The organism is Rothia sp. HMSC066G07, assembly GCF_001814485.1.
Lineage (GTDB): Bacteria > Actinomycetota > Actinomycetes > Actinomycetales > Micrococcaceae > Rothia.
On the sequence record NZ_KV816933.1, the window covers coordinates 57,672 to 115,342 of the forward strand.

At 60.7% G+C, this 57,671-nt stretch carries 40 protein-coding genes and 4 tRNA genes (2 of these 44 cut by a window edge); 9 read left to right on the plus strand and 35 right to left on the minus strand.

Features of this window, described 5'->3' with window-relative positions:
* The 11 genes from HMPREF2971_RS08525 to HMPREF2971_RS08575 all read right to left on the minus strand — a co-directional run.
* Positions 1-122, minus strand: partial view of a F0F1 ATP synthase subunit gamma gene (locus HMPREF2971_RS08525; RefSeq protein ID WP_005506457.1) — the 5' end (the start) only. It extends 820 nt beyond the left edge of the window; the window shows 122 of its 942 coding nt (coding positions 1-122); the start codon lies at positions 120-122; its stop codon lies beyond the left edge, outside the window.
* A 75-nt stretch (positions 123-197) separates the two neighbouring features.
* Positions 198-1,823 (minus strand): F0F1 ATP synthase subunit alpha, encoded by a 1,626-nt coding sequence (gene atpA, locus HMPREF2971_RS08530; protein ID WP_044150561.1) that lies wholly within the window; start codon positions 1,821-1,823, stop codon positions 198-200.
* Between the two features lie 187 nt (positions 1,824-2,010).
* Positions 2,011-2,823 carry a F0F1 ATP synthase subunit delta gene (locus tag HMPREF2971_RS08535; RefSeq protein WP_012903760.1) on the minus strand — a complete coding sequence of 271 codons (813 nt, stop codon included), beginning with the start codon at positions 2,821-2,823 and terminating at the stop codon, positions 2,011-2,013.
* Complete coding sequence (locus HMPREF2971_RS08540) at positions 2,823-3,380, minus strand: F0F1 ATP synthase subunit B (protein WP_005506460.1); 558 nt, start codon at positions 3,378-3,380, stop codon at positions 2,823-2,825. The genes HMPREF2971_RS08535 and HMPREF2971_RS08540 overlap by 1 nt, the downstream gene beginning before the upstream one ends.
* Before the next feature lie 51 nt (positions 3,381-3,431).
* Complete coding sequence (gene atpE, locus HMPREF2971_RS08545; RefSeq protein ID WP_005506461.1) at positions 3,432-3,635, minus strand: ATP synthase F0 subunit C; 204 nt, start codon at positions 3,633-3,635, stop codon at positions 3,432-3,434.
* 143 nt (positions 3,636-3,778) lie between these two features.
* Entirely contained in the window at positions 3,779-4,570 is a 792-nt protein-coding gene (atpB, locus tag HMPREF2971_RS08550) for a F0F1 ATP synthase subunit A (RefSeq protein WP_049340658.1), read from the minus strand.
* A 112-nt stretch (positions 4,571-4,682) separates the two neighbouring features.
* Positions 4,683-4,943 carry a hypothetical protein gene (locus tag HMPREF2971_RS08555; protein WP_049340660.1) on the minus strand — a complete coding sequence of 87 codons (261 nt, stop codon included), beginning with the start codon at positions 4,941-4,943 and terminating at the stop codon, positions 4,683-4,685.
* Positions 4,944-4,971: 28 nt separating this feature from the next.
* Positions 4,972-5,538, minus strand: coding sequence for a hypothetical protein (locus HMPREF2971_RS08560; RefSeq protein WP_053088846.1), 567 nt, complete (start codon positions 5,536-5,538; stop codon positions 4,972-4,974).
* Entirely contained in the window at positions 5,538-6,824 is a 1,287-nt protein-coding gene (locus tag HMPREF2971_RS08565; RefSeq protein ID WP_049350328.1) for an MraY family glycosyltransferase, read from the minus strand. Before HMPREF2971_RS08565 ends, HMPREF2971_RS08560 begins: the two co-directional genes overlap by 1 nt.
* Before the next feature lie 256 nt (positions 6,825-7,080).
* The gene (locus HMPREF2971_RS08570) at positions 7,081-9,039 is read right to left on the minus strand and encodes a polysaccharide biosynthesis protein (RefSeq protein ID WP_070692532.1); all 1,959 of its coding nucleotides are present in this window, start codon (positions 9,037-9,039) and stop codon (positions 7,081-7,083) included.
* Complete coding sequence (locus HMPREF2971_RS08575; protein WP_070692535.1) at positions 9,039-11,006, minus strand: glycosyltransferase family 2 protein; 1,968 nt, start codon at positions 11,004-11,006, stop codon at positions 9,039-9,041. The genes HMPREF2971_RS08570 and HMPREF2971_RS08575 overlap by 1 nt, the downstream gene beginning before the upstream one ends.
* A 429-nt stretch (positions 11,007-11,435) precedes the next feature.
* On the opposite strand from HMPREF2971_RS08575, the gene HMPREF2971_RS08580 reads away from it, so the two are divergent.
* Complete coding sequence (locus tag HMPREF2971_RS08580; RefSeq protein ID WP_049363897.1) at positions 11,436-12,437, plus strand: NAD-dependent epimerase/dehydratase family protein; 1,002 nt, start codon at positions 11,436-11,438, stop codon at positions 12,435-12,437.
* Positions 12,438-12,626: 189 nt separating this feature from the next.
* Here the strand turns inward: HMPREF2971_RS08580 and HMPREF2971_RS08585 are convergent, their stop codons facing one another.
* From HMPREF2971_RS08585 to argS, 10 genes are all read right to left on the minus strand, one after another.
* Entirely contained in the window at positions 12,627-13,844 is a 1,218-nt protein-coding gene (locus HMPREF2971_RS08585; RefSeq protein WP_070692538.1) for an L-threonylcarbamoyladenylate synthase, read from the minus strand.
* Positions 13,845-14,013: 169 nt separating this feature from the next.
* On the minus strand, positions 14,014-14,922 hold the full coding sequence (gene prmC, locus HMPREF2971_RS08590; RefSeq protein WP_070692542.1) for a peptide chain release factor N(5)-glutamine methyltransferase: 909 nt from the start codon (positions 14,920-14,922) through the stop codon (positions 14,014-14,016).
* 342 nt (positions 14,923-15,264) lie between these two features.
* Entirely contained in the window at positions 15,265-16,410 is a 1,146-nt protein-coding gene (locus tag HMPREF2971_RS08595) for a hypothetical protein (RefSeq protein ID WP_070506674.1), read from the minus strand.
* A 360-nt stretch (positions 16,411-16,770) separates the two neighbouring features.
* Positions 16,771-17,853 (minus strand): peptide chain release factor 1, encoded by a 1,083-nt coding sequence (prfA, locus tag HMPREF2971_RS08600; RefSeq protein WP_049337341.1) that lies wholly within the window; start codon positions 17,851-17,853, stop codon positions 16,771-16,773.
* Between the two features lie 142 nt (positions 17,854-17,995).
* Positions 17,996-20,149, minus strand: a complete 2,154-nt coding sequence (gene rho / locus HMPREF2971_RS08605) for a transcription termination factor Rho (protein ID WP_070692545.1) — start codon at positions 20,147-20,149, stop codon at positions 17,996-17,998.
* 512 nt (positions 20,150-20,661) lie between these two features.
* Positions 20,662-21,630 carry a homoserine kinase gene (gene thrB / locus HMPREF2971_RS08610; protein ID WP_049363912.1) on the minus strand — a complete coding sequence of 323 codons (969 nt, stop codon included), beginning with the start codon at positions 21,628-21,630 and terminating at the stop codon, positions 20,662-20,664.
* A gap of 123 nt (positions 21,631-21,753) precedes the next feature.
* A complete protein-coding gene (gene thrC / locus HMPREF2971_RS08615; protein ID WP_049337338.1) occupies positions 21,754-22,854 on the minus strand; it encodes a threonine synthase in 1,101 nt (366 codons plus the stop codon).
* A 157-nt stretch (positions 22,855-23,011) separates the two neighbouring features.
* Entirely contained in the window at positions 23,012-24,301 is a 1,290-nt protein-coding gene (locus HMPREF2971_RS08620; protein ID WP_070692548.1) for a homoserine dehydrogenase, read from the minus strand.
* Positions 24,302-24,616: 315 nt separating this feature from the next.
* Positions 24,617-26,137, minus strand: coding sequence for a diaminopimelate decarboxylase (gene lysA, locus HMPREF2971_RS08625; protein WP_070692551.1), 1,521 nt, complete (start codon positions 26,135-26,137; stop codon positions 24,617-24,619).
* An 83-nt stretch (positions 26,138-26,220) separates the two neighbouring features.
* Complete coding sequence (argS, locus tag HMPREF2971_RS08630) at positions 26,221-27,885, minus strand: arginine--tRNA ligase (RefSeq protein ID WP_070692554.1); 1,665 nt, start codon at positions 27,883-27,885, stop codon at positions 26,221-26,223.
* A 74-nt stretch (positions 27,886-27,959) separates the two neighbouring features.
* Between argS and HMPREF2971_RS08635 the strand changes: the two genes are divergently transcribed.
* The 3 genes from HMPREF2971_RS08635 (at position 27,960) to HMPREF2971_RS08645 (ending at position 30,336) form a co-directional block, all read left to right on the plus strand.
* Positions 27,960-28,033, plus strand: a tRNA-Arg gene (locus tag HMPREF2971_RS08635).
* 216 nt (positions 28,034-28,249) lie between these two features.
* On the plus strand, positions 28,250-29,197 hold the full coding sequence (locus tag HMPREF2971_RS08640) for an NADP-dependent oxidoreductase (RefSeq protein ID WP_070692557.1): 948 nt from the start codon (positions 28,250-28,252) through the stop codon (positions 29,195-29,197).
* 14 nt (positions 29,198-29,211) lie between these two features.
* Entirely contained in the window at positions 29,212-30,336 is a 1,125-nt protein-coding gene (locus HMPREF2971_RS08645) for an alpha/beta hydrolase (RefSeq protein ID WP_246825105.1), read from the plus strand.
* 72 nt (positions 30,337-30,408) lie between these two features.
* On the opposite strand, the gene HMPREF2971_RS08650 is transcribed toward HMPREF2971_RS08645, so the two are convergent.
* Positions 30,409-30,870, minus strand: coding sequence for a helix-turn-helix domain-containing protein (locus tag HMPREF2971_RS08650; RefSeq protein ID WP_005506503.1), 462 nt, complete (start codon positions 30,868-30,870; stop codon positions 30,409-30,411).
* Between the two features lie 285 nt (positions 30,871-31,155).
* On the opposite strand from HMPREF2971_RS08650, the gene hrpA reads away from it, so the two are divergent.
* Positions 31,156-35,691 carry an ATP-dependent RNA helicase HrpA gene (gene hrpA, locus HMPREF2971_RS08655; protein ID WP_070692560.1) on the plus strand — a complete coding sequence of 1,512 codons (4,536 nt, stop codon included), beginning with the start codon at positions 31,156-31,158 and terminating at the stop codon, positions 35,689-35,691.
* A gap of 384 nt (positions 35,692-36,075) precedes the next feature.
* On the opposite strand, the gene HMPREF2971_RS08660 is transcribed toward hrpA, so the two are convergent.
* The 7 genes from HMPREF2971_RS08660 to glnA form a co-directional block, all read right to left on the minus strand.
* On the minus strand, positions 36,076-37,443 hold the full coding sequence (locus tag HMPREF2971_RS08660) for a hypothetical protein (RefSeq protein ID WP_070692563.1): 1,368 nt from the start codon (positions 37,441-37,443) through the stop codon (positions 36,076-36,078).
* A 277-nt stretch (positions 37,444-37,720) separates the two neighbouring features.
* Positions 37,721-38,713 carry an HNH endonuclease gene (locus tag HMPREF2971_RS08665; RefSeq protein WP_070692566.1) on the minus strand — a complete coding sequence of 331 codons (993 nt, stop codon included), beginning with the start codon at positions 38,711-38,713 and terminating at the stop codon, positions 37,721-37,723.
* A 592-nt stretch (positions 38,714-39,305) separates the two neighbouring features.
* Positions 39,306-39,377 (minus strand) — tRNA-Val (locus HMPREF2971_RS08670).
* Positions 39,378-39,401: 24 nt separating this feature from the next.
* A tRNA-Cys gene (locus HMPREF2971_RS08675) sits at positions 39,402-39,472 on the minus strand.
* Between the two features lie 47 nt (positions 39,473-39,519).
* A tRNA-Gly gene (locus HMPREF2971_RS08680) sits at positions 39,520-39,592 on the minus strand.
* Positions 39,593-39,993: 401 nt separating this feature from the next.
* Positions 39,994-43,347 (minus strand): bifunctional [glutamine synthetase] adenylyltransferase/[glutamine synthetase]-adenylyl-L-tyrosine phosphorylase, encoded by a 3,354-nt coding sequence (locus HMPREF2971_RS08685; protein WP_210398883.1) that lies wholly within the window; start codon positions 43,345-43,347, stop codon positions 39,994-39,996.
* A 225-nt stretch (positions 43,348-43,572) separates the two neighbouring features.
* Positions 43,573-44,913: a type I glutamate--ammonia ligase gene (gene glnA, locus HMPREF2971_RS08690; protein ID WP_049362897.1), complete on the minus strand. Its 1,341-nt coding sequence runs from the start codon at positions 44,911-44,913 to the stop codon at positions 43,573-43,575.
* A gap of 485 nt (positions 44,914-45,398) precedes the next feature.
* Between glnA and HMPREF2971_RS08695 the strand changes: the two genes are divergently transcribed.
* On the plus strand, positions 45,399-47,186 hold the full coding sequence (locus HMPREF2971_RS08695) for a geranylgeranyl pyrophosphate synthase (protein WP_246825107.1): 1,788 nt from the start codon (positions 45,399-45,401) through the stop codon (positions 47,184-47,186).
* 66 nt (positions 47,187-47,252) lie between these two features.
* Positions 47,253-48,167, plus strand: coding sequence for a 3-methyl-2-oxobutanoate hydroxymethyltransferase (gene panB, locus HMPREF2971_RS08700; RefSeq protein ID WP_070692574.1), 915 nt, complete (start codon positions 47,253-47,255; stop codon positions 48,165-48,167).
* 155 nt (positions 48,168-48,322) lie between these two features.
* Here the strand turns inward: panB and HMPREF2971_RS08705 are convergent, their stop codons facing one another.
* A complete protein-coding gene (locus HMPREF2971_RS08705) occupies positions 48,323-48,580 on the minus strand; it encodes a hypothetical protein (RefSeq protein ID WP_012903791.1) in 258 nt (85 codons plus the stop codon).
* A gap of 259 nt (positions 48,581-48,839) precedes the next feature.
* On the opposite strand from HMPREF2971_RS08705, the gene map reads away from it, so the two are divergent.
* Both map and ppgK read left to right on the plus strand, forming a co-directional pair.
* A complete protein-coding gene (gene map / locus HMPREF2971_RS08710) occupies positions 48,840-49,751 on the plus strand; it encodes a type I methionyl aminopeptidase (protein WP_005506520.1) in 912 nt (303 codons plus the stop codon).
* 133 nt (positions 49,752-49,884) lie between these two features.
* The gene (ppgK, locus tag HMPREF2971_RS08715) at positions 49,885-50,736 is read left to right on the plus strand and encodes a polyphosphate--glucose phosphotransferase (protein ID WP_070543321.1); all 852 of its coding nucleotides are present in this window, start codon (positions 49,885-49,887) and stop codon (positions 50,734-50,736) included.
* Between the two features lie 176 nt (positions 50,737-50,912).
* Here ppgK and nrdR read toward each other — a convergent pair whose 3' ends face one another.
* The 5 genes from nrdR to HMPREF2971_RS08740 form a co-directional block, all read right to left on the minus strand.
* A complete protein-coding gene (nrdR, locus tag HMPREF2971_RS08720) occupies positions 50,913-51,368 on the minus strand; it encodes a transcriptional regulator NrdR (RefSeq protein ID WP_005506525.1) in 456 nt (151 codons plus the stop codon).
* Positions 51,369-51,543: 175 nt separating this feature from the next.
* Positions 51,544-55,086 (minus strand): DNA polymerase III subunit alpha, encoded by a 3,543-nt coding sequence (gene dnaE, locus HMPREF2971_RS08725; RefSeq protein WP_070692577.1) that lies wholly within the window; start codon positions 55,084-55,086, stop codon positions 51,544-51,546.
* 90 nt (positions 55,087-55,176) lie between these two features.
* Entirely contained in the window at positions 55,177-56,163 is a 987-nt protein-coding gene (locus HMPREF2971_RS08730; RefSeq protein ID WP_005506532.1) for an RluA family pseudouridine synthase, read from the minus strand.
* 105 nt (positions 56,164-56,268) lie between these two features.
* Positions 56,269-56,916, minus strand: coding sequence for a signal peptidase II (gene lspA / locus HMPREF2971_RS08735; RefSeq protein WP_141752165.1), 648 nt, complete (start codon positions 56,914-56,916; stop codon positions 56,269-56,271).
* A 288-nt stretch (positions 56,917-57,204) separates the two neighbouring features.
* Positions 57,205-57,671 carry the 3' portion of a DivIVA domain-containing protein gene (locus HMPREF2971_RS08740; RefSeq protein ID WP_049360269.1) on the minus strand. Its footprint extends 73 nt past the window's final position, so the window shows 467 of its 540 coding nt (coding positions 74-540); its start codon lies beyond the right edge, outside the window; its stop codon occupies positions 57,205-57,207.

Here is a 57,671-nt window from a genome sequence, read left to right on the forward strand (position 1 = left end):
TGAGCAGCGTTACGAGCCTTGTTAATGCGGGAGGTCGCGATCATCTCCATCGCCTTGAAGATCTTCTTCATAGACGACGTCGAAGCAATCTTCTGTCGGTAAACCCTAATCTGGGCTCCCATAGAGCTTCCTTTCTCCTTGCTTTCTGCCCCGCCCCAGCCTCATAGCTGAGGCGGGGAGAAGGCGAGGACTAATCGCTAACCGATGGTTTCCTGAGTGATGTCGCTATCGCGAGCTGCCTTGTGCTCCTCGTGACCTGCGTCGACGAGGTGGCTGCTGCCCTCAGACTTGAAACCCTGTTTGAAGTCAGCAACTGCGGACTTCAGAGCTGCAACGGTGTCATCCTCAAGCTTGCCGGAGGAAGCGATATCGGTCAGTACCGAGGTCTTGTGACGCAGGTACTCGATGAAGCCTGCTTCGAAGCGCAGCACGTCGGAAATCTCGATGTCGTCGAGGTGACCGGAGGTACCAGCCCAAATGGAGACAACCTGCTCTTCAACTGCGTACGGGGTGTACTGCGGCTGGCGCAGCAGCTCGGTCAGGCGAGAACCGCGGGTCAGCTGTGCCTTGGTTGCATCGTCCAGGTCGGATGCGAACATTGCGAACGCTTCCATTGCACGGTACTGTGCCAGCTCCAGCTTCAGGGTACCGGAGACCTTCTTCATAGCCTTGGTCTGTGCGGCACCACCAACACGGGAGACGGAGATACCGACGTCGACTGCCGGACGCTGGTTAGCGTTGAACAGGTCGGACTGCAGGAAGATCTGGCCGTCAGTAATGGAGATGACGTTGGTCGGGATGAAGGCGGAAACGTCGTTTGCCTTGGTCTCAATGATCGGGAAGCCGGTCATCGAACCTGCGCCCAGGTCGTCGGAGAGCTTAGCGCAACGCTCCAGCAGGCGGGAGTGCAGGTAGAAGACGTCACCGGGGTATGCTTCACGTCCCGGCGGGCGGCGCAGCAGCAGGGACACAGCGCGGTATGCTTCTGCCTGCTTCGACAGGTCGTCGAAGATGATGAGGACGTGCTTGCCACCGTACATCCAGTGCTGGCCGATAGCCGAACCGGTGTAGGGTGCCAGGTACTTGAAGCCTGCTGCGTCGGATGCAGGAGATGCCACGATGGTGGTGTACTCCAGCGCGCCGCGAGTCTCAAGGGTGTGGCGGACAGCTGCGATGGTGGATGCCTTCTGGCCAACAGCCACGTAGATGCATCGAACCTGCTTCTCGGGGTCACCGGAAGCCCAGTTGTCCTTCTGGTTCAGAATGGTGTCGATCGCGATAGCGGTCTTACCGGTCTGGCGGTCACCAATAATCAGCTGACGCTGACCGCGACCGATCGGAATCATCGAGTCGATTGCCTTCAGACCGGTCTGCAGCGGCTCGTGAACCGACTTACGCTGGGTCACGCCGGGAGCCTGCAGCTCCAGTGCACGGCGACCTTCGGCCTCGATGGGGCCCAGGTCATCGATCGGGTTACCGAGGGGGTCAACAACGCGACCGAGGTACGCGTCGCCAACGGGCACCGAGAGGACCTCACCGGTGCGGTGTACGACCTGGCCCTCTTCAATACCGGTGAAGTCACCCAGGACAATCACACCAATATTGCGGGTATCCAGGTTCTGTGCGAGGCCGAGGGTGCCGTCTTCGAAACGAAGCAGCTCATTCGCCATAACCGAGGGAAGACCCTCAACACGAGCGATACCGTCGGAGGCCGATACAACTCGACCCACCTCAACACGTTCTGCATTGCCGGGTTCGTAAGACGCTGCAAACTCGTTCAGCGCATTACGGACATCTTCGGCATTGATGGTCAGTTCGGCCATCTTGTGTCCCTGCTCTCTCATTGTGGTTGCGTTCCGTCAACGGAACCAACCGAAACTTGCAATTCGGGTTGAACGGGCGGGCAATGCCGCCACTTCTGCGAAGGAGGCATCAGCCACGCACCCGCTACCCGAGGTATCTTCTAAATCACCGTTGCGACGAACGGTTCAGCGTCGCTAGCTTGAGCCGCTAGCCGATGGAACGAGCCAGGTCGGACATGCGGGTCTCGACGGTACCGTCGATCACCTCGTCGCCCACCTGAACACGCAGACCGCCCAGAACGGCGGGGTCCACCGAAACGTCGAGCTTCAGCTCACGGCCGTACACGGCGTTGAGCGCGCGACCGAGACGTTCAAGCTGTGCCTGCGACAGCGCAATCGCGCTAGTTACGCGCGCAATGTAACGGTTCTGTCGCGTGACGATGATTTCTGCGAACTCATCGGCTACCCGTGCAGCGTGACGGCCGCGGGGGTTGGAGCCAACTCGTTCGAGCAGAAGCACACCTTCGGCGGTGGTGGCGGGGCCACCGAGCGCCACGGCGAGCTTCTTCTTTGCTTCTTTGCTTGCCTGATGGTCGGACAGCGCTTCCTGCGCCTGAGCGTTGGAATCAACGGTACGCACAAAGGTGAGTAGTTCGTTGAGCACCTCGTCCAGGGCATCCACGCCACCGCGAGACTGAGCCGATGCGGTCACGGCGAGCACTGCTGCACGCTCCAGGGCGTTCGCCAGATCAGTATCATCAGACCAGCGCTGAGCCACCGCATTGGTGAGAACAGCCATAGCCTGCGAAGAGATCTTACCGTCGAAGACGGTGTTAGCGATACCCTGACGTGCTGCTGCATCACGCGAAGAATCGGTGACAGCACGGCGCAGGGTGCCGTTGTGGTCGAGAACATCAACCACAGCGAAAAGCTCGCTCGCCAGGTTCAGGGGCTGCAGGGAAGCGTGAGCTTCCAGCACCTCTTCCACCTTGCTCAGTGATTCAGTAGATACTCCTGCCATTACCGAGCCGCACCTGCGTTCTGCTTCTCGGTTTCAAGGTCAGCAAGAAAACGATCTACCACACGGGCCGATCGCTCATCATCGTTGAGGGCTTCGCCCACAATCTTGCCGGCAAGGGTGGTAGCAAGAGTGCCAACCTCGGAACGGAGGGACACTGCTGCTGCCGCACGCTCTGCCTCGATAGCCTTTGCCGCATTATCGCTAATGCGCTGAGCCTCAGCGGTTGCACGCTCGCGAGCATCGGCAATGATTGCCTCGCCCTCTGCGCGTGCCTCTTCACGAATCTTCTGAGCCTCCAGTCGAGCGCTTTCGAGCTGCTGGGTGTACTCATCGCGAGCCGCTGCAGCCTCTGCCTGTGCCTTCTCGGCCTTGGCAAGGCCACCTTCGATTGCTTCCTTACGGTCCTGGTAGATCTTCTCGAACGCCGGGACAACGTACTTAGCAACGATGTAGTAGAGGATCAGGAATCCGATGAGGGTAATGACAATTTCCCCGACGTCGGGAATCAGGGGGTTCGAAGTTGCCTCCGCTCCCCCGTCGCTTGCCAGATAAATCATGGAGGGAATCCTGTTCTATGGGATGGGTCGTTTAGGATGTGGCAGAGCCGGTTACTTGATGAAGACGAGAACCAGGCCCAGAATTGCCAGTGCCTCGACCAGTGCGAAGCCCAGGAACAGCATGGGCTGCAGGGTCTTCTGGGACTCGGGCTGACGAGCAACGCTGGTCATGTATGCCGCGAAGATCAGACCCACGCCGATGCCGCCGCCAATAGCTGCCAGACCGTAGCCAACCGCAGTGATGGAACCAACCATTATTTTTCCTTTCAACAGTGTTCGACCGGGAACATACCCGGACCGAACAGAGTTTGATTTGAGTTAATAGCCCGCACAGTGAACGTGTGGGTTGCTTTATTCACGCCCAATGACGAACGCGAAAACCTAAAAAACTAGAGAGTTTAGTGTCCCTCGGAAACCGAGCCCTGCAGGTACACAGCCAGCAGCAGAGCGAACACATAAGCCTGGATGCACTGAATCATGAATTCCAGGAAGTACAGGAACAGGCCCAGAGCACCGGGAGCAATAGCAGCCAGGTAGCCGATACCACCCAGAGTCTCAACCATGTAGGTCACCATGCTGGATGCAACCATCAGCGCCAGGTGACCACCGAACATGGTCGCGAAGAGACGTAGCGCGTGAGTTGCGGGACGAATCAGCAGGTTCGAGAAGAACTCGATCGGGATCAGGATGGGGTAGATCCACACCGGCAGACCCGAGGGCATGGTGATGTCCTTGAAGAAGCCGCCCAGGCCCTTGCGCTTGATACCAACGCCAACCCAGGTCAGGTACGCTACGCCAGCCAGTGCGTAGGCGCTACCGGGGTGGGAGAAGGAGGGCAGCTGAACAAACGGAATCGAACCGTAGAGGTTGTTCACCAGAACGAAGAAGAAGGAGGCGAACAGAATCGGCACGAAAGGCTTGTAGTGCTGTACGCCCAGGGTTTCCTTACCGAGGGAGTTACGAGCAAACATGTAGCCAGACTCAGCGATGAACTGAGTCTTGCCGGGAACCATGGCGCGCTTACGTGCTGCGGTGAGGAAGAAGACCGCGATAATCACCACGGACAGCAGAATCAGTACGTTCTGCTTACCGAAAGCGAAATCACCAATGGTGAAGAAGGGGGGCAGATGCATGTCTTCGGGGGTCGGCGGCACATAGGCTTCCGCGAGGATCAACCCGTTCTCGATCAAAGCAAGTCCTTTCTTGCTACTAGTGGCTATCAAGAGCCCATGTCTGCCTCTAAGCGACTGACATGCTAACTACATGGATGAATGTGTGACCTAGCGGTCCGCGTTCAATGACCTAGCGGTCTTTATTCTGCCTGGTCATGTAGGTAAAGACGAGGGTCAAACCTCCGACAGCGCCAATCAAGACACCAACCCACACCAGCCAGGTGGTGGAGAAGACCAGGTCACCGAGGTAACCGATGCCGCCCCACACTGCTATACCGATGATCAGATAGAGAATCGACATGACTGCACCGGAGAGCCCTCCGTCAGACACCAATTCTCCGGTAGTGCGGAGCTTTTTATCTCCGTCCCACCACTTCTTCTCTTCGGCCAAACGTATTTCCTTTCAAACACCAATCGCGTTACCGACCATGGTCTTCCAGATCGGTGTCGAAGTATAGAATTCTCAGTCGTGCGATGCTGACTGTTTCAATAACAATCCACAGAATCACGCCGGTACATGCGCCTGCGAGAGTCCAACCGTGCCTCAGATTCTCGGGGAACGGCACAAACATCAATACCAGACCGAGCAGAGCAATCTTCACGAGGTAGCTCACCACCAGCGATTTGGGTACACCCCAGTCGAAAATGGGAGCAACCAACATAACCAATACGCCCAGAGTGAAGCATATATAGATTATCAGAAAGCCCAATGTTATTCCTAGCGCGCCCACGGGGCCCGCAAACAGGTACGCACTCATCATACCGCCCAACCAAGCCAGCAGAGAGTAAGCCGATACCCTGTAGAACAAAAATTTCCAGGAAAGCTCTTGACTCTCGAAAGAAGAGGCCTTCAAACCTGCTTGAGCACGCTCTCGGCGGTGTTTCTGCTGCTTCTTGCGCTCCGCCGGCGGATACCACAGAACGTCCACCACGCGCCTCCAGAGAGGCTCTGCAGGAGCCTGAGATTTAGGCTGCTCAGAAGCCATTAGTGTTTCTCCCCACGATTCTGATTAGACTGCGTCGAAGAAGAGGAAGCAGAAGAAGGCTGACCCGCACGATCCTTCACCGAATCCGGCATGATCGGCTCCGGATGCAGCGAGGTCGGCTCCACATTCTCAGGAGTCGCAGGAACACCAGTTGCCGAGGTCAAAGAGCCGGTAGCAGGCTCTGCAGTTGCCGACTTCGCCTTCGGCGCCGAACCCTTCGAATCCGCCGCAAAGCGCTTCGACAGGTCAATCGCAGAAGTAGGTGCCTCACCGCCAAAGAGCTGCGGCATACGCAGGTACACCACCAGCACGGCAAGAGCCACAAGAACCACACCAACAGCCGCCAGCACGGCGCCCGAAGCAAACAAATCAGAGGCAAACGCCAGCAGCACCCACACCAGAATGGTCGTACCGGTCACCACGGCGGTCGAACCAAGGTGGCTGAAACCAACATCCGTCAGACGCTGATAAGTGTGAGTACGGTGCGGCTTGTACCACTGCTCCCCCGCCATAAAACGACGGAACAGAGTCGTACCCGCGTCCGCCAGATACGTCATCAGCGGAGCAAAAGCCAACAGGAACGGAACATCCGCAAACCACGCGCCCACAGCCAACGTGCCCAGCGCCGCGCCCAAAACATAAGAACCCGCATCGCCCAAAAACACGTTCTTACCAGGGCGCACATTCCACGGCAGGAACGCCGCAAAAGCACCGGCAACAGCCACACCAGCCAAAGCCAGCCACGGAAGGTTCACCATCCAACCGGTCAGCGCATACGCCAAACCAGCCACCAGACCGTGAGCACCAGAAATACCGTTAATGCCGTCCATAAAATTCGCCACGTTAATGTAGCCGGCAACAAAAATCGCGCCAAGAATCAGCAGCAGAATGTTCGTGCCCTGCACCGTCGCAAAGCTCACGCTCACCAGTACGCCAATCACCAGCTGCAGGCCCGCACGACGCACAATGCTCACGCCGCGAATATCCTCAAGCCAGCCCAGGGCAAGAGCACACAGAATCGCCGCGGCAATCGTCACCGCCAGCTGCAAAGACTCAGCAGAACGGTACGTCCAGCCGAACAGGGTAGCCGCCACAAACGCCACAAAGGTCGCAGCCGCAGTCGCCAAACCCATACCGCGGTAGGTCGGAGCAGTATGCGAAGAACGCTCATTAGGAACATCCACCATGTTGTAGCGGTGCAAAATCGGGCGCACCGCAAACGGCAAAAGGGCACCCAAAACAAAAGCAAGAGCAAAAATGCTCAACAGCTCAGAAAAGGAGGTCATACCAGCTCCAAGGCATTGGCGCCGCTCCCCTGGACGCAAGCTCCAGAATTGCAGCTAAGGGACGATGTGTGCGTAGTGTGTGTGTGTTTACTTCGTATTCTATAGAACTCTTCAGTAGCCCGGGACTAAACATTACAGATTCTCTCCATACGTTCTGCATATTCTGCGTCCTGAAATGTTCTACACCCGAGAAAGAGAAAACACCGGATACCGCACCCGCCACGCAAGTGCAGCATCCGATGTCATTCCCTAAAGATTAGAACGTCTGCGCATCCGCCAAAGTACGCGGATCAGGGGCACGCTCCAGGCCATGACGCTCATAGCCACTGTGCTCCCGATAGTTCTGAATCCACAGCTCATAATCGAGCTCATCAGGGTCAAGCGCCGGAGCACTCGACCGGGAAATATACCGGTTCTCCTCACTAGGTACCAGCTTCTCGGTACCGCCGAAGAGAGCCTCATCCAGCTTCTCACCCTTGCGAAGACCAATCTCCTTGATCTCCACGTCATACCGCTCATACGCCTGGCGCATCGCCTTCGCAACGTCCAGGATCTTGACCGGCTGGCCCATATCCAGCACCATGACCTCACCCGGGCGACCAATCGCACCGGCAAGCATCACCAGCAGGCAGGCATCGGTAATCAGCATGAAGTAACGGGTCGCGCGCTTATCCGTCAGAGTAATCGGACCGCCCGAAAGAATCTGCTTCGTAAAGAGAGGCTTAATCGAACCGCGCGAACCAAAGACGTTACCGAAACGAACCGACACGTAGGTGTTACCGGTCTTCTCGCCAAAGTACGCGGTCAGACGCTCCGCCACGCGCTTGGACTGGCCCAGCGCAGTCTTCGGATCCGCCGCCTTATCGGTCGAAACGTTCACGAAGGTCTTCACGCCCACCGCCTCCGCGGCACGCAACACGTTCAGAGTGCCCAAGGAGTTCGTCTTCCACGCCTCCTGCGGGTACGCCTCCAGCGCCGACACATGCTTCAAAGCCGCAGCATGGAACACCACCTCGGGGCGACGGTCACGGAAAATCTCCAGCAGATTATCGCCCTCACGAATATCAGCCAGAATAATGCGGTCATCATCCAGGCTCGACTCGTGAGTAATCGAAACCTTCGTCTCCATCAGCAGAGTCTCATCATGATCAAGCATCATGAGGGTCTCCGGCTCAAACTCGCTAATCTGACGGCACAGCTCCGAACCAATCGAACCGCCCGCACCGGTGACCAGCACGCGCTTACCGTGCAGGTACGAACGCAGAATATCGCGGTCAATATCGTAGTTAATCTCGCCACGAATCACGCGCATCAGGTCGTTATCGCTCGCGGTAATCAGACGCTCACCCATCAGTCGAGCATTCGCGCTACTAATACGCTGAACCTCAACCTTAAGCTTACGCATGCGGTTGCAGAAGGACTCGAAGTAATCCTCCGACATATCCGAAATCGTCACCAGAATCTTACGGGTACCCGACTCACGAATCACCTGCTCCAGCTCACGGTAAGTAGTAATCACCGAAATGCCGTGGAACTTCGTACCAGCCTTCAGCTGGTCATCATCGAAGACCGCAACCGGGCGAAGCTTCGCCTCCTCATCGTGCAGCATCGAATCCATGACCATGCCGCCAATAAAGCCGGCACCGTACACAATCACTGGCTCGCCCGTCAGCTCACGCACAGCACCGCGCTCAGTGTACACACGCTTCGCCATGCGAGCGCCCGCCATCATAATCAAGCTAAATGCCGCCGCAATCGCAGGCACACTATGCGGAATATGCGGCAGACCCAACAGCTCATCCACAAAGGAGAAAGCAGTCAACGCCGCACCCGCACTCAAAGCAGCCGCGCCGGCACGCCAGGACTCGTCAAACGAACCGTACGAATACACGCCGTTATAAATCTTCACGCCCGCCAAACCAACGACCAGGTGCAACACCACAGCCAAAGTAGCGGTCATCGTCAACGACGCCGGGTGAATAATATCGAACACCGAGCCGTTGCTGAGCAGCACACTATAGCGGAGCATGTACGCGAACAAAACCGACAGAACCCAGGCACTCGAATCAATCAGCGCCTGCGCAATCAGCCACCATGGCTTACGCTCATACAGGCGGTTCACCAGCATCGTGCCAGAGTCACCCTCCGTCACCATCGTGCCGCGCTGAGCAGCCTTCTGCATCACCACATGAGCGTGAGGTTTCAACTGAGCCACTACATGCCTCCTTCAGATGCGGTGCCAGAAGAACGAGAAGAAGAACGAGCCGTCAACGACGACAACGCACGAAACGCCGAACGGCGCGCCTGCTCAGGAACAAAACGGTACACACTCCGCACCGCCATATTCTGAGCCCACTGAAGCTTAGAAATACCGTGACCGGTGTACAGTCGACGCTGAATCGCCACATCCTGCAACCAGGCGTCCACTCCCCCGCGCTTCGTGTACGCGCCCGCACCCACGCGGTAACGCACTAGCGCCTCGGGGATATTGCCGAGACGGTAGCCGGCATCGCGCAGACGCATCCACAGCCACCAATCCTCAGCGCCGGGCACGAACTCGTAACCGCCCAGCTGTTGCACGGCGCTCTTCACGAACGCCACGGACGGGTGATAAATCGGGTTGCGCGAATCCATCGCGCGCAGCAGACGCGCAGAATCAACAATCGCCTCGCGGGTCGACTCCACCGCAGTATTGCCCTCATTCACCTCAAGCATGGCAGAGCCCAGCACCGTGTAGCCGCCCTGCACCAGGGCAGGAATCAGACGCGCAAAACGAGTCGGCTCAGACAGGTCATCAGAATCAGCACGAGCAACCAGCTCATACAAACACGCCTGCAGACCGGCGTTCAGCGCCTCCGCCAAACCAACATTCTGAGCCAGATCCACCACCTGAATCGGCGGGCAATCCAGATTCTCGGCGCGCTGAACCCAGCGGTCCACCACGGCATCCAGCTCGGGGGTCAGCGGACCATCCTTCACCAAAACCAGCTCGGAAGGACGCACCGTCTGGTTCAGCAGATTCGACTCCAACGCCTGATCCAGATAGGAGGGGTTCTCCTTCGCGTACACGCTCATCAGCACCGAAAAATCGGGTACGGAGCTCACGCAACCGCGCGCCTTCTCAGAATCAGCGTGACTTTCAACGGATGCAGGCACGCCGTAGCGGCCGGGGAAAGTCAGCGGGTAAATGCCCTCAAGCACCTGAGCATTCGGGCGAGGCGCACGCAAACCATCACGCACACCATTGAGGAAATACCCCAGGTAGGTTCGGCGGTCATCAGTACGCAGAACAGTAGAAATCCACAGGCGCGCCGACGAGCCACCGTAGAGCAGCTTCTCCAGCGGGTTCAGGGTACGCGAACGGGTAAAGACCCACAGCTTATTGCGCACATCGTTATAGAAACGCGGCCCCGGGTCAGCGTTCGTTGTACCAAAAGTCTTCGTGTGGTGCTTAGCCACCGAAGAAGGCACCGCAATGCCGTCACGGTGATGAATCAAACGAGTCGAAAACTCGAAGTCATCATTCCAAATAAAGAACTCAGCAATCGGCAAACCACCATTACGGCGAATAGCCTGCGCATCCATCAGAATCGACACGAACGAGGCGCTACGAATCGGGCGGGCACCCACAGCCTGCGCACGAGCATGACGCTGCTGACCCGCCGCAAACATCGTGCGCGGAGTGTTCATCGGGTGGTCCTCGCCGTTCGTCCACACCACACGAGATGCCACCACCGCGGGGCGCTGCGAAGGCACCGGCGAATAGTTCAGCCAGGCGGCAACCGCCTCCGACAGGGTATTCTCGGTTGGCTCGGTGTCATCATCCATAACCCACACCAGGTCCGGGTTGTGGCGTTCCAGGGCACGGTCAATGCCCACCGCAAAGCCGCCAGCACCACCCATGTTCTTCTCCAGGCGGATGCAATCCACCGGCAGCTCATAGTCCAGGGTGCGCAGATACTCGGCGGTGCCATCCGTGGAGGCGTTATCAACAATCACCACCGCCGTAGGCACGCGCTCACCCGAAGCGATACCAGCCAGGGTCTTCGGTAGCAGGTCCTCGCGGTTATAGGTCACCACCACGGCAACCGTGCGGGGGTACTCGTTCAAAGAATCGCAAGATGAAGACTGATCGGAAGAAGGCTGGGCAAAAGCGGTCACGTCGCTGTACTTTTCTGCCATAAGTTCTCCCTCCACGGCGCGATGCGCCTGAATCAGCCGATACGCGATATACCCATACCGAACTGGGCGCTTGTGGTGTTTCTCGCGCCCGCGGTATTCAACCGTGTGGATATATCACTCAAAGAAAATATTCTACCTGCGGTCTCCACTAGAGAGTGAACCATCACCCCAAAAGGCGCACTTTATGACAAATAAACAACCGAATTCAGTTGATTTATCCGCATAGCGGACGTACCGGCACACCCAGTTTTGGGTATCCATCAAGCTACCAGCTTCACAGCCTGTGTTTGCGCTGTGCACCCCGTGCGAAAAAACGACCAGAGACCGAATAAAACCCCACAAATTCCCCATAAACTGTTCAAATATGGGAAAGTTGAAATGACCCCATTTTTCCCCGCAACGTACGCGGGCTCGTGAGAGGTAAAAGAGATGTCCGAATCCAAGTGGAAAGTCATTGGCGCCAGCGGCTTCGTTGGTTCCTCCATCGTCGCGCGTCTGAACGCAGAAGGTATCAGCGTCGACCCCATTGAGGCACCTCGACTCGCAACCCGAGCCCTCGACGTAGACAGCATCATCGACGAAGCAGACCAGCTTGAAGGCATCATCGACTCCCTCGCAGAAGCCTTCGCCGGCGCGCAGGTCGTCGTCAACGCAGCGGGCCTCGCAGCACCCAACATGCAGGATTTGCCCCCGCTCGTCGGCGCAAACGCCCTGCTTCCCGCCGTAATCGCCATCGCCGCGCAGCGCACCGGCGTGCGCCGCGTCATCCACCTCTCCTCCGCAGCGGTACAGGGCCCGCGCCTCGTGCTGGATGATTCCGAAGAGACTAACCCGTTCAGCGCCTACTCCTTCTCCAAGGCACTCGGCGAAGAAGCACTGCTCGACCTGCAGGACTACTTCCTCGAAGAGCACCCCGACAGCGCACCCGAACTGTGCATCCTGCGCGCAACCAGCGTGCAGGGCCGCGGACGCCGCACCACCGAACTCTTCGCCAAGATGGCATCCTCCCCCTTCGCCTCCGTTGCGGGCGCAGGCACCGGCAAGTCGCCCGTCTCGAGTGTGCACGCCCTCGCAGAATTCGTGGTCATGCTCGGCACCTTCCCCTGCGAACTACCCGCCATCGTGCTGCAGCCCTGGGAAGGCGCAACCGTCGCCTCCGCATCCGTGGATGCTGGTCGCCGCCACCCGCACCGCCTGCCCGAGTGGCTCTGCCGCGCGGCCGTCAAGGCGGGCTACACCGTCTCCGAACTAATGAACGACAAGTTCGCAGGATCCGTACGTAAGGTCGAGGTCATGTGGTTCGGCCAGGGCATCGACGACTCCTGGGCACGTGACAACAACCTTCTGCCCACCCCGCGCGTGCGTGAAGTACTGCGCAACGCCCACACCGCGCTGGGTAAGAAGAAGGACCGCCGCTTCGAGAAGAACTAGGTAGCGCGCGTGCTCTCCTAAAGGTGCACGACCTGAGGCAGGCAGCCTGATGTATGCAGCCTAGGGGCGCATAACCTAGAGGACTCATAACGAAAGGGAACCCCCGATATATCTGAACGATATATCGGGGGTTCCCTATACGTTTTTATGCTCCGAGATTTATACCCGAGCGCTATAACCCGCAGAGGTTTAGAGGTGGTCCTCCGGGGCATCCTTCTGCTCGGTCTTTGCCTCAGCTTCAGTCTTGGTAGCCTCAGTCTTAGCGTCTTCAGCCTTAGCTTCTGCCGGCTTAGCCTCGCTCTGAGCGGGTGCACTCTGAGCGGCAGTCTCAATCTTCGACTCGCCAAAGACCAGCGCGCGAGCAGTATCAGCAGGAACCGGGTGGGTCTGCGGCTCATCCGCACGAACCGGCTTCGGAGTGTTGTCACGGTAGCCGCGCGAACGCTCCTGATCCACGCCAGTGCTGAAAGCAGAAGACAGAGCCGAAGTAGCGCCCAGCAGAGACGCAGCGACAGAACCGGCAACCGGTGCCGAAGCGCGACGAGCAGGCTCACCGCTCACAGTGTGGGTGCTGTCCCACTGCTCGTACGCCTCATCCAGGTCAGCCTGCTCATCCAGAGCACGCTCAGAAGGAGTCGACTCAGACGGCGCAGAAGAAGCAGTCTCAGCTTCCTCAACCTTACGAGCTGCCTGCTCGTCAGCCTCCGCACGAGTCAGAATGGTCGGAACGACCTCACGCAGCTCCTCCACTGAAATTGCGCCCTCACGAACCACCACGTAGGGGAAGGAAGTGCAATCCAGAATCGTCGACGGTGCCGGGTCACGCTCAGTCACCACGACCACGCCGTCCTCATTCGGCTCAGATTCAAGCGGCTTAGGACGAGCGCCACCGTCAATCACCACGGCAACGTCCTCACCCAGGGAATCCATGGCGGTCTGTGCGTCCAGTGCGGCTTCTTGACCGGTCTTGTTCGCGCTCGAAACCGCCAGCGGACCGTGCTCAGTCAGCAGCTTCAGGGCGAACTCATCATCGGGAACACGGACGGCAACAGTACCGCGGGTCTCACCCAAATCCCAGCTCAGTGACGGGTACGCGTGAAGAATGAGAGTCAGCGCGCCGGGCCAGAAGCGACCACCCAGATCGTAAATATCGTCCGGAACGTCGTCGACCACGCCAGCGAGCGCAGCAAGATCAAAGATCAGCACGGGCGGCGGCATGGTGCGGTCGCGGCCCTTATCTGCCAGCAGCTTGGCAACGCCCTGATGCGAGAAAGCATCGGCGGCAATACCGTAGACGGTATCGGTGGGCATCACAATCGTGTCGTGCGCCTTCAGCGCCTCGCGGGCAGCTTCGATGGCCTCGCGGGTCTCAGTTTCAGTCGTTACGGGGTACAGCTTTGCAGTCACGGGTCTTATTCTCTCATGTTTTTCTGGATGCGGCGAGACACCGGCACCCACAACGCGCCATGTGGAAGCACTCTTCCGGGGGTCCACCATATTTCACCGGCTCCGAACGGGCTGAGGAGGCGGACGCGTTGCCTTCATGCAGCCCGGCACGGGCTAGGTGGTGCATCTACTAGTCTAAAGGCTCTAGTGGGCGCGGTTTATAACCGACGCTATGACGCGGACGATTATTCAGGTCACGCACCGGGTAGCAGCCCTCGAAGCCAACACGCGCCAACAGCTCGGCGACGGCTTCTTCCTGGGTGTCGTCGTGCTCCATAATGAACAGGCCGCCGGGGGTAAGAAGCTCGAAAGCGCGGGCGGCAATTGCAGAGGGCATCTGCATGCCGTCCTCTCCCCCGCCGTACAGTGCCATGTCCGGGTCGTGCACGGCGGCTTCCGGGTCGGAGGGTACGTTCGCCGGCGGAATGTACGGAGGGTTCGAGAGCACCGCGTCGAAGGTTCCGGCAAGTTCGGGCAGGGCTGTGAGGGCGTCCCCCTGAACCAGGTGCACGCCGAGCGGCTCCAGGTTCTTGCGGGTGTAGGGGATGGCGTCTTCGGAGAGCTCTACCGCGAATACTTGGGCGTTCGGCAGTTCGCTCTTGATTGCCGCGGCTATAGCCCCGGAGCCGGTGCACAGGTCGACGATGCGTAACGCATCGGTTGCCGATTTGGTGCGTGCGGCCAGCACTTTGAGGGCTTCTTCGACGAGTAGCTCGGTCTCTGGGCGGGGTACGAACACGCCCGGTCCGACTGTCAGTTCTAGGCGGTAGAAGGGAGCGGAGCCGGTGATGTGTTGCAGCGGTTCGCGGCAGACGCGGCGGGCGACTAGCGCCTCGTACTCTGCGACCTGGTCGGGGGTGAGCCGTTCCCCCATCAGCGCGGCGTGCTGGAGGCGCGAGCGTGAGCCGTCGTAGAGCAGGTGCGAGGCGAGTAGCTCAGCATCGACGCGGGGGCTGGGCACCTGCGCCAGTGCCGCGGTGGCGCGCGTGAGTACCTGAGCGAGTTCTTCCCCGCGCGGGTCGTGCACATTCACCTTCATGAGCTCTCCTTATGCTCTCTTCTACCTTTAGAAATTATCCCCTTTTAGGAATTGCCCTTGGACATGTCTAAATAGCGGCTACGCTAGCTCGTATTGTTTGCTTTCACAACCGATAATTTCCTCGCTAAGTAGCACCTCACAGAGTACCATTCCTCCAATTCCCTAATTCGTCGATGCGGGTAGCTAGTTTCTCAGACCGGACTATCCGTCATCCAAAAGAAGACAATAGAACCCAGCAAACTTTACATCTGCCGAGGATGGAGGGGCAGCCGTAACAGCCTGTCACGACCACCCCTCCCCTACACGCTATGCGCTACGGGGATATCCCGTAGACGCTCCGCCCTAGTACCAGAGGTCCTCACCCCGATAGTTTGGGTCGCCTCCGCCGCAGTAAGTGCACTCACTATCGCAATAAGCTGCACCGCATGTTTCACCGGGAATTCCGATAGACAGGTACTCGTAAGTTCCCTTTAGATAGGATGCTTCATGCCAAAGAAGAACCTCGAACGGCGTGGTCTCTTTCGTTTCCCGGTGCAGAAGCCCCGCGAGTGACTCCAACCGGTCAACAACCGCACGGGTAGCGGTGCGCATCAGCCAGCTCCGATCGTCTCGTTCCTCGTACCAGGACGGGTAAACCTTGAACGGATCGGACGGGCTAATCCTGTCCGGAGGGGAAACGTCGGTGGATTTGCTGAAGAAGTACCCCGAATCCACCAGCGCCAACACCATGTGAGGTGCCGTAGCATTCAGCAATTCGGAAGGATACGGCTCATCAGCCAGCGGCGGAAAATACCAGCGGAACCAGTAGCTCCTAGCGCTATGCACCCCTTCAAAGAACTCCGGATGGCTCTCCTGAAGCTCCGCATATTCCTTTGAATACTTGAGAGCGTTCAGAGAGTCCGCCACCTCCGGAGTAATCGGTAAGATGTAAGCCACCGCCCCGCCAAAGTTCCACGTCTGCTGATGCCTAGCATCCGGCCAGTGGTTGGAAATCAGCTTCTTCTGCAGATACCTGCCGAGATAAACATAGTTGTGGTCCTTCACCACAACCACGTTCTCGTAGACCACCTTCACAATACGCGGGCCGTCAGAGGTCAGCACATGGTCACCGATACGGCATACGATTTCTCGGCCTTTGCCGTCTCTCGTCATCATGGTGACGGAGGTATGGTCGAGAGTTGCCCCCAGGTAAAAAGCGTGCCGGCAGATGACGGGGTACCTAATCTTCTCGCCCTCCCAGTCATAGCAGGTCAAGACAATATCAAATGGATCGTCTTCCCTCACCTCGCCGGTAAAGACGTACCGATCATCCCAATACTCATAGGGTTGACCAACACGAGAGCGGTTCAGCAACCGTGCCGAGAACTTCGAGCCCTCCACTCCCGCAACTTCAAGAACAAGCAGCTCGCGTCCGTCTTTACCATCGTCCAAATCACTAATTTCGACAAGAATTCCATCACCCGGTTGAAGGTCAACAATAACGCCCATATTCTCTGCCTTTCGCTCAATAGCTAACCAAAAATCATCAGTATCGAAATCTCAAAAATTACCGGCGCCGGACTACGCTGCCCGGCACCCCTAAAGCGGCTTCCATCTTTTCTCTATTCGTTTTTCAAAGAACACCGCTACCGGGGCTCTCACCCGCGATAAACCCCACGGCAACGCTAGCTACACCTCTAGTCTAGGGTGAAGCTTTCAAACACGCGCGGCGTTTGGTCATTCACCGCTCGACGCCCGGTGATAGGCGCAAAAAAGGCGCGCGAGTTCAGCAATCAAGCTAAACTCACGCGCCTATACCGGTCTGCTATCGCAAACCCAAAGCCACTAACAAGTGAAAGTTATACAGAACTACTTCTGTTCCTGGCCCACCTGAGCGAGGCGGTGCGCCTCATCCATCTCAATAGCGGACTGAACCACAGGCTCCAGGTCACCATTCAGTACAGCATCCAGGTTGTACGCCTTGTAGCCGGTACGGTGATCCGCAATGCGGTTCTCTGGGAAATTGTAGGTACGGATACGCTCCGAACGGTCCATAGTACGCACCTGCGAAGCACGGTGCGCCGCGTTCTCAGCGTCAATCTGCTCCTGCTGGTGAGCCAACAGTCGCGCACGCAGCACGCGCATTGCAGCTTCACGGTTCTGCAGCTGAGACTTCTCATTCTGCATCGCCACGACAATACCGGTGGGCAGGTGGGTAATACGCACCGCCGAGTCGGTGGTGTTCACCGACTGACCACCGGGGCCCGAAGAACGGTACACGTCAATCTTCAGGTCGTTCTGGTTAATCTCGATTTCCTCGGGCTCATCCACCTCAGGGAACACCAGAACACCAGCAGCGGAGGTGTGGATACGGCCCTGAGACTCGGTCGCCGGAACGCGCTGCACGCGGTGCACGCCGCCCTCGTACTTCAGGTGCGCCCACACGCCCTCAGCAGGCTCATTCGAGGAACCCTTAATAGCGATCTGTGCGTCCTTGTAACCGCCAACATCGGTGCTGGTCGAAGAAATAATCTCAGTCTTCCAGCCCTTGTTCTCGGCATAACGCATGTACATGCGCAGCAGGTCACCAGCGAACAGAGCCGCCTCGTCGCCACCAGCACCAGCCTTCACCTCAAGAATGACGTTACGGCCATCATCCGGGTCACGCGGAATCAGCAGGCGGCGCAGCTTCTCCTGAGCAACCTCCAGCTCCTCCTCCAGGCCGGGAATCTCCGCCGCGAAGTCCGGATCCTCATCAGCCATCTCGCGAGCAGCCTCAAGGTCATCCTTCAGCGAAGTGTACTTGTTGTACGCAGTCACAATACCGGTCAGCTCCGCGTAACGGCGGCCCACACGGCGTGCCTTACCCTGGTTCGCCTGCACGGCGGGGTCCGCCAGCTGATTCTGCAGGTCAGCGTGCTCATCCAGCAGAACCTGAATAGATTCAAACATTCTGTTCTCTCTTCCATCTCCCGCACTTTACGCCGCACGGGCAGGCACTAGACATCTCACACCCCTCACAACGGGGATGCACAAAACGAACGGCTCACGCGCCCCACCCACATGAGGAGGTGGGGCGCGTGAGATACGAGCCTTAGTCGACCAGACGCAGACCGTTCTTCTGAACCGTCAGAAGGAACTCCACGTTGCTTTCAGTCTTACGCAGCTGGTTGGTCAGAACACCCAGAGCCTGCTCGGGCTCCATACCCGCCAGGGCACGGCGCAGACCCCACATAATCTTGACCTCATCCGGGGAGAGCAGGTTCTCCTCGCGGCGAGTACCAGAAGCGTTAATATCAACCGCCGGGAAGATACGCTTATCCGCCAGCTGACGGGACAGGCGCAGCTCCATGTTACCGGTGCCCTTGAACTCTTCGAAGATCACTTCGTCCATCTTCGAGCCGGTCTCAACCAGGGCGGTAGCCAGGATAGTCAGCGAGCCGCCCTCTTCAATATTGCGGGCAGCACCGAAGAACTTCTTCGGCGGGTACAGCGCGGCAGAATCTACACCACCGGACAGGATACGACCGGATGCGGGAGCCGCCAGGTTGTATGCGCGGCCCAGGCGGGTCATGGAGTCCAGCAGCACGACCACATCGTAGCCGAGCTCCACCATACGCTTTGCGCGCTCAATAGCCAGCTCAGCCACAGTGGTGTGATCCTCAGCCGGGCGGTCGAAGGTCGAGGCAATAACCTCGCCCTTAACGGTGCGCTGCATATCGGTCACTTCTTCAGGACGCTCATCCACCAGGACCATCATCAGGTACACGTCCGGGTTGTTCACGGTAATCGCGTTCGCAATGGACTGCAGCATGAGGGTCTTACCCGCCTTCGGCGGGGACACAATCAGACCACGCTGGCCCTTACCAATCGGGGACACCAGGTCCACCACGCGGGTGCCCAGCTTCTTCGGGGTGGTCTCCAGACGCAGACGCTCCTTGGGGTACAGCGGAGTCAGCTTCGAGAAGACGCGGCGGTTCGCTGCTTCCTCAACGCTCTGACCGTTAATCGCCTCAACCTGAACCAGCGCGTTGAAACGCTGACGGTTATTCGACTCGCCCTCGCGCGGCACGCGAATCGCGCCGAGCACGTGGTCACCCTTACGCAGGTTGTACTTCTTCACCTGAGCCAGGGAGACGTACACGTCATTAGTGCCGGGCAGGTAGCCGGTGGTACGCACGAAAGCGTAGTTATCGAGAATGTCCAGAACACCCGAAATCGGTGCCAGCACATCGTCTTCGCTCAGGCGAGGCTCGTTCTCCTCGCGGCGGCGAGCCTGCTTCTCAGCACGCTCAGCCTGACGGTCACGCTTGGAACGGCGCTCAGTACGCTCGGTGCGCTCGGTGCGCTCGGCACGCTCTGCACGCTCAGCAGCCTTACGCTCGGCACGTTCACTACGCTCAGTGCTGCGCTCTGCACGCTCAGCCTGACGGTCACGCTTAGTGCGGCGCTCGGTACGCTCACCATCCTGATCGCGGCGACGCTCACGAGTGCGGGTACGCTTCGAGCTCTTCTCACCGTCGGGGGTACCAAAAGTCATATCCAGGGCAGCGTTCAGGCTGTCCAGGCTCGCGGTGCCGTCAGCGGTAGCAGCCTTCAGCTCAGCAGAGTTACCGGGCAGATCAATCTGCTCCGAACGCTCGCCAATACGCTCAGCGGCCAGCTCAGCGCGCACATCCAGCGGAGGAAGCTCAGCGGGATTCTCGTCCTTACGGGTGCGGCGGGTACGCTTCTCCGCCTTCTCGTTCATCTCAGCCGATGCGTCCTCACCCTCAGCGGCACGGCGAGCGCGCGCACGCTTCTGAGCGGGAGTCTCGTAACGAGAGGAGCGGGTACGCTTCTCAGACTTTTCAGCCTTCTCAACGCCCTCAGCGGGGGCTTCAGCAGCCTCAGTGTTTTCGGTTTTCTCCGCCTTCGCCTCAGCATCCTTCTGGGCGCGAGTGCGGCGAGTACGGCGAGGCTTAGATTCTTCAGCCTTCTCAGCAGCGGGATCCTGGGCAGATTCAGCAGCTTCAGCGGGTGCTTCAGACGTAGGCTTTTCAGACTTGGGTGCAGCAGGAGCGGCTACGGCGCCACCACGCTGATGCTCCTCAAGAGCCTGAACCAACTCAGCTTTCTTCAACTTCAGGTAGCCGCGGATACCAAGCTGCTGGGCGAGGACACGCAGCTGCGCGACCTTCAAGTTTGCAAGTTCCGGTGCGGCAGCTTCCGTACCGTACTCATCGGTGACAACAATATTCTTTGCCAACTACAATTCCTTTGGTTATAAGCCCTGAAAATCTTCAGAATAAAGATCGGGCGGGCGCTATAGCGCGGTCAAAGGTTTAGACACTGCCGAAAGAAAACAGCAGTCTGCACCTTCGACTCCCTCGAACCGCGCTGGAGGCGGTTCGCGTCTCTTACCGTACCCGCTGATTCAGACACAGCGAGCACACACGGAAGATAAGGCGCTCTATCACAAATGTGGGTAAGCCCAAACCATCATCTATACAAACCATCTACGCGAGATGAAGAGGATGGATTGGTCACTTTGAAAGGGCACCCGCCGCGAAACCGAACCCTCAGAACAGTCTTCCTTATGCGTCAGAAATAAAGAAAGACATGAATCCCAAAGGCACTCCCCCGAACCTTGCCGGTTCCCGCTCAGACACAAAAAGCATCTGAGGCATCAGGGGAAACGGAAGTACGTTACGAAGGATAGTATCGACGGTCTACATTGAACGACGGGCGAACCTCAACGTAGGACGAACTAATAACGTCCTACTGAGTAACTATAACACCTTCAGTGTCAATTTCAAGGGGAAGAACCCGCCAGTTCAGGCGGCGATCCGCAATAACGCTACTAGGGTGGGTCGCCTCAAACTCGGCAATAGCGTCCTGAACCTGTCGCACCTGCTCATCGCCGTGGGCAAAGGTCAAAACGGTCGGGCCAGCACCAGAAATCACCGCCGCAAAACCCTGACCGCGCAGGTACGCAACCAGCGTAGCCGACGGTTCCATCGCGGTCACGCGGTACCCCTGATGCAGGTAATCCACGGTCGCATCCATCAGGTACTCGGGAGTATCAGAGAGGGTGCGCACCAGCAGCGCCGCACGAGCCGAGTTCGCCGCCGCCTCAACGTGGGGCATCTGCGCAGGAATCAGCGAACGGGCAAGCTTCGTCGACACCTCATAATCGGGCACAGCCACCACAGGGTGAACGTCAGGATGCACTGGAATAATCACGGTCTTCCAGTTGCCCATCTCACCCCAGGACACCGACAGGTTGCCGTAAATCGCCGGAGCCACGTTATCCGGGTGGCCCTCCATATCGGAGGCGACCTGCAGCATCTGCTCACGGCTCAGACGGTGCTCCTCCGGCAGCAGACCGCTCGCCGCAGCCACACCCGCCACAATAGCGGACGCCGAAGAACCCATACCGCGAGAATGCGGAATCTTATTATCAGCAATCAGCTTCACCGGCGGCAGCTCATCCAAACCAGCCGCCGCAAAACCGGCCTTCATCGCCTGCAAGACCAGGTGGCTCTCATCGCGAGGAACATCCGCGCTACCCTCACCGCTGAGCTCAAACTCCAGGCCGGACTCAATGCGCTCAACAACCAGCTCATCATAGAAGCCAAGGCCCAAACCCATGCTGTCATAGCCGGGACCCAGGTTAGCGCTCGTAGCGGGAACGCGAACCTTAACGGACGCGCCCACCGGAATATCAGAAATATGCAGGGAAGACATGAGAAGAACCTCGCGATCGGTGACGTAATGAGTGAATAGGTGAAAGATACAAAAAGGGGCTGTCATGCAGGTGCACCCCGCCCCGCAAACACGGGACGGAGTGCACATCGTAGTATGAACAGACTAGTTCAAATCAAGAATATCTGCCACAGCAACCACGTCGAAGGGAGCCTTAGTCGGCTCAACCTTCACACCGTTAACAGCCTCAAGAGCCCACTGGGGGTCCTTCAGACCGTGACCGGTCACGGTAATCACGATGGTCTTACCCTCGGGAGCTTCACCTGCGCGGTGCTTCTTCAGCAGACCCGCAACGCCAGCAGCCGAAGCCGGCTCCACGAAGACACCCTCGCGGGCAGACAGCCAGCGGTGCGCCTCCAGAATCTCCTCATCGGTGACAGCCTCAATCACGCCGCCAGACTCGTCACGAGCAGCTTCAGCTTTCTCCCACGATGCGGGGTTACCGATACGAATCGCGGTCGCAATGGTCTCCGGTGCCTCAATCGGGTGACCAGCAACGATCGGTGCAGCACCGGCGGCCTGGAAGCCCCACATGATCGGACGCTTGGTCGCAACCGGCTCCAGAACCTCACCGTCACGGTTGGTGTAAGGCTCCGAGTACTCCTTGTAGCCCTTCCAGTACGCGGTGATGTTACCCGCGTTGCCAACCGGCAGCAGGTGGTAATCGGGAGCGTCACCCAGGGTGTCAACAACCTCAAACGAACCGGTCTTCTGACCCTCAATACGGTAAGGGTTCACCGAGTTCACCAGGAACACCGGGTAGTTCTCGCTGAGCTTGCGAGCAATCTCCAGGCAGTTATCGAAGTTGCCGTCAATCTGAATGATGTCAGCACCGTGAGCGATAGCCTGAGACAGCTTACCCATAGAAATCTTGCCGTCCGGAACCAGCACCGCACAGCGCATACCAGCCTGCAGAGCGTACGCAGCAGCCGAAGCGGAAGTGTTACCGGTCGAAGCACACACAACAGCCTTCGCGCCGTCACGCTTAGCGGCGGTCATCGCGCTGGTCATACCGCGGTCCTTGAACGAACCGGTCGGGTTCATACCCTCAAACTTCAGGTAAACGGTGTTACCGGTCTCAGCAGACAGTGCCGGCGCGTGAATCAGCGGGGTACCGCCCTCGCCCAGGGTCACAGCCTTTACATCATCTGCGAAGGGCAGACGGTCACGGTACTCATTGATAACGCCCTGCCACACGTGTGCCATTGGCTTCTCCTTCAATCTTGGCGCCCCGCCCGCCGGACCTCCCATAGGTCCGGCGCGGTAGCGGGTACGCGGGTTAGTTAGTGAGCGATGCACCCGCAAGCGAACATCGCACGTTTAGTGAGCGGCGCGTGCCGCACATAGATAACGCTTTTGAGCCTTAGTGCTTCTCGGACTCCACGCGGATGACCGAGTTCACCTCACGCACAGTGTCCAGAGCATCAATCACAGCAATCGCACGGCGCAGATCAGAATCCTTCGCCGAGTGAGTCACCATACGAATCTGAGCCGCGCCCTCCTTCGGGGCGGACTGGCGCAGAGAATCAACAGAAATGCCGTGCTCAGTCAGGATGCGGGTAATGTTCGCCAGAACGCCCAGACGGTCCTCCACCAGAACACCCACCGAGTAGCGAGACACCACGTTATCCAGGCTGGTTGCGTGCAACTGAGCGTGAGAAGTCTCCGGAACACCGGGACCGCCCAACACCAGACGACGAGCCAGGGACACGAAGTCACCCAGAACAGCCGAAGCAGTCGGTGCGCCACCTGCACCGGGGCCGTAGAACATCAGCTCGCCGGCGTTCTCCGCCTCAACGAACACAGCGTTGAACGCACCGTGCACACCAGCCAGCGGGTGCTGACGAGGAATCAGAGTCGGGTTCACGCGAATGTTCGCGCCGTTCTCACCCTCGCGCTCGCAAATAGCCAGCAGCTTGATGACGTAACCATCAGCATCCGCGGCAGCAACATCATCAGCGGTGATGGAAGTAATGCCCTCGGTGTGCACATCATCAATAGTGAAAGTCGAGTGGAACGCCAGCGAAGCAACAATCGCAGCCTTCGATGCGGCGTCGTGGCCCTCAACGTCAGCGGTCGGGTCAGCCTCCGCGTAGCCGAGCTTCTGAGCCTCAGCCAGTGCATCCGCGAAGGATGCGCCGGTGGTGTCCATCTGGTCAAGAATGTAGTTGGTGGTGCCGTTCATAATGCCCAGAACGCGGGTCACACGGTCACCAGCCAGAGAGTCGCGCAGGGGGCGCAGAATCGGGATAGCGCCCGCAACAGCAGCCTCATAGGAAAGCTGAGCACCGGACTTATCAGCGGCCGCCTGCAGCTCCACGCCGTGCTTAGCCAGTAGCGCCTTGTTACCGGAGACCACCGACTTACCAGCCTCCAGAGCACGCAGAATACGAGTGCGAGCCGGCTCAATGCCACCAGTCAGCTCGATGACCACATCCGCCGCATCAATCAGGGATTCAGCGTCGGTGGTGTACAGCGAGGGGTCCGCATTCCAGTGGCGGGATGCATTAGTATCGCGCACAGCAATACCGATCAACTCCACGGGGGCGCCAATGCGCTTTTCAAGGACGGCGTTATCCTCGACCAGGATGCGAGCAGCCTGGGAACCGACATTACCGGCACCAAGCAGTGCTACTTTGATCTTTTCAGCCACGATAGTCTCTTTCTACGGTCTGTTCCGGGTTCGCCCCGGTATCTCTTCGGGCTACGGCGTGGATGCGGCGCAGAGCACGCACTCAACAACCACTTTATCAAGAGGCGGGGACGGCTCAGCAGCCTCAAGCTGCGACTTTTACTCTCTGAGATGAGGTATCCCTCACAGTTATGAGGTGAACCTTATCTTCTGCGAAGTTTTGAACACGCAAAACCGTGAAGCCCCGCCCGCAACCGCCACCTCACGGCACGCATTGTAGAAACGGGAACTTCACGGCTTTTCATGATGTCAGAATGGGTTCTTAGATATCCGTTCTTAGATATCCGAACCCATATCCAGCGCCAGCATATCCTCCTCGCGCTGACGACGAATCATCACGCGAGAAGGCTTACCCTCAGCGGTCGCAATCACCGGCGGGCGAGTCAAGAAGTTATAGTTCGAACCCAGCACATAGCAGTACGCGCCGGTCGCAGGAACCGCCAGAATATCGCCAGCCTGCAGGTCAGCCGGCAGGTAGCAGTAACGAACCACCACATCGCCAGACTCACAGTGCTTACCCACCACGCGAGAGAGCACCTGCTCCCCCGCCGGGGCACGATTCGCCAGGGTCACCGAATAATCCGATTCGTACAGCACCGGACGGGCGTTATCGCTCATACCGCCGTCCACCGAAACGTAGCGGCGCACACGAATCTCGCCGTTCTCGTCCTCAATGCTCACGTTCTTAATGGTGCCGACCGTGTACAGGGTCGCACCCGAAGGACCAGAAATGGAACGGCCCGGCTCGAACGACATGTGCGGAATCGCCATGCCCAGGCGCTCGCAGGTTGCCGCAACGGAAGCGGCAATCGACTCGGTCACCTCGGTAATGGAGCGGGGGTGATCCGCCTCGGTGTAGCCGATGCCGTAACCGCCACCCAAATCCAGCTCCGGCAGCGTCACACCCAGGTCACGGTTGAGGCGGTTCATGAACTCCAGAGCGGTAGTAGCCGCTTGCTCGAAGCCCTCCGCCTCAAAAATCTGCGAACCAATATGGCAGTGAATACCGCGGAAATCCAGGGAATCGGTCGCGTTCAGAATCGCGGCAGCCAGAGCCGCGTAAGAATCGGTAGACTCAACACCCCAGTGCTCCAGCTCCTCTTCATCCAGACCAGCAAGCGCGGCGGTGCCGGGCTGCAGGGACATGCCGAACTTCTGATCCTCGTGCGCGGTCGCAATGGATTCGTGGGTCGAGGCATGCACGCCGGGGGTGATGCGAATCAGCACCGGAACCGGGGCGTACGGCTCCTCGCCCTCAGCCACACGCTCGGCGGCAAGCTCGGCGTACACGCGCTCAATGAGCTTGAGCTCGTCCACCGAGTCAGCCACCACACGACCCAGGCCGTTGCGGATCGCGCGGGCAATCTCAGCTTCCGACTTGTTATTACCGTGCAGGGCGATATTCGCACCGGGCACCTGCGCACGCAGAGCCAACGCCAACTCACCACCGGAGGCGGTATCCAGGCACAGCCCCTCCTCGGTCGCCCAGCGCGCCACGGCAGTGGACAGGAACGACTTACCGGCGTAGTAGACGCTCACCTGCGCGCCGTGCGCGGCGAAAGCCTGTTCAAAAGCGGTGCGGTAGGCGCGGGCGCGGGTACGGAAGGTCGTCTCGGAGAAGACGTACTGCGGGGTTTCGTGCTCATCAACCAGGTCGCTGACGGTCACGCCGTCAATGCAGAGCTCGCCCTGCTCATTGCGGGTGAAGGAATCAGTCCAGATGGTGCGGGACAGTGCCTCGGGATGCTCAGGGTAGGTGAGCCATTCGGGGGCGTAGAGGGCGCGGGCTTCGCTCATCGTGTCTCTTTCTTAGCTATCTTGCCGGCATACGTTCAACCCCCGCCCCGGTAGCACCGGGTCGGGGGTTGAATCGAGGGGTATTACATGCGCTCGGGTGCGCTCACACCCAGCAGGTTCAGGCCGTTAGCCAGCACCTGCTGTGCCGCGTTGTTCAGCAGCAGGCGGGTACGGTGCAGGTCGGTGACCTCCTCGTCGGCCTTGGGAGCCACGCGGGAGACGCCGTACCAGCTGTGGTACGCCGAAGCGAGCTGCTCCAGGTAGCGGTTCACGCGGTGCGGCTCGTAGAACTTCGCGGCATCACGCACAGCAGCGGGGAACTGGCCGAGTACAGCCAGCAGCTCACCGTCAGCGGCGGAGTCGAGCAGGGAGGTGTCCACGCCGTCCTCAATCTTCACGCCGGCCTCCGCGGCGTTGCGTGCCACGGCGGCGGTACGTGCGTGAGCGTACTGCACGTAGTAGACCGGGTTCTCGTTGCTCTTGGAAGTCAGCAGGCCCAGGTCAATGTCGATGGGGGTATCCACCGAGTAGCGGGTCAGCTCGTAGCGAGCCGCGTCAACGCCAACGGCCTCGACCAGGTCCTCGAGGGTGACCACGGTGCCGGCACGCTTGGACATGCGGACGGGCTTGCCGTCCTTGACCAGGTTCACCAGCTGACCAATCATGACCTCAATCTGGTCGGCGCGGTAGCCAAGAATCTGGGCGATAGCCTTCAGACGGCCCACGTAGCCGTTGTGGTCCGCACCGAGCATGTAAATCGCCACGTCGGCGGGATTTTCAGCACGGGTCATCTTGTCCTGGTAGTAGGCGATATCGCCCGCCACGTAGGCGTGGTTGCCGTCAGACTTGATGACCACGCGGTCCTTGTCGTCGCCGTAGTCGGTGGTGCGCATCCACCAGGCGCCGTCGGCCTCGAAGAGCTGGCCGTTCTCGCGCATGGTCTCGAGCAGGGCATCCACCTTGCCGCCTTCGAACACGGAGTTCTCGTGGAAGAACACGTCGAAGTGGGTACCGAAGGCCGCCAGAGACTCCTTAATCTGATCGAACATCAGGTGAGTACCGATTTCGCGGAAAATCTCTTCGGGGTTCTCAGCCTCAAGCGCATCGGGGCGCTGAGCCAGGATCTGGTCCTTAATGTCGACAATGTACGCGCCAGCGTAGCCGTCCTCGGGGGTCTCTTCACCGCGGGCGGCGGCAATCAGGGAGCGCACGAAGCGGTCAATCTGGGTGCCGTGGTCGTTGAAGTAGTACTCGCGCACCACGTTAGCGCCCTCGGCCTCCAGCACGCGGGCGAGCGCATCGCCCACGGCGGCCCAGCGGGTGCCACCCAGGTGGATGGGGCCGGTCGGGTTCGCGGAGACGAACTCAAGGTTAATGGTCTTGCCGGCGAGCTTGTCGCTGCGGCCGTATGCTTCGCCAGCCTCAACGATGGTGGCGGCGAGCTCGCCTGCTGCGGCGGCGTCCAGGGTGATGTTCAGGAAGCCGGGGCCCGCGATGTCAACGGATGCCACGCCGGGGATGGCACCGATCTTCTCTGCCAGAAGAGCTGCTACCTCGCGCGGGTTCTTGCCCACCTTCTTGGCGAGCTGCAGAGCGACGTTGGTGGCCCAGTCGCCGTGCTCACGGGACTTGGGGCGCTCCACTCGGACGGCGGGCAGTTCAGCGCCCTCCACGAGGGTCAGCTGGCCGGAGGAAATGGTTTCTTCTAGGGCAAGCGCAATGGCTTCGGAGAGTTCTTCAGGAGTCATAAGAACCTATTCTAGCAAGCATTGGGCCGGGGCTGACCGTTTATCCGACGCATATCTGATACCATGGTGGGGTTGCCTCTGTAGCTCAGCGGATTAGAGCACCAGTTTCCGGTACTGGGGGTCGAAGGTTCGAATCCTTTCAGGGGCACGATGTTCTTATTCGAGAGGGAACACGGGAGCTGATACTCGCCCAGCGGGTGTCGGCTCCTTTTTATTTAACGGTCATGCCGGGCAGCTTCAACCTCAGAGGGTGGACACTACCCGCCTGCCTATTGTGGCAACGCTAACAGCCTTGAGAGAATGGGAAAACGCGCACACCCGTCACATCAGCACGGCTTCAAGCCACAACAGCGGAGGTAACCCGATGACCACCATGCGCCAGATTCAGCTCACCGAATGGGGCGACGAAAGCGTTCTGCACGAAGCAAACGTGCCTATCCCCTCGCCGGTGCGCGGTCACGTGCTCATCAAGACGGTCGCCGCCGGTGTGAACCCGATTGACCTGACCACCCGCAAGGGTCTGGGCCCCGCAGCTCAGCTTGCCGACCCGTCGTACAAGCCGTTCGTTCCCGGTTGGGATGTTGCCGGCACCGTGGTTGCCACCGCTGGTGACTACACGGGTTTCAAGGTGGGCGACGGCGTTTTCGGTCTGGTGTCTTTCCCCGCCCCCGCAGGCGCGTACGCCGAGTATGTGCTTGCCCCGGCACATCAGCTGGTGAAGGTGCCCGCCGATGTTCCCTGCGCGCAGTTGGGCGGCGCTCCCCTGGCGGCGCTGACCGCATACCAGGCGCTCTTCGAAGTGGCGCGATTGAAGGAAGGTGAGCGCGTGCTCATTCACGCCGGTGCCGGAGGTGTCGGTCATCTCGCCGTTCAGTTGGCTGCGCAGGCTGGCGCTCAGGTTTTTGCGACCGCCTCCGCGGCGAACCACGAGTTTGTGCGCTCTTTGGGTGCCCAGCCCATTGATTACCGCACCGAGGATTTCCGCGCCGTACTGGGCCAGACCATGGACGTGGTGCTCAATTCCACCGGTCAGCAGACTTTCCTCGATTCGCTGGAGGTGCTGGTTCCCGGCGGCCGCATTGTCACCCTGACCAGCCCCGACCCGCTGGATGTTGCGCGTGAGCGCGGCTTCGAGGCGCAGTGGCTGACGGTTCACCCGGACCGCACGCAGATGCAGGAGATTGCCCGCCTCATGTCCTTGGGCCTGTTGAAGGTGCACGTGGATCAGGTGCTTGATTTTTCGCAGGCTGCGCAGGCTCACGCCCTGGTTGCGACGGGTCGCACCCGCGGCAAGATCGTGCTGGTTCCCTAACGCGGCGCTGATTCATGCAGACTTCTGAGAACGCGCCGACCGTTGAGAATACCGATTACCGCTCCGGTTTTTACCGCGAGGCAGGCTTTTACGATGCCCACTCGCTACCCGACTACGGCGCGCAGTCGCCGGTAACTCGCGAGGCGTTCGCCTACGATTTCTTCCCCGCGACCAGGGATATCTCTTCCCCCGCGCCGCTACTGGTGTGGGTTCACGGTGGCGCCTGGCGCTTCGGCACCAACCAGGCCCTACGCGACACTATCCTGCGCACCCCTGGCGGGGAGCAGCCTAATACCCAGGCGCTCATGCGCGCCGCTTTTCAGCAGGCGGGCTGGGCGGTCGCGTCCATCAACTACCGGTATTCGCATCAGGCGCTCTTCCCGGGTGCCCTGCACGATGTGAAGGAGGCGGTTCGTTTCTTCCGCGCCAACGCGCACGAGTTCGGTATTGACCCGCAGCGCATTGCGGTAGCGGGCGGAAGCGCCGGCGGGCACCTGAGCATGATGGTTGCGCATACGGGAGATTCCGCCGCCGGTGACTCTGCATTTGGGGATTCTGCGAGCACACCCGAGCACGACGAATACTTTGAAGGCAGGGCGGCAAGCGCCTACCCGTCCCATAGTTCGCAGGTGGCGGCGGCGGCTTCGTTTTACGGGGTCAGCGATTTGAGGACCATCTTCACCGATCGCCCTCTGGCTGGCTACGCCCTCGATCATCCCGAGGATGATGGCGCCGAATGGCGACTGCTGGGAAGCACCTACCCCGTACCCGCAGATGTGTCTACTATCGACGCGTCCAAGGGTGAGCGGGCGGTTCCCGGTGTCTGCATCGAGCGCGCCCAAAAGAACTGGGAGCGTGCGCATCCTATTGATGCGGTACGCCCCCAGAAACGAGCGAATAAGATCGAAAGTGCCTCTGCACAGGAAGTGAGCGGCGGTGCCACTCCCCTGATGCTCGTGCACGGTATTAGTGATTCGTGTGTGCCGTACCAGCAATCGGTGCGGGTGTATCAGGCGCTGCGCACGCGGCAGGTGCCTACCGATTTGGTGCTGGTTCCGGATGCCGAACACGGGGATTCGCGCTGTTTTAGCCCCGATATTGTTCAGCAGATGCTGCGATTCTTCAACCGCATTGTATAGCTCAACTGCGCTATCTGAACCGTACTGTCCGGTCTGGGTGATTGATCAGAAAGTAATCGACCAGATGCGGGTTTAGCGAACGCGGCGGTTCACGTATTCGTGCTCGAGGCGGTAACGTTCGAGGTCGTCAAAAGCAACGCGACGGTGCGTGTTAATGCGCTCGAACGGAATATCTCCGCGCTCCAGCAGGCGAACAACGGTCGGGCGGGATACGCCCAGGTAGTCTGCTGCCTCCTGCGTGGTCATGAGGCGGTCCTGGCGGACCACGCAGACATCCTTGCGGTCGGCGAATGCGCGCGCTACGGAGGTGAGGGGCCCGTACATTTCGGGAGAAATCTGTACGCGCTCGCCGTCGCCGGTGACCAGGTAGAGGGTTTCTTCGGCACTGAGGCGGTCAAAGTGGGTGCGCAGACTCGCGTGAACGAGGGCTTGGAAGAGCTCTTCGCAGCGGTGGTGAATTTCTTCGTGCTGTCCGTCTTCGCAGCAATCCAACACTGCAACACGTGTTGCCGGGTACGTCTTTGGTGATGGCATAGTCACTCCTTCGTTACTGTGTTATTCACCACTGTAGCAGTTGAACGAAACTATCGAAAGAAAGTTAAGAAGCATAGTTAATTCGCATCTGCGGTGCATAAAATTCAGATGAATATTTATAAGTTTTTTAGATAGCATTTGATATTATTTATTATATCTTAACTACTCTTTTTAGGGTTGTCATTCCACCGCTCCCCACCCAGGGTTCCCGCGAACAAACCCAAATATGACAAACAAAGCACATCCCAAGCCCACCGCGGGCAAGGCGAGTACACTGGATAGGATATGTCTGAGCAGAAATCCACGAAGAAACACGCAGATACTTCTAAGGCCCCACGCACCGCCCCTACCATGGCGAGCATGGCCGCCGCAATCCACGCGGCAAAGGTACGATCCTCCGAAAAAACCGGTGAAAAAACCGCAGATAAAACTACTGAGAACAACGCGGTAAAAAACGGCGCCCCAAAGAAGGGCGCCCTGAAGAAGGGTGCACAGAAGAACGGCGCCCAGAAGAATAACGCAGACCGCAAGAACTCCTCCCGGGGCACCTCCGAACGCAACTCCAACGCCTCCCGCTCCAACCGACGCGCAGGCGGTCCCAACCGCGCCCGCAAGCAGGGCAACCAGCAGGGTATCCAGCAGGGCGATAACAAGGGTAACCAGCAGAACCGCCCGGCACCGCGCCGCTACGAGCCGCTCATTCCCGAGGTCATCACCTACCCTGAAGAGCTGCCCGTCAGCGAACGTCGCGAAGACATCATGAACGCGATCCGCGACAACCAGGTTGTCATCATCGCGGGTGAAACCGGCTCCGGTAAGACCACCCAGATCCCCAAAATGTGCCTCGACCTGGGCCTGGGAGAGAAGGGCCTCATCGGCCACACCCAGCCGCGCCGACTCGCCGCACGCTCCGTGGCCGAACGCATCGCCGAAGAACTCGGCCAGAAAATCGGCGAAACCGTCGGCTACCAGGTGCGATTCACCTCCGAAGTGGGCGAACACAGCGCTATCAAGCTCATGACCGACGGCATTCTGCTCGCCGAGATTCAGAACGACAAGCTGCTGCGCCGCTACTCCACCCTCATCATTGACGAGGCGCACGAACGCAGCCTGAACATTGACTTCATCCTCGGCTACCTCAAGCGCATCCTGCCGCAGCGCCCGGATCTGAAGGTCATCATCACCTCCGCGACCATCGACCCGGAGCGTTTCGCACGCCACTTCTCCCCCAGCTACGTGCCGGGCAAGGGCATCGTCGACGAAAACCTCAGCGCCGAAGAACGCGAAATCGCCGAAGCGATTCTGCCCGACGATGCGCCACCCATCATTGAGGTGTCCGGCCGAACCTACCCCGTGGAAATCCGCTACCGCCCGCTCGACGAGGAAGACTACCTCAGCGACGACGAAATCGAAGACGACCACGACCCCACCGACGGCATCCTCGACGCCATCAAGGAGCTCTCCAAGGAAGCCCCCGGCGACATCCTCATCTTCTTCTCCGGCGAACGCGAAATTCGCGACGCCAAAGACGCCATCGAGGCAATGGTCGCCAAATCGCCGCGCCTGAACTACGAGGTGCTGCCCCTGTACGCGCGCCTCTCGCTCGCCGAACAGCACCGCGTGTTCTCCCCCGGATCCCGCCCGCGCATCGTACTCGCCACGAACGTTGCCGAAACCTCGCTGACCGTGCCCGGCATCAAGTACGTCATCGACACCGGCACCGCACGCATCTCCCGCTACTCGGCACGCACCAAGGTTCAGCGCCTGCCCATCGAACGCATCTCGCAGGCAAGCGCCAACCAGCGCTCCGGTCGATGCGGCCGCGTCAGCGATGGTATCGCCATCCGCCTCTACTCCGAGGAAGACTTCAACTCGCGCCCCGAGTTCACCGACCCCGAGATTCTGCGCACCAACCTCGCCGCCGTCATCCTGCAGATGATTGCCATCGGCGTGGTGCGCGAACCCGGCGACATCTCGCGCTTCCCGTTCGTGCAGCCGCCCGCATCCCGCGCCATCAACGATGGCGTGAACCTGCTGCGCGAACTCGGCGCGCTCACCGAACGCACCCGCCGCAAGGGACGAGGCGGTAACAACAGCGCGACCCTCACCGCCATCGGCCGAGCCATGGCGGCCTTCCCCGTGGACCCGCGCCTCGCCCGCATGATTATCGAGGGCGGCCGCCGCGGCTGCGCCAAGGAAATGATGGTGCTCGCCGCCGCCCTGACCATCCAGGACCCGCGCGAACGCCCCGCCGACGTGCGCGCAGAAGCCGACGCGATGCACGCCCGCTTCGTCGACGACACCTCCGACTTCTCCTCCTTCCTGCTGCTCTGGGACTACATCAACGAGCAGCAGGCGGCGCTGTCCTCCTCTCAGCTGCGCAAGATGTGCCACCGCGAATACATCAACTACCTGCGCATCCGCGAATGGCAGGACCTCTTCGCCCAGCTGCGCGAAATGGGACGCACCGCCAACATTCACGCCAGCGGCGGCAGGGACATCAACGCCTCCGCGCACGAAATCGACATCCACAAGAGCCTGCTCACCGGCCTGCTCTCGCACGTGGGCGTCAAGGAAGAACGCGAGAAGGACTCCAAGGGGCGCACCCGCGGCCCCCGCGAATACCTCGGCGCACGCGGCACCAAGTTCGCAATCTTCCCCGGCTCCGGCCTGTTCAAGAAGGGGCCCGACTGGGTGCTCTCCGCCGAACTCGTCGAAACCTCCCGCCTGTGGGCGCGCACCAACGCCGCCATCGAACCGCAGTGGATCGAAGAGGTCGGCAAGCACCTCATCAGCGTGCAGTACTCCGAACCGCACTGGTCCCTCAGCTCCGGCGCGGCAGTCGCCTACGCCAAGGGTACCCTCTTCGGCCTGACCATCTACGCTGACCGCCCCGTGCAGTACGCCCGCGTAGACGCCGCCGCAGCCCGCGAACTGTTCATCCAGTCCGCCCTCGTCGAAGGCCAATGGCACACCCAGCACAAGTTCTACCTGCGCAACCAGCGCGCCCTCGCCGAAGTCGAAGAACTCGAAGCACGCCTGCGCCGCCGCGACCTGCGCGTGGACGACTCCGTACTCTTCGCCTTCTACGACGCACGCATCCCCGCCCACGTCACCGACGTGCGCGCCTTCGACAAGTGGTGGAAGCAGGCCCGTCTCGAAGACGACAACTACCTGGACTTCAACCCCGAAAAGCTCATCAACGAGGAAGCCGCCGACTACGACGACTCCCAGTTCCCCCGCCAGTGGGTGCAGCGCACCGACAGCGGCGAACTGACCCTCGACCTGCGCTACGAATACGCCCCCACCGCCGGCATCGGAGGCGCCCGCACCGACGCCGCCAAGCGCGACGGCGTAGCAGTCCAGGTACCCATCCTGTTCCTCAACCAGCTGAACCCCGAACCGTTCCGCTGGCAGATCCCCGGCCTGCGCCACGAACTCGTCACCGCGCTCATCAAGTCCCTCCCTAAGGCGATTCGACGCAACTTCGTACCCGCACCCGACGTGGCACGCGCCGCCTGCGCCGCCCTCGAGGAGGACTACTCCCCCGCAACCGACGAGCTCATCCCCTCCCTCGCGCTCGTGCTGCGCCGCCTGCGCGGCGTGGTCGTCGAACCCGAAACCTTCAACTGGGACGCCGTGCCCGAGCACCTGAAGATGGGCTTCCAGGTACGCAACGCCCGCAACAAGATCCTGGGTGAGGGCAAGGACCTGCGAGCCCTGCAGCAGCAGCTCCACAAGGAGATTCGCAGTGCCCTCGCCGACTCGCTCGGTGCATCCGACGACACCATGGCAAAAATGGTGGCGCTCGCGCAGGGTGGTTCAAGTAGCTTAGGCGGCTCGAACAACTCGGGCGGCTCGGCAACTCCTGCCAAGAAGGGCGCGAAGAACCCGGGTGCCCCTGCCAACGCTGATGCATCCGGCGGAGTACGCGAAATCAGCGGCCTCACCGAATTTCCCGCCGACCTCTTCCCCAACGGAGAGATCCCCCGCAAGGTACAGCGCGTCATCGCAACCCAGGCAGTCAACGGCTACCCCGCCCTCGTCGACGAAGAAACCAGCGTAGGCCTGCGCATCTTCCCCACCGAGGCCGAGCAGTTGCACGCCCAGCGCCGCGGCATCATCCGCCTGCTCCAGCTGCAGGTGCCCTCGCCCGTACGCTACGTGAGCGAACACCTCTCCCACAAGGAGAAAATCGTCTTCACGCAGAACCCGCACGGCTCCATCGACGAGCTCATTCGCGACTGCACCGTCGCGGCGCTCGACCACCTCGTGCCGCACACGCCCATCTTCACGCACGCCGAATACAGCGAACTCTACGAGCACGTGCGCGCCGAACTCATCGAGACGGTCTTCGACGTGACCAAGCTCGTCGCCGAAATCCTCTCCGAAGCCACCGCGCTGAAGAAGGCTATCAAGAAGGCCACCTCGCTGACGACCATGCACGCCGTCTCCGACGTGAAGGCACAGATGGAGAACCTCGTCTACCCCGGATTCGTGGCGAAAACCGGCTACGACCAGCTGGTTCACATCCCCCGCTACCTCAAGGCCGCCCAGGTACGCCTGACGAAGCTCGGACCGAACCTGCACCGCGACAACCAGCTCATGCTCACCGTGCAGGACCTGGAAGACTCCTACGATAACGCGGTCAAGTCGCTCCCGGCAGGCACCATCGTGCCGGATGCGCTCCGCCGCGTGAACTGGATGATTGAGGAGCTGCGCGTCAGCTTCTTCGCCCAGGAGCTTGGTACCGCCTACACGGTGTCTGAGAAGCGCATTGCGAAGGCTCAGCGTGAGGCGCTGGACGCCATCAAACGCTAGCTTGTGAGATTACGTCTTGTGCGGATGGCGGTGTTCGTCCTCGCTCCTACTCAGGTGTAGGTGCGCCGCATGTTTCCTCCGCGCCTACGCAGGGGCACCCGTCACCCGGACGCTCCGTCCTCTCCTTGCTTCGCTGCGGAGAGCGTCCGGGTTGACACCCTGAGGGCGCTTCCGGAAAACACGGCTGCACCTGCAGCACAAGCAAAGAGCCCCCACACGAGGTAATCGTGTGGGGGCTCTTTGCCGTTCATAGCGCAAGCTAAGCCGGGAACCTAGCGCGGAAAGGCGGTGTCGTCCGCAGCGACATCAGGGTGCCCGAGCTCTGCGAGGGCGGGTGCCCCTGTAGGAGCGAGGACGAACACCGCCTCTCAGCGTGAGAAACGGTTAGGCAGCCGCCTCGCAAAAGGTCACCGTCACGGAGCCGTTACCGCGCTCGCGCATCCACTGCGGCGCGTTCTCAGCCGAAACAATCGCACCCTCACTCACGGACGGGGCGATGTACGAGCCGCCCGCGCCACCGGCGCCGCCCTGCATCGTGTAGCCCAGGCCCTGGCGCACACCGGTCGGGCTGTTCAGCCACTTCTGGGTCAGCACAATCGAGGAAACGGACTGTGCCGCGCCGGAACCGCCGCCTCCGTAACCTGCGCCGCCACCGCCGGACACCACGGACTGGTAGCCGTTGAAGTTCTGCGCGTACGCACCCTCATCGTTGTAGATGTCCAGGTCCCAGCTGCGGTCCTCGTAGGTGCCCTTCTCGTGCACGCTGGCGGGGTTCTCATCCAGCTGGTAGGAGTATGCGCCCGCACCATCGCCGCCGTTGCCCGCGAAGCCGCTCGTGCCCGCGTTACCGGCAACAAACTGGCTGAATAGCACCTGGTTGTTGGTGGTTTCAAAGCCGATGATGGGGCCGCTAGCCGGCAGAGTGCCTGCCGCGCCGCCTGCACCGCCTATACCCGCTGCGCCGCCGAAGCCGGAGTTGTAGGTCAGGACCTTGGAACGTTCCGCATTGTAGACTTCGTAGCCGGGGGTGCCGTTGGAGCCCGCCGCTGCGGAGGCGCTACCCGCCGCATCGAACTGCGGGGATGCGTCCGAGCCGAGGGGCGCCACACCGGCGTCGATCTGGCCGTTGAAGTTGGAGTACCAGGGGTCTGCGTAGGACACGGCGGAGGTGGTCATGCCCGCGCCGCCACCGCCGCCTGCTACAGCTACGACGACGCCGTCGATGAGCAGCGCGGAGGAGCCGCCGCCGGATGCAGCGTACACCTGGCTCTTGGAGTTTGCCGGGTCCGCATACTTGGCGTCGACCTGCGCGGTGATGGTGGCGGGGATGGTGTAGGCGGGTACGGAGCCGCCGTTGCCGTATCCTTCACCACCTGCGGTGGGGGTGAGGGAGCCGTCACCGATACCGCCTGCCGCGGCGATAATCTGCACGGTGGAGCCGGGGGTGACGGGGACGATGCCGCTGACCTTCGCGCCGGAGCCGGCGGGGGTCATACGATTGTTGGTGCCGCCCGCGCCGCCGACCAGTTCAAAGTGGAGCTTGTGGACATTGTCGGGCACTGCGAAGGTCTGCACGGTCTTGGTGCCTTCTTCGGTGCCGGAGATGTTGTACGCCGGGTGTGCGGCGAGGGTGCAGTCGTTGGTTGCGGCGACGGATGCCGCGTAGGAGGGGATGGTTGCGGAGGCGGCGACGACGGGTGCCGCCCAGGCTGCACCGGCGACGAGCTTGCGGCGGGTCAGAGATGTAGACATGGTATGCCCTTTATTCGGGTGGGGTGATGTGTTTGTGGCGCGGATGCGGGAGCCTGCAGGCCTGCGCCCGGACGCCGAGGAAAAGCATACCTTGAACCTCAGCTTTAACATAAATCCCTGGCTAGCCCACTGTGCGGGAGCTTTAGGACACCTCGCGCCGCTCCTTTCCTGCGCTCCTGCAGGGGAACCCACCACACCCGGACGCTCCGCTTCTCCTTGCTTCGCTGCGGAGAGCGCCCGGGCGGGCACCCTGATGTCGCTTTCGGAAGGTGCGGCTTTATGCGAGCCGCAGGTTCCGTCCGCGTACGCAACGCCAGCAGAGGGTCTGCAGATTATCGGGCTCGTTGTTGCCGCCTTCGGATAGCGGGACCTTGTGGACAACCTCGAGGATGAGGATTCGTTCACGCATGATGGAGTTGCCGCATCCGGGGTTTTGGCAGGTGTAGTTGTCGCGTTCTTTGATGCGTTGGCGTAGCTGGGCGGTCATGAGGGTGCGTTCGCCGCCTTCGGGCCATGCCCAGCGGATTTTGCGCTCGAGGGTTTCGGAGAGCGCGTCGAGGGTTGGGGTGTCGAGGGTGACGGTGACGGCGCGGTTTTCTTTGCCGCCGGGTGAGGTGTATTCGAAGCGGTAGACGGGGTATGGCACGGTCAGCCCCACGTGGCAGACGTTGAGTTTGTTCCAGAACTCCTTGGCGTATTGCTTGGTGATGAACTGGGGCGGGTTGATGTGTGCGATCATATCCTCTTCGCGGCGTCGCACGTTATCGATTGCGGTTTCAAGGCGCGCGATATCGTCGGAGAGGCGTTGTACGTCTTTGAGGGTTTGCAGGTCGGCTTCGATGTGGAAGTATTTGGTGAGGCTGCCGATGGGGTCCCGCTCGGCTTCGAGAACGACCTGTTGGGAGGCCTTGTAGACGTGCGGGTGGCGTTCTTCGGGCTTCTTCTGCAGCAGTGTCTGCCAGGTTTTGGGTTGTTGAATTTCGACGGTGGCGAGGTGGCTGTACATACCGTTGGTGGAGGTACCCAGTTCGTAGATTCCGCGGGCGTGGATGTCGTGTACGTAGCTGGCGATTTCGTTGTATTCGCTGGCGAGTGTGGCGGTGCGTTGGCGGTGCTTCTGGAATTCGGGGGTTGCGAAGTACCGGTTTTTGCGGATGGTCATGATGATGCCCGCGATGAGCACGATGATGACGACGCCGAGGATGACGTACCAGAGGGAGAAGGCGAGGCATACGGCGAAGAAGATGCCGAGCCCTTTGAGGAATTTCATGGGTGTTCCTTTGTGATACGGCGGTGTATCTGTGAGTGTAGATTTCCTCCATTAGGGTATCGGAGGTATTCGCGGCGTGCAAAGCGTTTGGTCACGTCAGTGAGGGTTTAGCTGCAGGCTACACCTTCCGGATGCGCCCTCAGGGTGCCCGAAGCGAAGCGAGGGCGGGTCCCCTGCGACGGCGCGGAGGAAGTGTGTAGGCGCAAGCCTCACGAAACAGGTTTGGCGGAGCCAGCAGAAGACTGAGAAGGCGACAGCCCCCTCCCCCTTCCAGTTCGTTATGCCGGTATCGCGCACCCAAGCCCTGCACTTACTGAACCGGGGACCAAGTGTCTTGTACAGAGAGTGAGGGGCGGTATCCTCCGTCGTGACATCGGAGACATGGAGCGGTGCGAGCGTATTTTCCGGAAGCGCCCTCAGGGTGCCCGAAGCGAAGCGAGGGCGGGTCCCCTGCGACGGCGCGAAGGAAATATACGCAGCACCACCTCCAGAACATGCACAGGAACAAGGAGGGCTCTATCCCTCCGCAAACCCAAGAAACTAAAAAGTTAAACACAAAAGCCCTTAGCTCGAAAGCTAAGGGCTTTATCTGTGCGCGATACTGGGATCGAACCAGTGACCTCTTCCGTGTCAGGGAAGCGCGCTACCGCTGCGCCAATCGCGCTCACAAAACAGTTGTTTTGTTGCGAGGTGAGGACGGGATTCGAACCCGCGTACACGGCTTTGCAGGCCGCTGCCTAACCACTCGACCACCTCACCGCATACGCTCCACGAGGGAACGCGTTCGAACTCTTGGAGTCCTTACGAGCGGTTGACGAGACTTGAACTCGCGACATCCACCTTGGCAAGGTGGTGCTCTACCAACTGAGCTACAACCGCATATCAGCGTATTCAATTTGAATCATTCCATTGGAGTTTTTCGCTCCGTCGTGCTGACAGGTAAATACTATACGGGGTTTTTGAGTGTTTGCCAAATCCTTTGTAGATCATCTTGTGTTCCGCGTGTTTCCGGGGCAGAACGGGGTATTTGGGCTCGTTTTTGAGGTGCGCGAGCAAAATTTATTTTCATGGTGCCGGTCACATTTTTGGGGTTTTGGGGTGGTTACTGTTCCCGTGAGGGCAGCGGCGGGCACACGATGTCCGCGAAACGTCCGCAAAATTTTTCGCAAGGACACGAAAAGGAGGGGCGGGGAACCATGTTCCCCGCCCCTCCCCTATGAAATTCGCATCAGAAATCCGCACCGACAAAAATGCCGGGCTCATGTTTTTCTGGAATCTTTTTATAGTTCTTCGAAGAAGAGGCGCTCGTAGACTTTGCGGGCGTTGCGAGTTTGGCGCAGATAGTCCTCTTCGAGGGCGCGTGCGCTACCGGCGGGGTATCCGCACCAGCGGGCGATTGCTTCCAGGTCGGCGCGTCCCGAGGGTAGGGTGTCGGACTGGCGCACGCCGCGCAGTACGTTGCCGCCGCGGATCTTCGTGGCGAGTAGCCAGGCGCCGCTGAGGATTTCAGCGTCCGCGGCTTCGACCAGCCCCGCCTCAACCGCGGCGTTCAGCGCCTTCAGGGTGGAGGTGGTGCGCAGCCCGGGCACGGCGTGCGCGTGGCGCAGCTGTACGAGCTGGACCAGCCATTCCACGTCGGAGAGTCCGCCGCGGCCGAGCTTGAGCTGGCGGGTGCGGTCGGCGCCGTGAGGCATGCGTTCGTTTTCCACGCGCGCTTTCATGCGGCGAATCTGCTGTACCTGTTCGGGTTCAAAAGCTGCCGGGTAGCGGTACGGGTCGATGAGCTCCACGAAAGCCTCGCCGAGCGCCTCGTCGCCCGCGATGGGGCGGGCGCGGGTGAGCGCCTGGAACTCCCAGGTTTCCGCCCAGCGTTCGTAGTAGGAGCGGTAGGAGTCCAGCGAGCGCACGATAGCGCCCTGCTTGCCTTCGGGGCGCAGGTCGGCGTCCACTTCGAGGGGCCGTTCGGCGCGAATGGCGGGCTTGACGGGCTGTTTGAGGAGCGCCAGGGTGCGGTTGACGATGCGTGCCGCCTGTTCCTGTGCGGCGTCTTCGTCGGCCCCGTCGAGGGGTTCGTGAACGAACATGACGTCCGCGTCGGAGCCGAAGCCGTTCTCGGCGCCGCCGAGGCGGCCCATGCCGATGACGGCGATGCGGGTGAGCAGCTTCTCCCCCGCTGTCGCCTCAGCTTCGGCGGGTTCGGCGCCTTCCGGTGCCGTTTGGAGTTCACGCAGGGCAATCTGCAGCGCCGCACCGATTGTGCACTCGTCGATGGCGGCAAGACCGGCGCAGGTGTCCTCAACGTCGACGATGCCCAGGGTCCAGCCCATGGCGGTGCGCAGGGTTTCGCGGCGGCGCAGGTAGCGCACGGCGCGCATCGCCTCGGCGGCGTCCGCATGGCGTGCCAGCAGGGAGGAAATCTCGGAAGCGAGCGCTTCCTCCCCCAGCGGTTTGAGGTCGGCGACCTTGTCCAGCCAGGCGATGGAGGCGGAGGCATCCTCGAGCAGGTCGGTCATGGGGCGCGAGCTGGAGAGTAGCTGGCTGAGGCGTTCGGCGGCTGCGGGTGAGTCGCGGAGCATGCGCAGGTACCAGCTGGTGCTGCCGAGCGATTCGGAGACGATACGGAATCCGAGCAGGCCGGCGTCCGCGTCCACGCCGCGAGCAAACCAGCCCAGTAGCACGGGCATGAGGTGCCGCTGAATGTCTGCACTGCGGGAAAGTCCCGTGGTGAGTGCCTTGATGTGGCGCATGGCGCCGCGCGGGTCGCGGTAGCCGAGGGCTGCGAGGCGGTCCTGTGCCGCCTGTTCGCTGAGCACCACTTCGTCGCGGCTGAGCGTGGAGACGGCGGCGAGTAGCGGACGGAAGAAGATCCGCTCGTGCAGTGAACGGACGTTCCGTTTAATTTTCTGCCATGCCTTGAGCATCTGCTCGGCGGAGAGCGTGCCGTTGCGTTCCGGGGAGAGGATTGAGCGGGCGAGGGCGCGCTGTTCGGCGTCCTTCTCGGGCATCAGGTGGGTGCGGCGCAGCTGCTGCAGTTGGATGCGGTGCTCGAGCACGCGCAGCTTCTTGTAGTCGCGGCTGAACGCTTCGGCGTCGGTGCGACTAATGTAGCTGACGGCGGTCAGCGCCGCGAGGGAATCCACGGTGGATTTGGTGCGTACGGCGGGGTCGGTTCGACCGTGCACAAGCTGTAGCAGCTGCACGGTGAACTCGATATCGCGCAGGCCACCCGGGCCCAGCTTAATCTGGCGGTCCACCTGGTGCGAGGGAATGTTGTCGGTCACGCGGGCGCGCATCGCCTGCACGGATTCCACGAAGGATTCACGGGCGGCGGACTCCCACACGAAGGGGTCGATTGCGCGGGCGTAGCGGGCGCCCAGCTGCGCCGAACCGGCGATGGGGCGCGCTTTGAGCAGCGCTTGGAACTCCCAGTTTTCCGCCCAGCGCTTGTAGTACTGAACGTAGGATTCGACGGTGCGAACGAGCGGGCCGTCCTTGCCCTCGGGGCGTAGGTTCGCGTCGACCTCCCAGAGGGCGGGTTCGGGTGCGGGGCCCATGATGGCACGGGTGAGGGCGTGCACGAGCTCCGTGCCGATGGTGGAACATTCGTTCTCGGTGAGCTTGAGCGGGGCGCTCTCCCCCTCTGCCCCGGCGTTGGGCACGGCGCCAGCGGCGGCGGGTTCCACGGGCGCAACCACGTACACCACGTCAACATCAGAGATGTAGTTCAGCTCGCGGGCACCGCACTTACCCATGCCGATAATCGCCAAGTCCAGGGCGTCTACGGCTTCACCTCGGCGAGGAGCCGCCAGGCCGGGGCCCAGCCCCTCCGCCACTTCGGTGCGGGCAATGGCGAGCGCACCCTCCAGCGCGGCGGCAGCCAAATCGGCGAGGTGACGACCGATGGTGGGCATCATTTCGACCGGGTCTTCGCAGCACACGTCGAGCAGGGCGATGCGCGCCAGGGCGGCGCGGTAGGCGACGCGCAGGGTCACGTAGCCGTCCTTACCGGTCTGGCCGGTGGCCGCGCGCGGACGCTCCGCGTGAGGGTCCGCGCCGAGGGCGGTGAGGATGTCGCGGCGGTAGGGGGTGTCCAGCGGTGCGATGGGGGTCAGGAATTCCCCGTCGGTTTCCGGCAGAATCGACGCCGGGTGCTGGGAGCGAATCAGCGCGCTCTCAGCCGGGTACACCTGCGTGTCGAAGAGCGGGTCAATGTGTTCGGGGCGGCGGTAGAGAAAATCGCCAATCGCCTGGGATGCGCCGAGCAGGCGGTACATGCCGAATTCTTCTTCGCCGCGGTTGGCGCGTTCGGCGACCGCCGGGTGCTTCTCGATGAGGCGCACGAGGGCGGGCAGGGCGATATCCGGTGAGGGTGCGAGGCGCAGCCCGGCAAAGAGCGCATCCTGCGAGACGTGCTTCAGTTCGGGTGCGTTGAGCCAGCGTTCTGCCTTGGACGGGTCGTGGAAGCCGGTGGCGATCATGCGGGTGCGCAGGCGTAGCTGGGCTTTGCGTTCGGCTTCGGCGCGTTGTTCGTCGTCGAGTGCGTCGGGGGCGATGTCGGTGAGCGGTTTGGGTTCTTTGGCGGGGTCGATAATGCGGATGAGCCCGGTGGCCGGGTAGTGGGAGCTGTCAGTCATAGCGTGAGAACCGTGGGTAGAGAACTGGGGTTAGAGAACTGTGGGTGGAGAGTATAAATTTCGCCGGCAAAAATCGGCGGCTAAAAATCGGTGGGGAACGGCGCAGCTGATAGGTGCATTTGATAGACCTGTGGGCGGTACCCGCCGGCGTGTTACCGGTAGCGGGTACCGCCCTGAGGCTGTCAGCGCTCACTCAACCTATGAGGAGGTGAGAGGGTCCAGCCGTTAGAGGATTCCGAGGTTGTGCTTGAGCTCGTACGGGGTCACCTGAGCCTGGTACTGGTCCCAGTCGGCGCGCTTATTGCGCAGGAACTGCTCGAAGACCTGCTCGCCCAGAACCTCCGCCATGAACTCGGATTCTTCGGTGATATTGATGGCTTCACGCAGGGACGCCGGTAGCGGGTTGTAGCCCATGGCGCGGCGTTCGGCGTTGGTCATGGCGGCGAGATCTTCGGTCACGGCGGGCATGAGCGGGTACTCGTTTTCGATGCCCTTCAGGCCTGCTGCAAGAATCACCGCGTAGGCGAGGTACGGGTTCGATGCTGAGTCCAGGCCACGGTACTCGATGCGGGCGGACTGCATCTTGTTCGGCTTGTACAGGGGCACACGCACGAGGGCGGAGCGGTTGTTGTGGCCCCAGGAGACGTAGGAGGGCGCCTCGCCGCCGCCCCAGAGTCGCTTGTAGGAGTTGATGAACTGGTTGGTGACCGCGGTGAATTCGGGGGCGTGCTTGAGCACACCGGCGATGAAGTGCCGCGCGGTCTTGGACAGCTGGTATTCGGCACCGGCTTCGAAGAATGCGTTGGTGTCGCCTTCGAAGAGGGAGAAGTGGGTGTGCATGCCGCTGCCGGCGTACTTGGTGAAGGGCTTGGGCATGAAGGTTGCGTACATGCCGAGCGAGTAGGCGACTTCCTTGATGACGGTGCGGAAGGTCATGACGTTATCGGCGGTCTGCAGGGCGTCGGCGTGGCGCAGGTCGATTTCGTTCTGTCCGGGGCCGGTTTCGTGGTGGCTGAATTCGACGGAGATGCCGACTTCTTCGAGCATGGTCACTGCCTTGCGGCGGAAGTCCTGCACGATGCCGCCGGGGGTGTGGTCGAAGTAGGATTCGTGATCCACGGGCACGGGGAATCCGTCGGCGCCGAGCTTGGAGGATTCGAGCAGGTAGAACTCAATTTCAGGTGAGGTGTAGCAGGTGAAGCCCATCTCCGCTGCCTTGTTGAGCACGCGCTTGAGCACGCCGCGGGTGTCGGAGGCGCTAATCTCACCGTCGGGGGTGAGCACGTCACAGAACATGCGGGAGGTGTAGTCTTCCTCGCCGCGCCAGGGCAGGATCTGGAAGGTGGAGGGGTCCGGCTGCAGCAGCATGTCAGATTCGTAGATGCGGGAGAAACCCTCAATCGAGGAGCCGTCAAAGCCCAGGCCCTCATCGAAGGCGCTTTCTACTTCAGCCGGTGCGAGCGCAACGGATTTGAGGGTGCCGACCACGTCGGTGAACCAGAGGCGGATGAAGCGGATGTCGCGCTCTTCGATGGTGCGCAGTACAAATTCCTGTTGGCGGTCCATGAGTTGCCCTCTCGGTGCGGGCGCGCATCCGCGTGGTACCCGTCTGTGGGTGGCGGAGGCGCGCTAAATTTGCTGCCGAGGTGTGGAAGACCCTGCTGCGGAAAGCCCTGCATGTCCCATGGGATTCCAGAGGATTCCAGGGGGTTCCGCAGTGTTGCGTGCCAGCGGTGCTGGCGCCTCCTTGCCCCGGCGTGTGTCCTGTTGTTATCTAGCCTATCGGGTTCTGCTCTGTGGCGGGCGGGTGGGAGGTTTCGTTTGTGTAAATTCTCTTTTTCTGCGCCGCGGTAGCTCAGATTCTGGGCGATGCGAGGAGGGGCGCTCCCCCGCTTTTTCTGCGGTGTGGGTTTTACTCAGATGCCAAGCAGGTTCAGATACCTAGCATATGACGGTTCTCGGGGCGGGGAGCGGGGTCGCCTTGCGATAATGGGAGTATGCTACATTCCATTCTTCCCTCGACTGTGCAGTTTCCGTCGGAGCAGTTTCCATTGGCGCAGCTTCCGCTGGCGACCAGCATCGTTGCCGCTGATCCTACCGGTTTAGAGTGGCTACTACTTATTGCCGCCCCCATTGTTTTCTTGGTGTTGTACCTGGTCTGCCTTTTTGCGGTTGCGGTCTTTGGCCCGACAGTCATGAAGAACAGCAAGTCTGGTGGCACGACCTACCTGCTGGATCGCCCCTCCCGCGTGGCGTTTAGGACTCGCACCGTGGCGCTCTTTGCGGTGGTGGGTGCGTTTGTAGAGCTTCTTTGGCTCGGTTATACGGGGCGCGTGGGGTCGATGGCGGTCATTCCGATCCTGCTCTTCACGTGGTCGTGGAAGTACACTTTCTTCTTCCTGCCGCTTCAGCTACTTCGTGCCTGGTATGTTCACGCAAGCCGCGGCAAGTATGATGCGCTGTCGGCTGAGGGTGCTCAGCGCCGTGAGAAGCTGAACCGTAAGAGCGCTTACGAGGTGTCGAAGATGATGCAGCGTAACCCGCAGCAGTTCGCCATGAATAAGGAGCTACATACGCTGGCGCGCGGTCAGAAGATTGCGGGCATGCGTCCGTTCCAGCACCTTGATGAGGCGGGCAAGAAGCGCCGCGCGAACTATACGGTGGAGCTGGCTGTGGCGCTCATGCAGGCGCGTGCCATGAACCCCGGTAAGCTTCCGTCGGAGGCGTTCGGTGAGAGCATCCTGGGTATGGGTGTTGGCATTGCGTCTGATCGGGCGGTGGAGCAGACCTGGCTGACGCTGTGCACGGAGCGTGTCAACGCGCCGGATGCGCCGAACTACCCGGATTCGCTGGGGCCGGTGGCGGCTCGTTTTTCGCTGTTTACCACGATGTCGCTGTTGCATCCGGTGATGGGTCGCCCCTATTCGCCGTTTACTGCGCCGGATGCGCGCCGTTTTGTTCCGCGTGATTTCTCGGCGGATACCGTGCTGTTGAAGACTGAGGAGCTGGGCAAGAAGGCTCTGATGCAGAGCGCGATTTTCCGTCAGCTTCATGAGCGTCTTCTGCCGTTGCATCAGCAGCAGCCTCAGCTGGTGGATGGTCGCGCCCTGGCATATTGCGGTGCCCTGCTGTTGACTGTTGCGAAGGCTGAGGCGGAGAGCCAGCGCCTAACGAGCCAGATTCTGGTGGCGGCGGCTTCGGAGCGCGGCATCCTGTCCTACGGTTTGTTCTCGCAGATTGCTGAGGATTATCAGTGTGTTCAGCGTCTGCTGAATCTGATGGTGAAGGCGACCGCCGACATTGAGCGTTTCATCAACGCGGTGGAGGCGCTGGTGCAGATGCATTCTGGTCCGGTTCAGCCTTCCGGTATCGCGTACGAGAAGGTGCAGATGGAGTACATCGCTGCTCTTCTGGACGTTATTGTCTTCTCTTCGCACGCCCCGCTTGCCGGTTCTATTCAGGCGTCTTACGCCCTGCTGAAGGCAGACTATGAGGCGTTTACTTTCAACACCACCGATGAGCTGAGCCGTAGCTACTGGCTGCAGTACGCGAAGAACGCGGTGAACGCCTGCGATACGGGCCTGTCCCAGGGCTATGAGGGTTTCTTCGATAACGATGCGGCACTCCCTGCGTGGGAGTCCTACGCGGAGGACGTCGTGAAGGAAGTCTGCACCTATTCGATTATGCAGCTGTATTGGGATGCTCTGGTGCAGCAGGCGCTCATTCAGCGCGATTTGCCGCGTGAGTTTAGTGATGCTTCTTCCGCTATTCCGGAGCTGATGAATAAGAACGCCGCTGCGTCGTTCCCGACCTACTACATTAACCTCATCTGGAACTAGGCATAGTTGTTCCCTCGGGGTGAGCGGTACGCCAGGTTGGAGCCGTGCAGGGTTAGAATAGTCAGCATGACTACTGAGCGTTCTTCCGAGATCTCTTCGCCCTACGCGGCACAGCCTGCCGCTACCTCCGCGGCGGCTCCCGCGACTGCTTCTGCGTCGAAGCCTTTTGACCTGGACACCGTCAAGAAGGTTCGTACCGTTCACCTGGCGCAGGCTAAGGCGACCGGGCAGAAGTTCTCCATGCTGACCTGCTACGACGCCCTGACGGCGCAGATTTTTGACCGTGCCGGCATCGACATGCTGCTGGTTGGCGATTCTGCGGCGAATGTGGTGCTCGGTTACGAATCGACCCTGACCATTACCCTGGATGAGATGATTCCGCTGGTTGCGGCGGTTTCTCGCGGTGCATCCCGCGCCATGGTGGTTGCCGATCTGCCGTTTGGTTCTTATGAGCAGTCCCCGCAGCAGGCGGTGGCGAGCGCTGTTCGCCTGATGAAGGAGGGCGGTGCACACGCGGTCAAGATTGAGGCGGATGCTTCGATGGCTGAGTGGGTTCGTGCCCTGGTGCGTACCGGTATTCCGGTGGTGGCGCATGTTGGTTTCACCCCGCAGTCGGAGCATGCCCTGGGTGGTTTCCGTGTGCAGGGCCGCGGCGATGCGTCTGAGCGTGTCCGTGAGGATGCGGTGGCGCTGGCTGAGGCTGGTGCGTTCTGCGTGCTCATGGAGATGGTGACTGCCCAGACTGCGCAGCTGGTGGATGAGGCGGTGGGCACTGTGCCGACTATTGGTATTGGTGCCTCGAATGTGACCACCGGTCAGGTGCTGGTGTGGCAGGACATGATGGGTGTTCGTTCCGGTCGCGTGCCGCGTTTTGTGAAGCAGTTTGCGCAGGTCGGTCAGGTCATGGAGGACGCTGCGCGTGCTTATCGTGAGCAGGTTCGTTCGGGTGAGTTCCCGGCGGCTGAGCACAGCTTTGAATAGGCTTTAGGTTTAGAAGACAGCTTGAGACAAAGCGAAGACCCCCGTATCCGGTGTTCCGGGTTCGGGGGTCTTGCTGTATCTATTTTTCTGCCTCTGTTAGACGCCTCTATTAGAGGCATACGTGCAGAACGTTCGCTGGGCTTTAGAGCAAGGCTTTAGAGCAGGCCGCCGTCCTTCTCCCATGCCTCGTTGCGTTCGCGGGCGCGGTCCATGGCGTGGGCGGCTTCTTCGTAGGTCTTGAAGGGGCCCCACAGTGAGGTGACGGCGCTCTGCTGGCCGCGCTCAACCTCACCGGTGGCGAGGTTGTACCAGTATTCGTCAGCGTGCGGGCTGGTTGCGTCAGCTGCGGAGTTCAGGGTCTTTTCGACCGCCGATTCGATGGCTTCGCTCAGGTGGCTTTTCTTCTCGCTCATGGGTTCTCCTTCGACGGTATTGAGTCAGTATGTCTAGCATCTCACGCGCCCAGGTTCGTGGCAATGAGGCGGGCGAAGCTTCTCGCGGCGTTCCTCCCCTTTTCTCATGTCTTCTCCTCCGCTCCCCGCCGCGCGGTTTTGCCGCTAGCGTGCATGAAATTTTATTCACAATCTGGGAAAAAGGTACGGCTTGTGTATCCGCCGCTTTTTAGCGCCTGAGCAAGGGACACAACCCGCCCACGCCCGGTAAGATGAAACTATGTCTTCAACCAAAACGAATACTTCGCACAATCTTCCCGCAGAGCCCGGTCGAGCACCCGTGGGTTGTCTGACCCCCGGACGCATCACCCCCATGCGCCCGGTCCCCTCGCACATTGTTCGCCCCGAGTACGTGGGTAAGCCCACCGCCAACGAGGGTAACGACTCGAACATGTACACCCCCGAGGAAGTTGAGCGGGTTCGCGCAGCCGGCAAGATCGCGGCAGGCGCCATCGTTGAAGCATCCAAGATTTGCGTACCCGGCACCACCACCGACGAGATTGACGTGCTGGTCCACGAATACATTTGCGACCACGGCGCGTACCCCTCCACCGTGGATTATCGCGGCTACCCCAAGTCCGTGTGCACCTCCCTGAACGAGGTCATCTGCCACGGCATCCCGGATTCCACCGTGCTGGAGGACGGCGACATCCTCAACCTAGACGTCACCGCATACCTGGACGGCATGCACGGCGACACCAACAAGACCCTGCTCGTCGGCAACGTGGACGAAGAGTCCCGCCTGCTCGTTGAGCGCACCGAGGAGTCCCTCAACCGCGCGATTAAGGCTGTGAAGCCGGGCCGCCAGATCAACGTGATTGGTCGCGTCATTGAGAAGTACGCGGCACGTTTCGGTTACGGCGTGGTTCGCGACTACACCGGTCACGGTGTGGGTCGTGAGTTCCACTCGGGCCTCATCATCCCCCACTACGATGCGGCACCCGCCTACGACACCGAGATTCGTGAGGGCATGATTTTCACCATCGAGCCCATGCTGACCCTCGGCACCATCGAATGGGACCTGTGGGATGACGACTGGACCGTGGTCACCCGCGACCGCAAGCGCACCGCGCAGTTCGAGCACACCCTCGTGGTGACCGCTGACGGCGCGGACATCCTGACTCTGCCCTAAAGCGCAGACCTCTGGGTTTCCTACTTGTGCAGATACGAGCCCCAGCACCTCACTTTTATATCAATTCACCCACTGACAAGCCCGCCCACTCACCCGATTGCACGGCAGTAGGCGGGGCGAAAGAGAGAAAACCATGAGCGATTACGCAGAACCCGGCGTCATCACCGAGCTGCCCGCGCCCACCCCCAAGGACCTGCAGATTGGTGTGGACATTGGAGGCACCGGCATTAAGGGCGGCATCGTCGACCTGCGCACCGGTAACCTCGTGTCCGACCGCTTCCGCATTGATACCCCCAAGCCTGCAACCCCCGAGGCTGTGGCTGAGGTTGTACGCCGCGTAGTTGATGAGCTGCAGGGCCGCGACCTGGCACCGGACCCCGAGTCCGCTGTCGGCATCGACTTCCCCGCAGTGGTGAAGAACGGCATGGTCTTCTCCGCAGCGAACGTGGACGACTCCTGGATCAACACCGACCTGGAACAGGTCATGAGCGAGGCTCTGGGCGGCCGCACCGTCTACGGCCTCAACGACGCTGACGCAGCCGGTCTGGCTGAGGCAACCTACGGCCAGGGCCGTAACCGTGACGGCCTAATCGCTGTCATCACCCTGGGCACCGGCATTGGCTCCGCCCTCATCAACGACGGCGTGCTGATCCCGAACACCGAGCTGGGCCACCTGGAGATTGACGGCCACAACGCCGAGTCTCAGGCTTCCGCTCGTGCCCGCGAGGTGCACGAGCTGTCCTGGAAGAAGTACGGCAAGCGCCTGTACCGCTACTTCGAGCACGTACAGATGCTCTTCTCCCCCGACCTGTTCATCATTGGCGGCGGCATCTCCAAGAACCCGGAAAAGTTCATGCCCTACTTTGAGGATCAGATTCGTACCCCTATGGTCATGGCTGCCCTGCGCAATAACGCCGGTATTGTGGGCGCGGCGCTGTGGGCTGGCGGTATGCTGCCTGAGCGTCAGCGCCGCGGCGAAGCGTAAGGGCTTGCTTCCTGCTATCCGCCTCGGATAGCGCTTCACATACGTACGAAGGGACCGCCTTCCGAATCATTCGGAAGGCGGTCCCTTCTGTATGCCGCCGCTCATGTAGCGGCGGCTGAGCTCATTAGCTACTGGGTTAGCTAGTGGCTGTGCTAGTCAGTTACTGTGCTAGCTAGTTACTGGGCGATGCGGTCCTCACGCAGACGCGCAATCGCCTCCTCAAAGTCTTCAAGGTTCTCAAAGGCCTGGTACACGCTCGCAAAACGCAGGTAGGCGACCGCGTCCAGCTTCGACAGCGGCTCCAGGATGGTCAGACCCACCTCGTGCGCGTTAATCTCCGCCAGACCGCGAGCACGAATCAGCTCCTCAACCTCCTGGGCGAGCTTCGCCAAATCATCCTCACCCACGGGGCGGCCCTGGCATGCCTTACGCACGCCCGCGGCAATCTTCGAACGGTCAAAAGGCTCGGTCACGCCGGAACGCTTAATCACCGAAATGGTGGTGGTTTCAACGGTCGTGAAGCGGCGAGCGCAGGAGGTGCACTGGCGGCGGCGGCGAATTGCGGCGCCGTCATCGGTGGTGCGGGAATCCACCACGCGCGAGTCGGTGTGCTTGCAATAGGGGCAGTACATTGTTTCTCCTTGGCTGGGCGCTAGCGCCCGCGTATACAGCGCTCAAGAATATTTATACCTATTCTACCGTGATATACAGCGGATACACCGTATGGTGTGAGTGAATATACGCTCAGGGTGGACTCTGCTATGCAGAATCCACCCTGTCATTCCCACCTTGCGGGGTTATATATGTTTAGCGTCGAATGCAGCTCGGACCGAAAATCGTCTTGATTTCACCGAAGAGGCTCGGGTTCGGCTCCACGCGCACGCTCGCATCCAGCAACACCAGTTGCTCCTTATCGCGGGTGCGGATGAGCATGCGCACATCCGCGGTACCCTTGTGGTCGCGCAGGGTCTCCTTCAGCTCCTTTAGGTTCGCCTCGGTCACCAGGTACTCGGGTACCACGATGGTGATGGGTGCGGCGCGGCCGTCATCACTGATTTCCAGGATCTGCAGTTCCTGCGCGCTCATGTTCACGCTACCGTCGTCGCGGCGCTGCACGCGGCCACGAATCGAGCAGATGAGGTCGTCCGCCAGGGCGGCGCCCATCGTCTCGTAGGCGCGGGAGAAGAACATGACCGTAATGGTTGCGCCCGAGGGGTCTTCCAGCTCCACGGAGGCGTACTGGTTACCGCTGGACTTGGCGATACGACGCGAAACGCCGGTGAGCATACCCGCAATGGTAACGGTTTCGCCGTCGCGCACGTGCGAGTCTTCACCGATGATGTCGTGTACCGAATGGCTTGCGGCATCCGAGAGCGCACGCTCCAGTCCGCGCAGCGGGTGGTCCGAAACGTACAGGCCCAGCATGTCACGCTCAAAGTTCAGCTTCTCACGGCGGTCCCACTCGGGCACGTCGGGGATGGTCACGGTCAGCTCATCACCCAGGGCGTCATCCATTCCGAGGGAGCCGAAGAGGTCGAACTGACCCGCCGCTTCCTTACGCTTGACCGCCACGGCCGCGTCCACTGCCGCCTCGTGAATGAGGGACAGCGAACGGCGGGTGTGGCCCAGGTCGTCGAAAGCGCCCGCCTTAATGAGCGACTCGATGGTGCGCTTATTGCACACCTGCAGCGGCACCTTCTTCAGGAAGTCATTGAAGGACTCGTAGCGGCCCTTCTCCTCGCGGGCGGCAATCATGCCTTCGACCACGTTCGCGCCCACGTTACGGATCGCGCCCATACCGAAGCGGATATCGTCACCGACAGGGGCGAAGGTCAGGGTGGACTCGTTCACATCCGGCGCGAGCACGGTAATGCCCATGGCGCGACATTCGTTCAGGTACAGCGCGAGCTTGTCCTTGTTATCGCCCACGCTGGTCAGCAGTGCAGCCATGTACTCCTGCGGGTAATGCGCCTTCAGGTACGCCGTCCAGTAGGACACCAGACCGTACGCAGCCGTGTGCGCCTTGTTGAACGCGTAGTCAGAGAACGGCAGCAGAATATCCCAGAGCGCCTTAATAGCGCCCTCAGAGTAGCCGTTAGAAATCATGCCGTCGTGGAAGGTAGCGTACTGCTTATCCAGCTCCGCCTTCTTCTTCTTACCCATCGCACGGCGCAGCAAGTCTGCCTCACCCAGAGTGTAGTTCGCGACCTTCTGAGCAATCGCCATAACCTGCTCCTGATACACAATCAGGCCGTAGGTGGTGTCCAGAATATCCTTCAGCGGCTCTTCCAGCTCGGGGTGAATCGGCTCAATCTCCTGCTTACCGTTCTTACGCAGAGCGTAGTTGGTGTGCGAGTTCGCGCCCATCGGGCCCGGACGGTACAGCGCCAACACTGCCGAAATGTGTTCGAATTCCTCAGGCTCCATGAGCTTGAGCAGCGAGCGCATCGGGCCGCCATCGAGCTGGAACACGCCGAGGGTGTCACCGCGCGCCAGCAGACGGTACGATTCCGGATCGTCCAAAGACAGGGATTCCAGGTCCAGGTCGATGCCTCGGTTGACCTTAATGTTCTCCACCGCATCGGAGATGATGGTGAGGTTACGCAGACCCAGGAAGTCCATCTTGATCAGGCCCAGGCCCTCACAGGTGGGGTAATCGAACTGGGTGATGACCTGGCCGTCCGCCTCGCGGCGCATCACGGGGATGACGTCCACGAGGTCCTTGCTGGACATAATCACGCCCGCAGCGTGCACACCCCACTGACGCTTCAGACCCTCCAGGCCCTTCGCTGTCTCGAACACCTGGCCGTAAATCTTATCGACCGGGTCCTCAATGAGGGCGCGCAAATCTGCCGCCTCGGCGTAACGCTTATCCTCTTCGTTGTACACGTTCGCCAGGGCGATGTTCTTACCCATGACGTCCGGCGGCATCGCCTTGGTGAGGCGCTCGCCGACCGAGTATGGCTGGTCCATCACACGGGAGGCGTCCTTGAGCGCCTGCTTCGCCTTAATGGTGCCGAAGGTGACAATCTGCGCGACCTTGTCCTCACCGTACTTATCGGTCACGTAGTCGATGACCTCGCCGCGGCGACGATCGTCGAAGTCCACATCGAAGTCGGGCATGGAGACACGGTCGGGGTTGAGGAATCGCTCGAAAATCAGGTCGTGGTCGAGCGGGTTCAGCTCGGTAATGCGCATCGCGTACGCCACCATCGAGCCTGCACCGGAGCCACGGCCCGGACCCACGCGGATGCCGTTGCGCTTTGCCCAGTTGATGAAGTCGGCGACCACGAGGAAGTAGCCGGGGAAGCCCATGGAGGTAATAACCCCCACCTCGTACTCCGCTTGCTTGCGCACAACATCAGGGATACCCTGCGGGAATCGATAGTGCAGACCCTTTTCAACTTCCTTCACGAACCAGGATTCCTCGTTTTCGCCCTCGGGCACGGGGAAGTTCGGCATGTAGTTTGCCTTGGTGTTGAACTCCACGTTGCAGCGTTCAGCGATTTCGAGGGTGTTCTCGCAGGCACCGGGAATGTCACCAAAAATGGAGTACATTTCCTCGGGCGAGCGCAGGTAGAAGTTATCCGCGTCGAACTTGAAGCGCTTGGGGTCGGTCAGGGTCGAGCCGGACTGCACGCACAGCAGCGCCGCGTGGGCGGTGTGGTCTTCCTGGCGGGTGTAGTGCAGGTCGTTGGTCGCCACATAGGGCAGGTTCAGCTGCTTGGCGAGGCGGTGCAAATCCTCCTGCACGTTGCGTTCAATGTCGAGGCCGTGGTCCATAACCTCGCAGTAGAAGTTGTCCTTGCCGAAGATATCGCGGAATTCGCTCGCCGCCTGGACTGCCTCGTCGAACTGTCCCAGGCGTAGGCGCGTCTGAACCTCACCGGAGGGGCAGCCGGTGGTGGCAATCAGACCCTTCGAGTAGGTCTGCAGCACCTCGCGGTCCATACGCGGCTTGTACAGCTGACCTTCCAGCGACGCAATCGAGGAGGCGCGGAACAGGTTGTGCATGCCCTCGGTGGTCTCAGCCCACATGGTCATGTGGGTGTACGCGCCACCACCGGACACGTCGTCGCGGGAGCCGTCGCCCCAGCGCACACGTGAACGGTCGGTGCGGTGCGTGCCGGGGGTCAGGTACGCCTCCACGCCAATGATGGGCTTGATGTCGTGCGCTTTAGCCTGGCGCCAGAAGTCGAAGGCACCAAAGAGGAAGCCGTGGTCACTGGTCGCCATGGACTTCATGCCGAGTTCTTTAGCGTGGGTGAACAGGTCACCCAGGCGCGCGGCGCCGTCGAGCATGGAGTATTCGGTGTGCACGTGCAGGTGCGCAAAATCTTTGGTTGCCACGGGAATCTCCTGAAGATGTGGGCTGGAGGATGGGCGGTGAATGTGAAGCTGTATGCGGCAGCGCGCGGGTGGCTATAAATAGCCGGCTGTTTAGCCGAGCTGAACCTTACCCTCGCGCAGAGCGGTCAGCGCGTAGGACAGGTCGAGCGGGTACTCGCTGGTGAAGGTCACGCGCTCGCCGGTGCCGGGGTGGTCGAAGCCCAGGCGGTGCGCGTGCAGCCACTGGCGGGTCAGGCCCAGTTCGGCGCTAAAGCGCGGGTCGGCGCCGTAGGTCAGGTCGCCGCAGCAGGGGTGGCGCAGCGCGGAGAAGTGCACACGAATCTGGTGGGTGCGTCCGGTTTCCAGGTGCACCTCCACCAGGGATGCGGGGCCGAAGGCTTCGAGCACGTCGTAGTGGGTGATGGAGTTGCGTCCGTCTTCGACCACGGCGAACTTCCATTCGTTGCCGGGGTGGCGGCCGATGGGTGCGTCGATGGTGCCGCGTAGCGGGTCGGGCAGGCCCTGCACGAGGGTGTGGTAGACCTTGTCCACGGTGCGTTCCTTGAAGGCTCGCTTGAGTTCGGTGTAGGCGCGTTCGCTGCGGGCTACGACCATCAGGCCGCTGGTGCCCACGTCCAGGCGGTGCACAATGCCCTGGCGCTCTGCCGCGCCGGAGGTGGCAACCGAAATGCCCTCGCCCATGAGCGCGGAGATGACGGTGGGGCCGTGCCAGCCGGGTGAGGGGTGTGCCGCCACGCCTGCGGGCTTGTCCACCACAACGATGTCCTCGTCCAGGTGCACGATGCGGAAGCCGTCCACCTTCTCGGGGCGGATGTCCGCCAGATCGCGCGGTGCGGGTGCGTCCACGACGACCTCGTCCCCTGCGGAAAGCTTGTAGGACTTGCCGATTTTCACGGTCTTGCCGTTGTTGGTCACGGTCACGTGGCCGTCACGAATCCACCCGGAGGTGCGGGTGCGCGGCGCGTCGAGGGCACCGGCGAGTGCGGCGTCCAGGCGCATACCGGCGAGCGCGCCTTCAACGGTGAATTCGGCGCGGATGCGTGCCGTATCTTCGGCGGCGTTGGTGGTTTCGCTCATGCGGCTCTCCTTCGGGTGGTGTTTGCTTAGGTTTTCTGTGTGAGGGGTCGTCTGTGTGAGAACGGCTATAGGCACGTGTAACGGCGATGCAGCCGGGGCGGGGAGCTACTTGGCGCTCTTTTCGTCGGTGCTCTTATCGTCAGCCGGGGTTTCGTCAGCGGGCGCCTGCACGCGGGTGCCGTTGAGGTTCAGACCCTTGAAGTTCAGCAGCACGATGAACGCCATGCACACGCAGATTGCAGAATCTGCAATATTGAAAATCGCGAAGTTCGGTACGGAAATAAAGTCAACCACGTGACCGGAACCGAAGCCGGGCTCACGGAAGAGACGGTCGAAAAGGTTGCCGCAGATACCGCCGAGCAGACCGCCCAGCGCGAGGGTCCAGGACAGGGCGCGGGTGCGGCGCAGCAGGTAGAACACCACGGCCGCGGCGGCAACCATGACGAGGGTGAAGACCCAGGTGACGTTCTCACCCATGCTGAATGCGGCGCCGGAGTTACGGATCGAGTACCACCACAGAAGCCCGTCAATGACGGTGATGCGTTCCCCCAACTGCATCTGGGTAACGACCAGGTATTTGGTGCCCTGGTCGATTACGAACACGACGGCGGCGAGCACGAGCGCGAGAATCCCCGCGGAGCGAGCCGAAAGGATGCGCACGCGGCGTCCAGTAGCTTCTTCGGTGGTGTTTTCGGCAGCGTTATCGCTAGCCTGTGCGACTGAGGATTCAGCAGTCTTGGGGGTGTTGGTCATAGCTCTCCTCTAGTCTGTGCCGGTTGCTACGCGCCCGAACGCAAACCTGGTGCGGTACCGTTCGATAGTGCCCCTCTAGCTTAGCAAATCGGGGTAGTGCATCGAGTATTCGGCGGTGATTTGGCGGGTGCTCTCCCCCGCTTCTCATCCTGTGTTCTCAAGCCGGGCGGAGCAGGTATGAGAATACCGCCCGGTTCTCTCCATCTTCCCCGGTGAATAGCGGTGGAAGAGAAAGAATCCGGGCGGCATACGCCTCAAAGCGTCGTTAGCTCATTCAAGCGAACTGATTTATGCGGAAGCCTCGATGGACTTGAGGTTCTTGAGCTCCTGAACCTGTGCGTCCAGGTGCTGCAGCAGCTTGGAGCGGTAGCGGCTCTCGAAGCCGCGCAGAGCCTCAACAGCGATCTCCAGCTCTTCCTTCTCGTCGGTGAGGCGAGAGAGAACCTCTTCGCGCTGCTGCTGAGCTTCGCTCACCATAGCGTCAGCCTTCTTCTCAGCCTCTTCGATCAGTTCAGCCTTAGCCTTCTCGCCCTGTGCCACGTATTCGTCGTGAACCTTCTGTGCCATGGCGAGCAGTGCCGCCGCATCCTGAGGTGCAGCCGGTGCCGCGGAGGACTGTGCGGGTGCTACAGCCGCTGCGGGGGAATCGGGTGCGTTTGCAGAGAGCTGCTCAACCTGACGCTCCAGAGCGTCACGCTCGGAGTAGAGTGCGCGCAGTTCGACAACGAGCTCGTCCAGGAAGTCGTCGACCTCGT

What these genes read in the sequence shown, in the direction of transcription:
- atpA (WP_044150561.1), bottom strand. Translation starts at nt 1,823, where the DNA reads ATGGCCGAACTGACCATCAATGCCGAAGATGTCCGTAATGCGCTGAAC.
- HMPREF2971_RS08535 (WP_012903760.1), bottom strand. Translation starts at nt 2,823, where the DNA reads ATGGCAGGAGTATCTACTGAATCACTGAGCAAGGTGGAAGAGGTGCTG.
- HMPREF2971_RS08540 (WP_005506460.1), bottom strand. Translation starts at nt 3,380, where the DNA reads ATGATTTATCTGGCAAGCGACGGGGGAGCGGAGGCAACTTCGAACCCC.
- atpE (WP_005506461.1), bottom strand. Translation starts at nt 3,635, where the DNA reads ATGGTTGGTTCCATCACTGCGGTTGGCTACGGTCTGGCAGCTATTGGC.
- HMPREF2971_RS08560 (WP_053088846.1), bottom strand. Translation starts at nt 5,538, where the DNA reads ATGGCTTCTGAGCAGCCTAAATCTCAGGCTCCTGCAGAGCCTCTCTGG.
- HMPREF2971_RS08565 (WP_049350328.1), bottom strand. Translation starts at nt 6,824, where the DNA reads ATGACCTCCTTTTCTGAGCTGTTGAGCATTTTTGCTCTTGCTTTTGTT.
- HMPREF2971_RS08575 (WP_070692535.1), bottom strand. Translation starts at nt 11,006, where the DNA reads ATGGCAGAAAAGTACAGCGACGTGACCGCTTTTGCCCAGCCTTCTTCC.
- HMPREF2971_RS08580 (WP_049363897.1), top strand. Translation starts at nt 11,436, where the DNA reads ATGTCCGAATCCAAGTGGAAAGTCATTGGCGCCAGCGGCTTCGTTGGT.
- prmC (WP_070692542.1), bottom strand. Translation starts at nt 14,922, where the DNA reads ATGAAGGTGAATGTGCACGACCCGCGCGGGGAAGAACTCGCTCAGGTA.
- HMPREF2971_RS08595 (WP_070506674.1), bottom strand. Translation starts at nt 16,410, where the DNA reads ATGGGCGTTATTGTTGACCTTCAACCGGGTGATGGAATTCTTGTCGAA.
- prfA (WP_049337341.1), bottom strand. Translation starts at nt 17,853, where the DNA reads ATGTTTGAATCTATTCAGGTTCTGCTGGATGAGCACGCTGACCTGCAG.
- thrB (WP_049363912.1), bottom strand. Translation starts at nt 21,630, where the DNA reads ATGTCTTCCCTGCATATTTCTGATATTCCGGTGGGCGCGTCCGTTAAG.
- thrC (WP_049337338.1), bottom strand. Translation starts at nt 22,854, where the DNA reads ATGGCACACGTGTGGCAGGGCGTTATCAATGAGTACCGTGACCGTCTG.
- lysA (WP_070692551.1), bottom strand. Translation starts at nt 26,137, where the DNA reads ATGAGCGAAGCCCGCGCCCTCTACGCCCCCGAATGGCTCACCTACCCT.
- argS (WP_070692554.1), bottom strand. Translation starts at nt 27,885, where the DNA reads ATGACTCCTGAAGAACTCTCCGAAGCCATTGCGCTTGCCCTAGAAGAA.
- HMPREF2971_RS08640 (WP_070692557.1), top strand. Translation starts at nt 28,250, where the DNA reads ATGACCACCATGCGCCAGATTCAGCTCACCGAATGGGGCGACGAAAGC.
- HMPREF2971_RS08645 (WP_246825105.1), top strand. Translation starts at nt 29,212, where the DNA reads ATGCAGACTTCTGAGAACGCGCCGACCGTTGAGAATACCGATTACCGC.
- HMPREF2971_RS08650 (WP_005506503.1), bottom strand. Translation starts at nt 30,870, where the DNA reads ATGCCATCACCAAAGACGTACCCGGCAACACGTGTTGCAGTGTTGGAT.
- hrpA (WP_070692560.1), top strand. Translation starts at nt 31,156, where the DNA reads ATGTCTGAGCAGAAATCCACGAAGAAACACGCAGATACTTCTAAGGCC.
- HMPREF2971_RS08660 (WP_070692563.1), bottom strand. Translation starts at nt 37,443, where the DNA reads ATGTCTACATCTCTGACCCGCCGCAAGCTCGTCGCCGGTGCAGCCTGG.
- HMPREF2971_RS08665 (WP_070692566.1), bottom strand. Translation starts at nt 38,713, where the DNA reads ATGAAATTCCTCAAAGGGCTCGGCATCTTCTTCGCCGTATGCCTCGCC.
- HMPREF2971_RS08685 (WP_210398883.1), bottom strand. Translation starts at nt 43,347, where the DNA reads ATGACTGACAGCTCCCACTACCCGGCCACCGGGCTCATCCGCATTATC.
- glnA (WP_049362897.1), bottom strand. Translation starts at nt 44,913, where the DNA reads ATGGACCGCCAACAGGAATTTGTACTGCGCACCATCGAAGAGCGCGAC.
- panB (WP_070692574.1), top strand. Translation starts at nt 47,253, where the DNA reads ATGACTACTGAGCGTTCTTCCGAGATCTCTTCGCCCTACGCGGCACAG.
- HMPREF2971_RS08705 (WP_012903791.1), bottom strand. Translation starts at nt 48,580, where the DNA reads ATGAGCGAGAAGAAAAGCCACCTGAGCGAAGCCATCGAATCGGCGGTC.
- map (WP_005506520.1), top strand. Translation starts at nt 48,840, where the DNA reads ATGTCTTCAACCAAAACGAATACTTCGCACAATCTTCCCGCAGAGCCC.
- ppgK (WP_070543321.1), top strand. Translation starts at nt 49,885, where the DNA reads ATGAGCGATTACGCAGAACCCGGCGTCATCACCGAGCTGCCCGCGCCC.
- nrdR (WP_005506525.1), bottom strand. Translation starts at nt 51,368, where the DNA reads ATGTACTGCCCCTATTGCAAGCACACCGACTCGCGCGTGGTGGATTCC.
- HMPREF2971_RS08730 (WP_005506532.1), bottom strand. Translation starts at nt 56,163, where the DNA reads ATGAGCGAAACCACCAACGCCGCCGAAGATACGGCACGCATCCGCGCC.
- lspA (WP_141752165.1), bottom strand. Translation starts at nt 56,916, where the DNA reads ATGACCAACACCCCCAAGACTGCTGAATCCTCAGTCGCACAGGCTAGC.